General features: G+C 72.0%; 55 protein-coding genes (2 of these 55 running past the window's edge). 31 read left to right on the plus strand and 24 right to left on the minus strand.

Annotation, left to right across the window (positions count from 1 at the left end):
* Positions 1–385, plus strand: the end of a protein-coding gene (locus ACFT2C_RS07965; RefSeq protein WP_377206490.1) for a PQQ-dependent sugar dehydrogenase. It extends 1,973 nt beyond the left edge of the window; only the last 385 of its 2,358 coding nucleotides appear in the window; its start codon lies off the left edge, out of view; its stop codon occupies positions 383–385.
* A gap of 72 nt (positions 386–457) precedes the next feature.
* Here ACFT2C_RS07965 and ACFT2C_RS07970 read toward each other — a convergent pair whose 3' ends face one another.
* A complete protein-coding gene (locus ACFT2C_RS07970) occupies positions 458–922 on the minus strand; it encodes a winged helix-turn-helix transcriptional regulator (RefSeq protein ID WP_377206491.1) in 465 nt (154 codons plus the stop codon).
* A 73-nt stretch (positions 923–995) separates the two neighbouring features.
* On the opposite strand from ACFT2C_RS07970, the gene ACFT2C_RS07975 reads away from it, so the two are divergent.
* Together ACFT2C_RS07975 and ACFT2C_RS07980 are read left to right on the plus strand one after the other, a co-directional pair.
* Positions 996–2,243 carry an MFS transporter gene (locus ACFT2C_RS07975; protein WP_377206492.1) on the plus strand — a complete coding sequence of 416 codons (1,248 nt, stop codon included), beginning with the start codon at positions 996–998 and terminating at the stop codon, positions 2,241–2,243.
* Positions 2,240–2,947, plus strand: a complete 708-nt coding sequence (locus ACFT2C_RS07980; RefSeq protein ID WP_377206493.1) for an SDR family oxidoreductase — start codon at positions 2,240–2,242, stop codon at positions 2,945–2,947. Before ACFT2C_RS07975 ends, ACFT2C_RS07980 begins: the two co-directional genes overlap by 4 nt.
* A 170-nt stretch (positions 2,948–3,117) precedes the next feature.
* Here the strand turns inward: ACFT2C_RS07980 and ACFT2C_RS07985 are convergent, their stop codons facing one another.
* The 6 genes from ACFT2C_RS07985 to ACFT2C_RS08010 form a co-directional block, all read right to left on the minus strand.
* Complete coding sequence (locus ACFT2C_RS07985; RefSeq protein ID WP_377206494.1) at positions 3,118–6,477, minus strand: ATP-binding protein; 3,360 nt, start codon at positions 6,475–6,477, stop codon at positions 3,118–3,120.
* Positions 6,474–7,136, minus strand: coding sequence for a DUF4194 domain-containing protein (locus ACFT2C_RS07990; RefSeq protein WP_377206495.1), 663 nt, complete (start codon positions 7,134–7,136; stop codon positions 6,474–6,476). The genes ACFT2C_RS07985 and ACFT2C_RS07990 overlap by 4 nt, the downstream gene beginning before the upstream one ends.
* Positions 7,129–8,649: a DUF3375 domain-containing protein gene (locus ACFT2C_RS07995; RefSeq protein WP_377206496.1), complete on the minus strand. Its 1,521-nt coding sequence runs from the start codon at positions 8,647–8,649 to the stop codon at positions 7,129–7,131. Before ACFT2C_RS07995 ends, ACFT2C_RS07990 begins: the two co-directional genes overlap by 8 nt.
* A gap of 67 nt (positions 8,650–8,716) precedes the next feature.
* Positions 8,717–9,325, minus strand: coding sequence for a TetR/AcrR family transcriptional regulator (locus ACFT2C_RS08000; RefSeq protein WP_377206497.1), 609 nt, complete (start codon positions 9,323–9,325; stop codon positions 8,717–8,719).
* Between the two features lie 82 nt (positions 9,326–9,407).
* Positions 9,408–10,484, minus strand: coding sequence for a DUF4037 domain-containing protein (locus ACFT2C_RS08005; protein ID WP_377206498.1), 1,077 nt, complete (start codon positions 10,482–10,484; stop codon positions 9,408–9,410).
* Between the two features lie 51 nt (positions 10,485–10,535).
* Entirely contained in the window at positions 10,536–12,200 is a 1,665-nt protein-coding gene (locus ACFT2C_RS08010) for a BadF/BadG/BcrA/BcrD ATPase family protein (protein WP_377206499.1), read from the minus strand.
* Between the two features lie 34 nt (positions 12,201–12,234).
* Here ACFT2C_RS08010 and ACFT2C_RS08015 point away from each other — a divergent pair, with 34 nt between their 5' ends.
* Entirely contained in the window at positions 12,235–12,807 is a 573-nt protein-coding gene (locus ACFT2C_RS08015) for a DUF1269 domain-containing protein (protein WP_377206500.1), read from the plus strand.
* 91 nt (positions 12,808–12,898) lie between these two features.
* Here the strand turns inward: ACFT2C_RS08015 and ACFT2C_RS08020 are convergent, their stop codons facing one another.
* Positions 12,899–13,570, minus strand: a complete 672-nt coding sequence (locus tag ACFT2C_RS08020) for a GAP family protein (RefSeq protein WP_377206501.1) — start codon at positions 13,568–13,570, stop codon at positions 12,899–12,901.
* Between the two features lie 229 nt (positions 13,571–13,799).
* Here ACFT2C_RS08020 and ACFT2C_RS08025 point away from each other — a divergent pair, with 229 nt between their 5' ends.
* The 4 genes from ACFT2C_RS08025 (at position 13,800) to ACFT2C_RS08040 (ending at position 20,196) form a co-directional block, all read left to right on the plus strand.
* Entirely contained in the window at positions 13,800–16,121 is a 2,322-nt protein-coding gene (locus tag ACFT2C_RS08025; RefSeq protein ID WP_377206502.1) for an arylsulfatase, read from the plus strand.
* 115 nt (positions 16,122–16,236) lie between these two features.
* Positions 16,237–16,734 carry a DUF1269 domain-containing protein gene (locus ACFT2C_RS08030; protein ID WP_377206503.1) on the plus strand — a complete coding sequence of 166 codons (498 nt, stop codon included), beginning with the start codon at positions 16,237–16,239 and terminating at the stop codon, positions 16,732–16,734.
* Positions 16,735–16,755: 21 nt separating this feature from the next.
* A complete protein-coding gene (locus ACFT2C_RS08035) occupies positions 16,756–17,214 on the plus strand; it encodes a hypothetical protein (RefSeq protein ID WP_377206504.1) in 459 nt (152 codons plus the stop codon).
* Positions 17,215–17,409: 195 nt separating this feature from the next.
* Positions 17,410–20,196: a LuxR C-terminal-related transcriptional regulator gene (locus tag ACFT2C_RS08040; RefSeq protein WP_377206505.1), complete on the plus strand. Its 2,787-nt coding sequence runs from the start codon at positions 17,410–17,412 to the stop codon at positions 20,194–20,196.
* A gap of 64 nt (positions 20,197–20,260) precedes the next feature.
* On the opposite strand, the gene ACFT2C_RS08045 is transcribed toward ACFT2C_RS08040, so the two are convergent.
* The 7 genes from ACFT2C_RS08045 to ACFT2C_RS08075 form a co-directional block, all read right to left on the minus strand.
* Complete coding sequence (locus ACFT2C_RS08045; protein ID WP_377206557.1) at positions 20,261–21,193, minus strand: formylglycine-generating enzyme family protein; 933 nt, start codon at positions 21,191–21,193, stop codon at positions 20,261–20,263.
* A gap of 113 nt (positions 21,194–21,306) precedes the next feature.
* A complete protein-coding gene (locus ACFT2C_RS08050) occupies positions 21,307–22,806 on the minus strand; it encodes an arylsulfatase (protein WP_377206506.1) in 1,500 nt (499 codons plus the stop codon).
* A 40-nt stretch (positions 22,807–22,846) separates the two neighbouring features.
* On the minus strand, positions 22,847–24,223 hold the full coding sequence (locus ACFT2C_RS08055; protein ID WP_377206507.1) for a hypothetical protein: 1,377 nt from the start codon (positions 24,221–24,223) through the stop codon (positions 22,847–22,849).
* Positions 24,224–24,386: 163 nt separating this feature from the next.
* Positions 24,387–25,109 carry a ZIP family metal transporter gene (locus ACFT2C_RS08060; protein ID WP_377206508.1) on the minus strand — a complete coding sequence of 241 codons (723 nt, stop codon included), beginning with the start codon at positions 25,107–25,109 and terminating at the stop codon, positions 24,387–24,389.
* A 14-nt stretch (positions 25,110–25,123) separates the two neighbouring features.
* Entirely contained in the window at positions 25,124–25,498 is a 375-nt protein-coding gene (locus ACFT2C_RS08065) for a PLDc N-terminal domain-containing protein (RefSeq protein ID WP_377206509.1), read from the minus strand.
* Positions 25,499–25,711: 213 nt separating this feature from the next.
* A complete protein-coding gene (locus tag ACFT2C_RS08070) occupies positions 25,712–26,995 on the minus strand; it encodes an ABC transporter permease (RefSeq protein ID WP_377206510.1) in 1,284 nt (427 codons plus the stop codon).
* Positions 26,992–27,705: an ABC transporter ATP-binding protein gene (locus tag ACFT2C_RS08075; protein ID WP_377206511.1), complete on the minus strand. Its 714-nt coding sequence runs from the start codon at positions 27,703–27,705 to the stop codon at positions 26,992–26,994. Before ACFT2C_RS08075 ends, ACFT2C_RS08070 begins: the two co-directional genes overlap by 4 nt.
* Before the next feature lie 217 nt (positions 27,706–27,922).
* Here ACFT2C_RS08075 and ACFT2C_RS08080 point away from each other — a divergent pair, with 217 nt between their 5' ends.
* The 7 genes from ACFT2C_RS08080 to ACFT2C_RS08110 all read left to right on the plus strand — a co-directional run bounded on the left by ACFT2C_RS08080 (position 27,923) and on the right by ACFT2C_RS08110 (position 34,168).
* A complete protein-coding gene (locus tag ACFT2C_RS08080; RefSeq protein ID WP_377206512.1) occupies positions 27,923–29,197 on the plus strand; it encodes a sensor histidine kinase in 1,275 nt (424 codons plus the stop codon).
* The gene (locus tag ACFT2C_RS08085) at positions 29,194–29,862 is read left to right on the plus strand and encodes a response regulator (RefSeq protein ID WP_377206513.1); all 669 of its coding nucleotides are present in this window, start codon (positions 29,194–29,196) and stop codon (positions 29,860–29,862) included. The genes ACFT2C_RS08080 and ACFT2C_RS08085 overlap by 4 nt, the downstream gene beginning before the upstream one ends.
* A 100-nt stretch (positions 29,863–29,962) precedes the next feature.
* On the plus strand, positions 29,963–30,502 hold the full coding sequence (locus tag ACFT2C_RS08090) for a histidine kinase (RefSeq protein WP_377206514.1): 540 nt from the start codon (positions 29,963–29,965) through the stop codon (positions 30,500–30,502).
* Positions 30,503–30,575: 73 nt separating this feature from the next.
* Positions 30,576–31,418, plus strand: a complete 843-nt coding sequence (locus ACFT2C_RS08095; RefSeq protein WP_377206515.1) for a DUF4097 domain-containing protein — start codon at positions 30,576–30,578, stop codon at positions 31,416–31,418.
* A 147-nt stretch (positions 31,419–31,565) separates the two neighbouring features.
* Complete coding sequence (locus ACFT2C_RS08100) at positions 31,566–32,342, plus strand: ABC transporter ATP-binding protein (protein ID WP_377206516.1); 777 nt, start codon at positions 31,566–31,568, stop codon at positions 32,340–32,342.
* A complete protein-coding gene (locus ACFT2C_RS08105) occupies positions 32,339–33,100 on the plus strand; it encodes an ABC transporter permease (protein ID WP_377206517.1) in 762 nt (253 codons plus the stop codon). Before ACFT2C_RS08100 ends, ACFT2C_RS08105 begins: the two co-directional genes overlap by 4 nt.
* Positions 33,101–33,271: 171 nt before the next feature.
* The gene (locus ACFT2C_RS08110; RefSeq protein WP_377206518.1) at positions 33,272–34,168 is read left to right on the plus strand and encodes an MBL fold metallo-hydrolase; all 897 of its coding nucleotides are present in this window, start codon (positions 33,272–33,274) and stop codon (positions 34,166–34,168) included.
* A gap of 71 nt (positions 34,169–34,239) precedes the next feature.
* Here the strand turns inward: ACFT2C_RS08110 and ACFT2C_RS08115 are convergent, their stop codons facing one another.
* Complete coding sequence (locus tag ACFT2C_RS08115) at positions 34,240–34,950, minus strand: GntR family transcriptional regulator (RefSeq protein WP_377206519.1); 711 nt, start codon at positions 34,948–34,950, stop codon at positions 34,240–34,242.
* A 170-nt stretch (positions 34,951–35,120) separates the two neighbouring features.
* Between ACFT2C_RS08115 and ACFT2C_RS08120 the strand changes: the two genes are divergently transcribed.
* The 3 genes from ACFT2C_RS08120 to ACFT2C_RS08130 all read left to right on the plus strand — a co-directional run bounded on the left by ACFT2C_RS08120 (position 35,121) and on the right by ACFT2C_RS08130 (position 38,170).
* Positions 35,121–36,500, plus strand: a complete 1,380-nt coding sequence (locus ACFT2C_RS08120) for an MFS transporter (RefSeq protein ID WP_377206520.1) — start codon at positions 35,121–35,123, stop codon at positions 36,498–36,500.
* Positions 36,497–37,522 carry an L-idonate 5-dehydrogenase gene (locus ACFT2C_RS08125; protein WP_377206521.1) on the plus strand — a complete coding sequence of 342 codons (1,026 nt, stop codon included), beginning with the start codon at positions 36,497–36,499 and terminating at the stop codon, positions 37,520–37,522. The genes ACFT2C_RS08120 and ACFT2C_RS08125 overlap by 4 nt, the downstream gene beginning before the upstream one ends.
* 129 nt (positions 37,523–37,651) lie before the next feature.
* Complete coding sequence (locus tag ACFT2C_RS08130; RefSeq protein ID WP_377206522.1) at positions 37,652–38,170, plus strand: DUF664 domain-containing protein; 519 nt, start codon at positions 37,652–37,654, stop codon at positions 38,168–38,170.
* 13 nt (positions 38,171–38,183) lie between these two features.
* Here the strand turns inward: ACFT2C_RS08130 and ACFT2C_RS08135 are convergent, their stop codons facing one another.
* Positions 38,184–38,618, minus strand: coding sequence for a VOC family protein (locus ACFT2C_RS08135; RefSeq protein ID WP_377206523.1), 435 nt, complete (start codon positions 38,616–38,618; stop codon positions 38,184–38,186).
* A gap of 202 nt (positions 38,619–38,820) precedes the next feature.
* Between ACFT2C_RS08135 and ACFT2C_RS08140 the strand changes: the two genes are divergently transcribed.
* Entirely contained in the window at positions 38,821–39,642 is an 822-nt protein-coding gene (locus tag ACFT2C_RS08140) for a CHAD domain-containing protein (protein WP_377206524.1), read from the plus strand.
* Positions 39,643–39,666: 24 nt separating this feature from the next.
* Here the strand turns inward: ACFT2C_RS08140 and ACFT2C_RS08145 are convergent, their stop codons facing one another.
* Positions 39,667–40,125, minus strand: coding sequence for a winged helix-turn-helix transcriptional regulator (locus tag ACFT2C_RS08145; RefSeq protein WP_377206525.1), 459 nt, complete (start codon positions 40,123–40,125; stop codon positions 39,667–39,669).
* A 92-nt stretch (positions 40,126–40,217) separates the two neighbouring features.
* On the opposite strand from ACFT2C_RS08145, the gene ACFT2C_RS08150 reads away from it, so the two are divergent.
* The 3 genes from ACFT2C_RS08150 (at position 40,218) to ACFT2C_RS08160 (ending at position 43,672) form a co-directional block, all read left to right on the plus strand.
* The gene (locus ACFT2C_RS08150) at positions 40,218–41,051 is read left to right on the plus strand and encodes an alpha/beta fold hydrolase (RefSeq protein WP_377206526.1); all 834 of its coding nucleotides are present in this window, start codon (positions 40,218–40,220) and stop codon (positions 41,049–41,051) included.
* A gap of 158 nt (positions 41,052–41,209) precedes the next feature.
* Positions 41,210–42,382: a MarP family serine protease gene (locus tag ACFT2C_RS08155; protein ID WP_377206527.1), complete on the plus strand. Its 1,173-nt coding sequence runs from the start codon at positions 41,210–41,212 to the stop codon at positions 42,380–42,382.
* Between the two features lie 75 nt (positions 42,383–42,457).
* Positions 42,458–43,672: an MFS transporter gene (locus ACFT2C_RS08160; protein ID WP_377206528.1), complete on the plus strand. Its 1,215-nt coding sequence runs from the start codon at positions 42,458–42,460 to the stop codon at positions 43,670–43,672.
* A 158-nt stretch (positions 43,673–43,830) separates the two neighbouring features.
* On the opposite strand, the gene ACFT2C_RS08165 is transcribed toward ACFT2C_RS08160, so the two are convergent.
* Complete coding sequence (locus tag ACFT2C_RS08165) at positions 43,831–44,502, minus strand: GNAT family N-acetyltransferase (RefSeq protein ID WP_377206529.1); 672 nt, start codon at positions 44,500–44,502, stop codon at positions 43,831–43,833.
* 10 nt (positions 44,503–44,512) lie between these two features.
* Positions 44,513–45,088, minus strand: a complete 576-nt coding sequence (locus ACFT2C_RS08170) for a CGNR zinc finger domain-containing protein (RefSeq protein WP_377206530.1) — start codon at positions 45,086–45,088, stop codon at positions 44,513–44,515.
* A 98-nt stretch (positions 45,089–45,186) separates the two neighbouring features.
* Here ACFT2C_RS08170 and ACFT2C_RS08175 point away from each other — a divergent pair, with 98 nt between their 5' ends.
* The 4 genes from ACFT2C_RS08175 to ACFT2C_RS08190 all read left to right on the plus strand — a co-directional run bounded on the left by ACFT2C_RS08175 (position 45,187) and on the right by ACFT2C_RS08190 (position 48,509).
* On the plus strand, positions 45,187–46,098 hold the full coding sequence (locus tag ACFT2C_RS08175; protein ID WP_377206531.1) for a DMT family transporter: 912 nt from the start codon (positions 45,187–45,189) through the stop codon (positions 46,096–46,098).
* 19 nt (positions 46,099–46,117) lie between these two features.
* Positions 46,118–46,444: an aldo/keto reductase gene (locus ACFT2C_RS08180; RefSeq protein WP_377206532.1), complete on the plus strand. Its 327-nt coding sequence runs from the start codon at positions 46,118–46,120 to the stop codon at positions 46,442–46,444.
* A 52-nt stretch (positions 46,445–46,496) separates the two neighbouring features.
* Positions 46,497–46,991, plus strand: coding sequence for an RrF2 family transcriptional regulator (locus tag ACFT2C_RS08185; protein ID WP_377206533.1), 495 nt, complete (start codon positions 46,497–46,499; stop codon positions 46,989–46,991).
* Between the two features lie 156 nt (positions 46,992–47,147).
* Positions 47,148–48,509, plus strand: coding sequence for an FAD-binding oxidoreductase (locus ACFT2C_RS08190; RefSeq protein WP_377206534.1), 1,362 nt, complete (start codon positions 47,148–47,150; stop codon positions 48,507–48,509).
* 48 nt (positions 48,510–48,557) lie between these two features.
* On the opposite strand, the gene ACFT2C_RS08195 is transcribed toward ACFT2C_RS08190, so the two are convergent.
* Both ACFT2C_RS08195 and ACFT2C_RS08200 read right to left on the minus strand, forming a co-directional pair.
* The gene (locus tag ACFT2C_RS08195; protein WP_377206535.1) at positions 48,558–49,238 is read right to left on the minus strand and encodes an NADPH-dependent F420 reductase; all 681 of its coding nucleotides are present in this window, start codon (positions 49,236–49,238) and stop codon (positions 48,558–48,560) included.
* Entirely contained in the window at positions 49,238–50,326 is a 1,089-nt protein-coding gene (locus ACFT2C_RS08200) for an LLM class flavin-dependent oxidoreductase (protein WP_377206536.1), read from the minus strand. The genes ACFT2C_RS08195 and ACFT2C_RS08200 overlap by 1 nt, the downstream gene beginning before the upstream one ends.
* 90 nt (positions 50,327–50,416) lie before the next feature.
* On the opposite strand from ACFT2C_RS08200, the gene ACFT2C_RS08205 reads away from it, so the two are divergent.
* Complete coding sequence (locus tag ACFT2C_RS08205) at positions 50,417–50,899, plus strand: MarR family winged helix-turn-helix transcriptional regulator (RefSeq protein ID WP_377206537.1); 483 nt, start codon at positions 50,417–50,419, stop codon at positions 50,897–50,899.
* Positions 50,900–50,957: 58 nt separating this feature from the next.
* Here ACFT2C_RS08205 and ACFT2C_RS08210 read toward each other — a convergent pair whose 3' ends face one another.
* Both ACFT2C_RS08210 and ACFT2C_RS08215 read right to left on the minus strand, forming a co-directional pair.
* Complete coding sequence (locus tag ACFT2C_RS08210) at positions 50,958–51,461, minus strand: SRPBCC family protein (RefSeq protein ID WP_377206538.1); 504 nt, start codon at positions 51,459–51,461, stop codon at positions 50,958–50,960.
* 1 nt (position 51,462) lies between these two features.
* Positions 51,463–51,840 carry an ArsR/SmtB family transcription factor gene (locus ACFT2C_RS08215; RefSeq protein WP_377206539.1) on the minus strand — a complete coding sequence of 126 codons (378 nt, stop codon included), beginning with the start codon at positions 51,838–51,840 and terminating at the stop codon, positions 51,463–51,465.
* 131 nt (positions 51,841–51,971) lie between these two features.
* Here ACFT2C_RS08215 and ACFT2C_RS08220 point away from each other — a divergent pair, with 131 nt between their 5' ends.
* From ACFT2C_RS08220 to ACFT2C_RS08235, 4 genes are all read left to right on the plus strand, one after another.
* Positions 51,972–52,517, plus strand: coding sequence for a ferritin (locus ACFT2C_RS08220; RefSeq protein ID WP_377206540.1), 546 nt, complete (start codon positions 51,972–51,974; stop codon positions 52,515–52,517).
* Positions 52,518–52,750: 233 nt separating this feature from the next.
* On the plus strand, positions 52,751–53,116 hold the full coding sequence (locus tag ACFT2C_RS08225; RefSeq protein ID WP_377206541.1) for a zf-HC2 domain-containing protein: 366 nt from the start codon (positions 52,751–52,753) through the stop codon (positions 53,114–53,116).
* A 129-nt stretch (positions 53,117–53,245) separates the two neighbouring features.
* Positions 53,246–53,722, plus strand: a complete 477-nt coding sequence (locus ACFT2C_RS08230; RefSeq protein WP_377206542.1) for a YybH family protein — start codon at positions 53,246–53,248, stop codon at positions 53,720–53,722.
* Between the two features lie 148 nt (positions 53,723–53,870).
* Positions 53,871–55,020: the 5' portion of a ricin-type beta-trefoil lectin domain protein gene (locus ACFT2C_RS08235; RefSeq protein ID WP_377206543.1), read on the plus strand. The gene runs 275 nt beyond the window's last position; the window shows 1,150 of its 1,425 coding nt (coding positions 1–1,150); the start codon lies at positions 53,871–53,873; the stop codon falls past the right edge of the window.

The raw sequence follows: 55,020 nt of genomic DNA on the forward strand, positions 1-55,020 counted from the left end.
TGAGCTCCGCCTCGTCGCGCTCGGCCGGCGGGTCGACGGCGGCGCGTCGCAGACCTTCGCCGCCCAGGAGGACTGGCGCACCCTGCTGCCGCAGGACGAGTGGGTGCACCTGGCCGCGACCTTCGACTACACGACCGGGAAGATGGCGCTCTACCGCAACGGCGAGCGGGTGCCGGGCTTCTACACGGTCGACGGCGACCCGTGGCAGGTGGACGGCTCGGGTTCGTCGGCGACGACGCCGCGCGGGATCAAGATCGGCGGCAGCTTCCCGCAGGACACGCAGGAGCGGAACCCCTGCAACTGCTCGATGGACACCATCGAGCTGCTGGACCGCGTGGCCACCCCGAAGGAGGTCGCGGCCCAGTACCACCTGATGACGCGCTAGCCGCCCACCCGACCCCGTTGAGTGCTGGGTATTTGTGGGATTTCCAGCCTGGAACCCGCAAATACCCAGCACTCAACTGAGGAGGGCGCCCGGGCCTGCGACGACAGAGACGTCCTCCGGCGCGAGCTCTCGGCCGTCGTCGGCCACGAAGGCGAGGCGCACCGGCGCCTCCGTTTCCCGGTCGACGTAGCCGATCGAGGGCCCGAAGCCCGAGGGACGGTGCACGTCCCCCCACGCGACGAATGCCGCCAGGACCGTCTTGAGCTCAGCCCCCGCCTCGGTGAGCACGTACTCCTCGCGCTGGCGCTGACCCTCGTCGCGGTACGGCCGGCGCTCCAGCACGCCGCCGTCGACCAGGGTCTCCAGGCGGGCCGTGAGCACGTCGGGGGCGATGCCGAGGCGCGCGCGGAAGTCGGCGAACCGCGTGACGCCGAAGAACGCTTCCCGGACGACCAGCAACGTCCACTTCTCCCCCAGCACCTCCAGGCTCCGGGCCACGGAGCATCGGGCATTGCGTTCGCGGGGCGTTGTGCTCATGTCCACACCCTATCTGAGTTGTCAATTCCAACTTAGGTGCTAGGTTGGCTTCACCTACTCAGATTGGAGTCTCATGGTTTTCACATGGGCGCAGCGCGGCAGTCGCTGGGCGGCGGCCTCCGCCGTGGCACTCGCACTCTGGGCGTCGGCGGCGCCGACGCTGATCTACCCGGCCTACGCGTCCGCGTGGCACCTGACGACGGCGGTCACCACCACCGTGTTCGCCGTCTACCCCGTCGCCCTCATCGGGACGCTGCTGCTGCTCGGCGGGTTCGCGGAGACCGTCGGCACCCGGAACGCGATCCTCGCCGGCCTCGGGTTCCTGGGGCTCGGCGCCCTCACCTTTCTCCTCGCCCCGAACCTGGCGCTCCTGCTCGTCGGCCGTGCGCTCATGGGCATCGGCGTCGGCCTGAGCCTGGGTCCCGCGACCAGTGTGATCGCGTCTGCCAGGCCCGACGGCGCTCGTGACCGCACGGGCGCGATCACCGCCGGGGCGAGCGCGGTGGGCCTCATCACCGCGCTGCTCGTCGGGGGTGCGTCCGTGCAGTTCGGCCCCAGCCCGTTGCACACGGGCTACGTCGCCCTGCTCGCCGGCGCGGTCGTCGCCCTGCTCGCCGCCTGGTACCTGCCGCGCGCCGCGCGGTCGGACGCCGCGCGGTCGGACGCCGCGCGGTGGCGCCCGAGGCGGCCGTCCGTACCCCAGGACCGGCGCCCGTTCCTCGCGGGAGCGCTCGGCATCTCCGCCGCCTACGCGCTCGGCGCGATCTTCCTCGGCGTGGGCGCCCAGTTCGCGCGGGACACCGTGCGGTCCGACGACGCCTTCGTCAACGGCCTCGTCCTCGCGATCTCCGCAGCCGCGATCGGTGCCGTCGCCCTCCTCGCGGGGCGGCTCGGTGCCTCGTCGGGGCTGCGCCTCGGCGCGTTGGCCGCCGTGAGCGCGCGGGCGCTGATGATCACCGCCGGCGCCGCTCACTCGATGCCCCTCCTTGTCCTGTACTCGCTCGTCGGCGGCGCCGGCTACAGCCTCCTGTTCTCCGCCGGGGTCACGCTCGTCACCCGCAGCGCTCCCGCCGAGCATCGCGCCGCGACGACGTCGGCGGCCTACCTGATCGCGTACCTCGTCCAGGCCGCGGTCGCGCTCGGCGTCGGCGCGCTGGGCACCGCCCAGGGACTGCAGACCGCGCTGATCGCGGGCAGCGCGACCGTCGTCGCGCTCGCTCTTGCCGCCCTGCTCACCCTCCGCGCCCGGGCAACCTCGCGGGACGCGCTCCCCACCCCCACCCCGCACGACAACCTCATGAAAGCGAGCTCGTCACGATGACTACTCTCAAGAACGCCGTGGTCCTGGTCACCGGCGCGAACGGCGGCCTCGGCCGCGCGTTCGTCGCCGAGGCCCTCCAGCGCGGCGCCACCAAGGTCTACGCCACCGCCCGCACGCCCCGGGAGTGGTCCGACGCGCGCGTCGTGCCGCTGGCCCTGGACATCAACTCCCCCGAGTCGGTCGCCGCCGCGGCCGAGCAGGCCTCCGACACGACGGTCCTGATCAACAACGCAGGGATCTCCGACGCCGGGCTGCCGGTCCTGAGCACGCCGCTGGACGCCGTCCGCTCGGTCTTCGAGACCAACGTGTTCGCGCAGCTCGCGGTCACCCAGGCGTTCGCGCCGGTCCTGGCCCGGAACGACGGCGGAGGCGTCATCAACGTGCACTCCGCGCTGAGCTGGCTCGGCGTCGGAACCTACTCGGCGACCAAGGCCGCCTTCTGGTCGTTCAGCAACGCACTGCGCGTGGAGCTCCTGGGCCAGAAGACGCACCTGCTCGGCGCGCACCTCGGCTACACGGACACGCCCATGACGGCCCGCCTCGACGTGCCGAAGGAGGACCCGCGCGACATCGTGGCGGCGATCTACGACGGGCTGGAGGCCGGCGAGCCCGAGGTGCTCGCCGACGAGACGAGCCGCCAGGTCAAGCAGGCCCTGTCGGGACCGCTGCCCGCGCTGTACCCGCAGTTGCAGACGGCGAGCTGAGGCTGGCCGGTCCTGCTCCGCCTGGTCGGCGCTGCAATGGACCGAAGTCAGCGAGATCGGTCGGTTGCTCTGAGATCGGTCGGTTGATTGACCGATCTCAGAGCAAGGGACCGAAGTCGGCGAGGCGCGAGGACGGCTCGGCGGGTTGACCCCGCCGTCGCCGGCCCTGGCTAGCCCGGGTCGACCCCCGCCACGGCCTTGGTCCGGGAGCGGCCCGAGGCGTCCTTGAGGACCACGTACTTCATGTCGACGTGGGGCTCCAGCGCGCTGTACTTGTCGTTCGGCGCGCCGATGATGAGCTGGAAGCCGAGCCCGCGCCAGGCGCCGACGGCGCGGCCCGTGAACCGCGCGTCGGCCTTGATCAGGGCCTCGTCCAGGAACACCGGCGCGTACCGCGGCCGCTGCGCCCCGGCGTCGCCGAGCTGGTACCGCAGCGCCGCGCCGACGATGAACGCGACCAGCTCCTGGGACTCGCCGCCGGACTTCTCCCCGATGCCGTCGTAGTGCGCCACGTGGTTGCCGTCGAGGTCCACCTTCTCGGCGCTGAGCCGCACGTGCCGCCGCACGTCCACGAGTTCGGCGAAGTCCGGCGCGGTCCGGCGGATGCGGTCGATCACCTTGGCCATCCGCAGGTAGCGCCGCTCCCGCTCGGCGTCGGTCGCCTCCCGGGACGGCGCCTCGCGCAGGCCGCGCAGCTCCTTGCGGAACGCGCCCACGACGGCGGACTGGTTGTCGCGCGCGTCGATCCGGAGCCGGTGCTCGTCGTCGGCGAACGGCAGGTCCGCGAGGATGTCGTTGACCGGGCCGATCCGTTCCTTGATCTCGCGGACCGCGCCGGCCAGCGCGCTGTGCAGGTCGGTGAGGTCGTTCCCGGACAGGCGAAGGAGGCTGTTGCGCCACTGCGCCTCGAGCTCGTGGATGCCGTTGTTCTCCAGGTCCGTCAGGATCCGCTCGTAGTCGGCGAAGGACGCCTCCGGGTCGGCGCCCAGGTTGGGGTCCTGCCAGCGCTCCTTGAAGTTCTCGAACGTCCTGCGCAGCGCCTCGCGCGCGGTGCCGAGCGCGGTCTGGGCCGCCTCCCGGTCCGCCCTGAGCCGCTCCGTGGCCTGCCGCAGCGCGCCGTCGAAGGCCGCGAGCGCCGCGGCCGCAGCGTCGCCGCCGGTAGCGCCGTCGAGCTCGGCGGCCTGGAACAGTGCGTCGAGGTACTCGCGCTGGTCCGGCCCGACGGCGATCCCGGAGGCGTCGGCATCGTCGAGGGCCTGCTGGGCGGCGTCGACCTCGTCGGTGATCGCGGTCCAGCGCTGGTCGAGCGTCTCGGCGTGGGCCTTGGTCTTGCCAAGGTCCTGGTTGAGGTCGTCGATCGACTTTCCGAGCGTGTCGGACTGCTCACGCAGGCGGTTGATCTCGGGGTTGCCCGCGGTGACCTCCTCGATGACCTTCGCCCACCGGCCCTGCTCGGCCTCGATGGCGACGACGTCGACCTGGTCCCAGGTCAGGGCGCTGACGGTGCGGTAGGCGTCGAGCTCGTCGTCGTGCCGGTTCAGCAGGGTGTCGGCGTCGTCGACGCGTCGTTCCAGGTCGGCGAGCCGGCGTCGGGCGCGGTCGATGCGTTCGTCGAGGTCGGCCAGGGCGCGGCCGTTGGTGAAGCCGAGCACGTTGGAACGCAGGTTGCCGCCGTGAGCGCCCCGGTGGCCCTCGGACTGCTGACCCGACCGGGTGAGCGCCATCTTGTGCTGCCCGAGCTGCCCGGGGGTGTCGACGCAGACGTACGCGAAGCGCTGCGCGAGCTCGTGCTTGAGCCAGCCGGCGAACGGTCCGCTGCGCACGTCGAGCCGGCCGGGCAGGGTGCGGGAGTCGAGCCCGATGTTGTCGCGCATCCCGGTGGGCACGCCCTCGAACCGGACGCGGGTGGACGTCGGGACGCTGTCGATCGCCTTGCGGAACGCCTGGATGCGGGCGGTGTCGATCAGCATCTTGGTCGCGAAGCCGCCCAGTGCCAGGTTGAACGCGCCGCGCCAGGGCTCGAACTCGGTGCGGACCTCCAGGAGCTCGCCGACGAACGGCAGGTCCTCCGGGGTCAGCCCGGCGGCCTCGGCGAGCGCGGCCCGGGCCCGGTGCAGGTAGTCGGGGATGTTGCCGCGCCGGTCGGCGGCCGCGGACCGTTCCGCCTCCAGCTCCGCGAGCTCGGCGCGCGCGGCGTTCCGCGCGGACATCGCCTCGCCGAACGCGTCGCGCGCGGCCTTCTTGGCGCCGACGTCGTCCAGCGCGGCCCTCGCGCGGGCGGCGACCGCGGAGAACTCGGCCTCCGTGGCGGCCGAGGCGTCGAGCACGCCGAGGGCGGCGTCCAGGCGCCCACGCGCTAGTCCCACGTCGGCCAGCCGGGCGTCGACACCCTTCAGCTCGCGCTGCGCGGTGGCCAGCCGGTCGCCGCCGGACGCGCGCAGGGTCTCCTGCACGCCGTCCAGCTGGGACTTCGACGCGGCGATGCGGGCCGTGGTCTCCGCGGCGAGCGCCAACGCGTCGCGGTGGTCGGTCTGCAGGTCGTGCTCGACAGCGCGCAGCAGGTCGAGCCGCCGCTCGTGCCGCCACAGCGCCGCGGGCGACGCGGCGTCGGCGAAGGAACCGATCTCGTCGATGACGCGCAGCCGCTCGCCCGCGGCGCCGATGCCCGTGTGGTGCTCGCGGATGGACGAGAGCGCGTTGACCTGCTGGCGGGCGGTGATCATCTGCTCGCGCGTGCCGGCGAGCTCGTCGAAGTGCTCGACCACCTCGTCGGCCTTGGCCAGAGTCTCCGGCTCCTCGAGGACCATCGCCTTGTACAGGGCGTCCACGGTGGTGATCTGCTGGCCGGCCTGGATGCGGCCGAGCAGCGCCACCGCCTTGTTGCCGTCGCCGGAGGCGCCGATGCCGAGCGTCGAGTGCAACCGGGCCGTGAACTCGCGGTCGGTGTCGAAGGACGCCAGCCCCGCGTCGGTGACCGCGGGCCGTGCGAACCGCTGGGCCGCGGCCCGTTCCAGGTCGTGCAGGTCGAAGGGCCCGTCGCAGGTGGCACGCAGGGCGACGACCTCCTCCAACGTGCGGGCCGCGGCGGGGACGTACCAGGCGCGGACGGCGGTGAAGTGCGTGCCCGACTGGTCCGCCCAGGTCATCGCGATCGCCGACCAGGTGTCGCGCCCGTCGCCGCGCAGCACGCGCTGGCGGGTGCCGTCGTCGGTCCGGGACTCGTCGATCTTGCCGCGTGCGTACGAGAGGATGTTGCGCTGGTCCTTGCCGCGCGGCCGCCCGACGACGCTGCCGTTCGACGCGCCGTTGAACGGCGTGGTGTGCGGCATGAGCAGCGCGATGTAGGCGTCCATCAGTGTCGACTTGCCCGACCCCGAGCCGCCCGAGAGCAGGGTCGCGGTCGACGCCAGGCGGACCCGGTGGTGGCCGTCGTACCCGCCCCAGTTGACGAGCTGCAGGTCGCGGGCGACCCACTGCTGCCCCGTGGACGCCGCGGGGATCATCCCGAACAGGGTGTCGATCATCGTCATCGCTCGTTCTCCTGGTTCTGCTCGCGCAGCCACGCCCGCAGCTCGACGAGGCGCTCGTTGCTGAGCACGATCTCGACCAGGGGCGTGACCCGGAATCGGCCCTCGGACTCCTCCTCGATGAGCCCCTCCTTCTCCAGCCGCCGGACGGCGTTGCGGATCTCCGTCTGCCGGGCCGCGAGGTTCTTGTCGTCGGGGTCGAAGAAGGTCAGCACGGTCTGCTCGACCTCCTCGACGTCGACCCGCGCCGAGGACTCCCCCGCGCCCTGCTCCCGCTGGAAGACGGTGCGCAGGTGCACCAGGACCAGCGTCTCCGCCCGGCTGTACGGGTCGTCCTTCAGCATGATCGGGACGTCGAGCTCGGCCGAGCGCACCTGCCTCTTGTACGCGATCCCCCGGTCGTGGTCGACGACCAGGTGGATGAACAGGTCGTGCAGCCGCGACTCGATCACCTGCTGGTTCTCCAGGAGCGTGCGCCACTGCGCCCGGTTCCGCTCGGCCACCAGGAACCGGCGCTGCAGCAGCCGCACCAGCACCCGGCGCACGGCGGCGTCGAGCGTGCCCGAGTCGCCGGCGAACAGCTGGGCCGGGTCCTCCTCCATGGGGACCGGGTCGATGAACCCGTCGGCCGGTACCTGCTCCTCGACGGCGGTCTCACTCATCTGTTGTCACTTCCTTGATCTGTACCGTGACGCCGCCGAACGCGAACCGCCGGCGGGACCCGTCGGGGCGAACCGCCTCGACGAGCGCTACCTGATCGGTCTCGGTCATGCCGTCGTCGTGCGCGATCTCCAGCAGCCCGAGCAGGTCGACGGGCCGGCGGATCCGCTCGGGCGCGGCGCTGAACGCCGCGGCGAGGTCAGCGCCGCCGTCGGGCGCCCCGCCGTCGGCCCCGCCCTCGGCCGCGAACGACGCGAGGTGCTCCCGCAGCTCGGCGTAGTGCGGGCCACCCCACTCGCGGGCTCCGTCCTCCAGGTCGGTGTCCGCGCCGTCGTCCCACGCCGACAGCGGCACGGGCGGCTGCGGCGGGCTGAGGTCGCTCGTCGACTGGCGCAGGTGCGCGACGTCGGCGACGGGCAGCCGCCGCAGCGGATCGACGTCCTGGCTGCGCCGCGTGGTCGGCATCCACGTCTGGAACCCGATCATGACCTCGCGCAGCAGCTCGTCGACCTGCCGGTCGCGCAGCGGGTCGTGGTTGCGGACCTGGGTGGTGATGACGTGGGAGGCCTGCCGCTGGGCCTTGATGACCTCGGCGACGCCCTGCTCGATCCGCCGCCCGACGTCGCGCAGCTCGGCGCGCTGCTGCCCCGGCAGCCGCCCCGTGAAGCGGTGCCGCAGCACCGTGTCGAGCTGGAGCGACAGCTCGTCGATCCGCTCGGGGTCGCCGATCAGCCGCAGCGCGCCGGCGAAGGCGCGCCCCTCGGGCGTCGCGGTCATCACCTGCTCGCCGCGCTCCAGGTACTCGCGCAGCACGTCGCCCGATGGGCGCTCGTCCTGGCGCAGCGCGGTCACCACGTCCCGTTGCATCGCCCGGAGCGACTCCGCGACGCGCGCGAAGTCGGCGGGCAGCTCGCGCACCAGGTGCAGGACGTTCTCGGCCTCCTCCAGCAGCTCCTCCTCGTCCACCTCGTCGACCTCGCCCGTCCGCTGGATCCGCGTCAGCTCGGCCTGCAGCCGCTTGATCTGGCCGTCCAGCCGCGCCATCCGGACCAGCACGTCGGGGTCGGCGTCCTGGGCCAGCCGCTCCACGGCTTCCAGCAGCGTGCGGACCCGCGACTCGGAGACCCGGGCTCGCCCACCCCCGGCCCGCCCCGCGACCTCCAGCGCCCCGACGGCGTGCGCCGAGAGCTGGTACACCTCGACGTCGCCGTCGACGATCTGCCGCTTGAGCCAGCCGACGTCGGCCCACTGCCTGCACAGCTCCCGGGCGCTGCCGAGGGGGATCGCCCGGGTCCCGTCCGCGTTCAGCTCGTAGCCCTGCGCCCGCAGCTGGTCGAGCGCGTCACCGATCTCGGTGTGCGCCTCCGCCACGGGGACCGTCGGGCGCTCCGGCGTGAACACGAGCGACAGCAGCGACACCACGAGAGGTGCATACCTCCGGTGGAGCAGGTCCAGCATCGGCTCCTGGAAGGCCCGGAGCGCGCCCAGGTACGCACCCTCTGCACGAGTAATCATCGCCGGTCAGAGTACGTCGGACCGCCGACATTCACCGCGCCGTCATCCACAGGCCCGGCCGTGCGGTTCAGCCCGCCGGGCTGTCGGCGGTGGCAGGCAGGAGCTGGGCCGCGAGCGAACGGGCCGTCGCCGCCAGCGTCTCGACGTCCATCCCGCTGCGCCCCATGAAGGTCAGGCCCTGCTGCGCGGCGAGCAGCCCCCGTGCGATATCGACCGGGTCGGCGGAGCCCGGCAGGTCGCCCTCGGCCTGCGCCCGCGCCACGCACGCGGCCACGATCGCCGTCGTCCCCTCGTACGCCTGCCGCGCCTCCGCAGCGACGACGGGATCGGCGGACGCCAGCTCGGTGGTGCTGTTGGCGAGCAGGCAGCCGCGCCGGGCGGACACGCCGTCGGGGTCGCCCACCGGCGACATCAGGAAGGACCGCAGCGCGTCGACGGCGCGCGGCGCGGAGTCGACCGACCGGCGCAGCCCGCGGTCGAGCGACGCCACGTACCGGCGCAGCACCCGGAGGAAGAGCTCGTGCTTGTCCCCGAAGGCGGCGTAGAGGCTGCCCTTGCCCAGGCCGCTCACGCGCATGAGGTCCTGCAGCGAGGTGGCCGCGTAGCCCGCGTTCCAGAACTGGTCGCAGACCGCCCGCAGCACCGTGTCCTCGTCGAACTGTCTCGGCCTCGCCATGCCCCCAGGATAGTGATTCTTGACCGGTCGGTCCACCATGTAGCTGGGTCCACCATGTAGCGGACGGCGGCGAGGTCCAGGTCTACCCCTGACCCTGGCCGTCCCGGCCCGACTGCCCGACGAGGACCTGCGTCAGCCGGCCGCGCAGGTCCTTGTCGGTGAGGGTGCCGACGTCGTCCACCCACTGCTCGACGCCGCCGCGGTGCGACAGCACGCGCACCGCCGGGTCGGTGACCGCGGCGCGCAGCGTCCCCGCCACCCCGGTGCGCAGCCCCGTGAACGGACGGTCGTAGAAGGGCTCGCACGCCGGCCCGTCCAGCGCGGGCAGCCCGACGGCGCGCTGCCGCTCGTGCAGCGCCTCGCAGGCCGCCCGCAGGGCCGCGTCCCGCTCCTGCCACGTAGGGGCCGCGAGCACAGTGCCCAGGTGCCCGCCGGCCGACGGCGCCACGGGCAGCCCCGCGAACATCGTCCCCGCCCACTTGGAGTACGGCGGCCAGCGCCGCTCCAGCAGGAAGCCGAGCCGGATCAGCGCCGTCACCAGGCGCGCGGCGATCAGCCGCGAGCCGAGGTCGTCGCCGCGCTGCCCGGTACGGCCCACGAACGGCAGCTCCTGCTCGACCCGCGTCCAGTCCGCCGCCAGGACGTGCAGCCACACGTCGTGCGGGTACCAGGCCAGGAGCTCGCGCAGCGCGGTGATCTCGCCGGACGTGTCCTCGAAGACCGGCCCTGCGGTGACCTCGAGCACCGCCTGCCCGGTCAGGGAGAGCCAGTCGGTGACCTTCAGGCCGCCACTGGTCTTCAGGCCGTCACCGACGTCGAGCCCCGTGCGCGAGCGCACGAGGTCCGCCGGCGCCGCCACCTCGACCCGGTGCCGGACGGCCGGGTCCCAGGTGAGCGCGAACGCCGTCGGCCACCCCCGGTACGACGCCGGGAGGGACCCGGCGAGGACCTGGTCGACGTCGTCGACGTGCTCGGCGGGGACGAGCAGGGTCAGCCGCAGCCCCCAGTCGTGGTCGCGGGAGGTGTCGTCGTCGAGCCCCAGCACGTCCGACCCGGTGCCGAGCCGCCCAGCCGCGCGCGGTACGCCGGGCGCCTCGCGGTCCAGGATCGGGCGGACGACGTCGGCCCAGTACGCACGGGCGAGCTCGATACCGGACATGGCGCCAACCTAAGATCTGGCCCGGGGTCGGTCCAGCCGATTCGGGCGGGTTCAGTGCACGTTCGCGGTGACCGCGCGCGTCGTCAGGCAGGTCCAACCGCCGACGTAGATGCGGTCGCCGTCGGACAGCCAGCGGCGCTCCCCGTGCCGCAGGGGCTCCATGGGCAGCGCGTCGCCGCGCGCGGCGACGAACGTGCCGTTGGCCGACCCGAGGTCGATGACGCTCCAGCCGCCCTCCACCCACGCGATCTCGCAGTGCCGGCGCGAGACGCCGGTGTCCTCGCACACGATGTCGGGCACGACGCCGCGGCTGCGCGAGGCGCGACCGACCAGAAGGCGCTCGCCGGTCAGCGGCACGACGGAGTCGGCCGACTGGGACGAGGCCAGGCCGTCCTCCGGGAGCTCGTCGGCGGACCACTCGTAGTCCGACCGGATCTCGACCGCCCACGCCGTGGGCGTCTCGTCCCGCGCCGGCAAGGGCCGGACGACCGGGAGCACCACCCTCGGCAGGGTGACCGAGTCGTCCGGGCGCGGCGCCATGCCGATCCGGACCGCCAGCAGCGGGACGTGCTCCCGGGCGACGTCCGGGTACGCGGCCACCATCCTCGCCAGGACCAGCGCGCCGTCGAGCGGCAGCCCGGCGCTGGGCTGCACGCGGACGTCGTCCCGCTTCTCCAGGAGGTGCTGGAGCACCATCGACCGGAACATCGGCGCGTGCATCATGAGCTTTCCCGTGGTGACCGCCACCGGCGCGACGCCGGGGTGGCTCAGCACGGCGCAGAGCCCGTCCGCCAGGGACCGGGCGGCCTCGTCGAGGATCTCGCGGCACGCCTGGTCGCCGGCGACGGCCGCCGCGATGACCTGCGGCGCGAAGTCGGCGAACCACGAGACGTCGTTGACGGTTGTCCATCGCTCGCGCCGTCCGAAGTGCGCCTCGGCGGCGCGGACCAGGCCCGGCGACGCGCCGACCCGCCGGCCGTCCATCGACCGCGCCGCGGCGTCCAGACCACGCCGCCCGATCCAGGCGCCGCCGCCGTTGTCGCCGACGTGCGGCCCCATCCCGTCGGCGAGGTGCCACCTGCCGACGTCGTCGCACGCGACGGCCACCGCGCCGGTCCCCACGGCGAGCGTGGCACCCGGGCCCGAGCCGAGCGCGCCCAGGTGGGCGGTGACGGCGTCGCTCGCCACGGCGGTCGAGCTGGTGCGCAGCTCTTCCGCGAGGATGTCGTGCACGTGGTTCGCGTCGAGCGTTCCCGCGTTCGTCAGGGACCGGAACCCGCGCATGCCGACCGCGGCGGCCGCCACACGGGGACGCCCGCCGAACTCGGACGCGAAGCCGCGGCACAGGTTCCGCACCACGTCCGGCACGGTCGACCGCCCGGCGACGACGGCGGCCGGCGGCCCGGTGACCTCGTAGGACTTGCCTCCCGGCCCGGTACTGACCCGCAGGCGCGACCCCATGCCACCGATGTCCACGCCCGCCACCCGAGTGTCCGTCTCGGGGCCAATTGCCCCGCCCTGCTGACCCGTCGCTATCGGCACCGGGACATACTCCCCCGGGTTGTCCCGGCCCGCGATGCGACGGGTGATATTTCGCATCCGGCCGCCCGCGGGACGCGCGGCGAGGCCGGCGATCCGGACGCCGAGCGCGGCGAGCCCGCGCGACGGCAGAGGTGATTCCGTATGGAGAAATCTACTCCCGTTCCGGATGAGCATTTTTCGCCCGCTGTCTAGTGTCGAGCGCGCACCGATGCACGTCCTGAACAAAATTCAATCGCTCGTGAACGGGCAATCATCTTGCGCTCGATGTTGCGCGAGGCAGCTTTTCGATGGAGAGGGCAGCCATTCGATGATGACCACCTTGACCGCCTGGAAGTTTCAGTACGCGGACACGGCGGAGGTCGCGGCGCGGACGCTCCGGGAGCTCGCCCGCGAGAACCTCCTGGTCGTCTACGATGCCGCGACCGTGGAGTGGCAGACCGGCGCCGCGAGGCCTATGGCATCCCAGCTCTACCCGATCACCGACGTGGGCGCTCTCGGGACGATCTTCTGGGGACGGCTCTTCGGCCTCCTCTTCTGCAGCCCGCAGCGGGACGACGTCGACGGCGAGCTGAGCCACGCCCTCACGGATCAGGGGATCGACGACCGCTTCATCACACGGGTCCGGGACGGGATCATGCCGGGGACGTCGGCGCTCTTCGTCATGTCGCCGGACGCTGTCGTCGACAGGATCCGAGAGGCCTTCGCCGGCGACGACGCACCCGAGCTCACATTCACCAATCTTCAGGACGGGACGGCGTGCGGTCGAATTACTTTCTCATGAATGGTAATTGAAATATCTCCTCGGAGTGCCTGATCACATCTTCCCGGCCGACGGGTCGATCATCGCGACGCGGCTTCACCCGAAGCCGGCCTCACAGCACGGACACGCCATCGCCGAGCATCTTCGCGCCGAGGACCAGCAGCAGCACCGCCATGATCGCCGCGTTGTGGCGGATCATCCACGACTTCAGCTCGTCGAGGATCGCCGCGGCCCGCGCACCCATCGAGAAGTAGATGACGACGGGTGCGACGACGCCCGCGCTGGCCACGACGGCGAACACGAGCGCCGCGACCGCCGTCGTCCCGGAGTCTCCGGGTGCCGCCGCGGCGATGGCCGCACCCCCGGACACGACGAGGAGCAGGTTCTTCGGGTTGACCGCACCGAGCAGGACGGCGAGCCCCGCGGACCGCACAGGCGTGAACTGTGCGATCGCCGCCATCCATTTCGGCGCCGGCGGCTCGGCGGCGCCCCGCGGCCGGCCTCGCCACTGGCGGACGCTGAGGAGCAGCAGCAGGACGCCGAGGACGATCTTGAGCCAGCCCGTCCACGCGGCCGGCCCGTCGTCGTCCGGCGCGCCGGAGCCGGCGAGCAGCGCGACGACGAGCACCACGGCGAAGACCGCCAGGAACCAGCCGACGACGAACGCCAGTGCGTTGGAGCGCGCCCGTTCGCTGACGAGCATCAGCACCACCGCCACGATCGGCAGGGGGCTGACCAGCACGCCCACGGCCATGGGCAGGGACTGACCGATCGCGGCACCCACGCCGACCACCTCCGTCCGGGACAAGTCCGACCAGCCGTGCGCCCGACGCTAGGCACCGACGAAAGGACCGGCGTCACCCGAACAGGGTGACCCGCCAGGCCGGGCGTCCGCCGACGATGAGCCGTGAGCGAGGTCACCACGCCGGCCGGCCCTCAGCCCGTGACCGTGCGTCCCCGACCGAGCATCCGTCACCCCGAGCATCCGTCACCGAGCAGATGAGGTGGAGAACATGGCAGAGCAGTTCAACGGCCGTATCGCGCTGGACGTGCGGGACTCCGTCCCCGACTGGGCACCGTACAGGCTGAAGCAGGCGCCGGACGGGTCGCCGAACATCCTGGTGATCCTCTACGACGACACAGGTCTGGCCGCCTGGTCCGCGTACGGCGGGCGCATCTCGATGCCCACCCTCGACCGGCTGGCGGCGGGCGGGCTGACCTACACCCAGTGGCATACGACGGCCCTGTGCTCCCCGTCGCGTTCGGTCTTCCTCACCGGGCGCAACCACCACGTCAACCGGTGCGCCGCGATCATGGAGGGCACCAACGGTTTCCCGGGCGCCGCCGGCCGGCTGCCCGCCGAGTGCGCCACCGTGGGCCAGGTCCTCCAGGACAACGGCTGGTCGACGTTCTGGCTGGGGAAGGACCACAACGTCCCCGAGGAGGACATCGCGGGTGGCGGCAGCCGGTCCGAGTGGCCGCTGCAGAAGGGCTTCGACCGCTTCTACGGGTACCTCGGCGGCGAGACGAACCAGTGGTATCCCGACCTGGTCGAGGACAACCGGTTCATCGAACCGCCCTACACCCCGGAGGAGGGCTATCACCTCTCCCGCGACCTAGCCGACCAGGCGATCCGGATGCTCCGGGACCAGAACTCGTCCAACCCGTCCAAGCCCTGGTTCATGTGGTACTGCCCCGGCGCGAACCACGCGCCGCACCACGCGCCGCGGGAGTACATCGACAGGTACCTCGGCATGTTCGACGACGGCTACGAGGCGTACCGCGAGTGGGTGCTCGCGCGGATGATCGAGCGGGGCATAGTCCCCGAGGGCACCGAGCTCACCCCGCTCAACCCCCTGCCTGACGACGCCGCCAACCCCGCCGACCGTGTGCGGCCCTGGGCCGAGCTGAACGACGACGAGAAGCGCCTGTTCAGCAGGATGGCGGAGGTCTTCGCCGGCTTCTCCGAGTACACGGACGCGCAGATCGGCCGCGTCGTCGACTACCTCGAGCAGACCGGACAGCTCGACAACACGCTGATCTTCTACTGCGCCGACAACGGGGCGTCCGGCGAAGGCACGCCCGACGGGTCGGTCAACGAGAACAAGTTCTTCAACGGCTACCCGGACGACCTCCAGGAGAACCTGAGCTACCTCGACGTCCTGGGCGGCCCGGAGACCTACAACCACCACCCCACGGGGTGGGCGGCGGCGTTCTCCACCCCGTTCCAGATGTTCAAGCGCTACGCCCAGTACTCCGGCGGGACGTGCGACCCGATGGTCGTCCACTGGCCGGCCGGGATCCAGGCACGAGGCGCCATCCGGAACCAGTACCACCACGTGACCGACGTCGTCGCGACGATCCTGGACGTGGCGGGCGTCGAGATGCCGGAGACCTACCGCGGCGTGGAGCAGCACCCCCTGAACGGCGTCTCGATGCGGTACAGCTTCGACGACGGCGACGCGCCGACGACGAAGGAGCGCCAGTACTACGCGATGCTCGGCACCCGCGCCGTCTGGCAGGACGGCTGGAAGGCCGCGGCGGTCCACGCCCCGATCAGCGGGCACGGGCGGTTCGACGAGGACGCCTGGGAGCTTTACCACGTCGACGAGGACCGCGCGGAGGCGCGGGACGTCGCCGCAGAGCACCCGGAAAAGCTGCAGGAGCTGGTCGCCGCGTGGTTCGAGGAGGCCGAGCGCAACGACGTCCTCCCGCTGGACGACCGGAGCGCCGTCGAGCAGCTCACTCTCGACCGGCCGCAGGCCGAGCCGCCCCGCAACCGGTACGTCTACTACCCCGGCGCGGCGCCGGTCCCCGAGAGCGTGGCGGTCAACGTGCGCGGGCGTTCGTACAAGATCGTGGCCGACGTCGAGCTCACGCCGAGCTCCGAGGGCGTCCTCTTCGCGCACGGGTCACGCTTCGGCGGGCACAGCCTGTTCGTCAAGGACCACAAGCTGTACTACGTGTACAACTTCCTCGGCATCCAGCCGGAGCAGGTCTTCACCTCGGACGTGCTGGAGCCCGGGAAGCTCACGCTCGGCGCGGAGTTCGTCCGCCAGGAGGCGGGCACGCACGGGGAGTCGCTCGGCACGGCGCGGCTCTATGTCGGGGAGGAAGTGGTCGCCGAGGGGCCGATGCGCGCGCAGGTGGGCAAGTTCACGCTCTGCGGCGACGGCCTGTGCGTCGGTTACGACAGCGCGGACCCGGTCAGCCGCCTCTACCGCGCCCCGTTCCGGTTCACCGGGGGCCGGATCCTCGGCATCGGAGTCGACGTGAGCGCCGAGCAGTACATCGACCTGGAACGGGAGGCCGCCGCCGCGCTCGCCCGCGAATAGGACCTCACCTCTCTCGTGTGAAGGAGGTTCACCGGGAACGGGTGAGGCCTCCGAGCCGCCCGGGCGCTGGAGTAGCAGGGTCAGGCCACTCCACTCGATCCCGAAGGAGCCTCTCATGGCCCAGGCAACGCTGACCGTCTGGAGATTCAGGAGCGCGGACGGCGCGGAGACCGCGTCGCAGACGATCCAACAGCTCGCGAAGGAAAACCTCGTCACGATCCACGACGCGGCGATCGTGCGGTGGGAGGAAGGCGCGAAGAAGCCCAAGACCCGCCAGCTCACCCCGACCACCGGCGCCGGGGCCCTCGGGGGCGCCTTCTGGGGGATGCTCTTCGGGCTCCTGTTCTTCGTCCCGCTGCTCGGCGCGGCCATCGGCGCCGCCACCGGCGCGCTGAGCGGCTCCCTCACGGACGTGGGGATCGACGACGGCTTCATCAACCGGGTCCGGGACGAGATCACGCCCGGGACCTCCGCGCTGTTCATCATGTCGTCGGACGCGGTGGTGGACAGGATCCACGACGCCTTCGCCGGCCAGGCGCCGCCCGAGCTCATCTTCACCAACCTCAACACCGAGCAGGAGGCCGCGCTCCGCGAGGTCTTCGGCGAGGACTGACCCACCTCTCAAGGAGCGATCATGACTGGCGCACACTCATCCGGATCCGATCCCTACCCGGGCATGGCCCCGGTCGCCGCTTACGGCCCTCCCTCGGACATGGCTCTCACCACCTCGGGGTTCGCGGGGACCATGCTCATCATGGTGGCGCTCTTCCAGATCCTCCAGGGGATCGCCGCCGTCGCGAAGGACACCGTCTACCTGGAGGGCGTCGAGTACACCTACCAGCTCGACGTGACGAGCTGGGGATGGATCCACATCGGCATTGGCGCGTTAGCGCTCGCCACGGGAATCGGCATCCTGGCCGCCCAGACCTGGGCCTATATTGTCGGAATTGCCCTGGCTGCCATCGCGAGCATCGCGAACTTTGCATTTATTCCCTATTACCCCATATGGAGCATCATAGTTCTCGCCTTCAATGTCGCGGTGATCTGGTCGCTGTGCCTCCTTCTCGCACAGGGCAATCCGCGCTCAACGTGAGGTGGTGAGGTGAAAACAGGCGGGGTGCCCAGGCGACGGACGCCATGTGCGTGCATCATGGTTTGTAGGCGCATTGCTGGGCCATTGATTATCGAGTCCGGAATGACGCGTTATCAGGTTCGCGACGTTCTTTCGTCGCCTGCTGGCGGTTGGGGGCGGTCGCCACTTCACCTTTAGAGTGAGGGACGCTGCTGTATGCATTCCAGACAGAGCCCCGTCGGCGTCCGCGGCGCATCACCCGCGCCGCGCGTCCCTCGGCTGACGCTCGCGCCCGAGCCCGAGCCCGAGCCCGAGCCGCAGCGCAGCACGCCGTCCGACGCACCACCACCCGGCACGTCGGCCTACGCCGCGCCGCGCACCCGCCCGCCGGGCCATGAGGTTCTGGCGCCGGCCCTGCCGCGGATCTACGTCCCGCGCCGGCGCCTGTGGCAGCGGCTGGACGAGGCGGTCGAGGGTTCGGTCACCCTCCTCGTCGGGCCTGCCGGGGCCGGCAAGACGCTGGCCGTCGCCGGCTGGCTGCGACAATCGGCGTCGAGCCACGCCGAGGACGCCGTCTGGGTCCAGGCCGACGAGACGTTGACGCCCGAGGGCCTCCGCTCCGTCCTCGACCTGCGCGAACCGGGCGCGTCGCCACCCCTGGTCGTGGTCGACGACGCGCACCTGCTCCCGGCCGCGACCCTGCGCCACATCGACGAGCGGCTCAACGCGACGCCCGACGCCCTGCGGATCCTCCTGCTGAGCCGCTGGGCCCTGCCGCTGACCCGGCTGGTCCCGGAGCTCCTGGGCAACTTCACGTTCCTGCGGGGCGACCTCCTGCGGCTGAGCGACGCCGAGAGCGCCTCCCTCGTCGCGGAGCACGCCCGGACCGACGACGCACAGGTGGTCGACGCGGTGACCAGGCAAGCCGACGGCTGGTGCGCCGCGACCGTCCTGGCCGCCCGGGGGCTGCGCGCAGCGCCGGACCTGGCCGTCGCCGTCCGCCTGCTCCGGCACGACGCCGCCCCCATCGCGGCACGGCTGGCGGGCGAGGTCTTCAGCACCCTCACCCCGAGACAGCGCCACCTGCTGCTGTGCATCGCCGGCGAGGGCTTGGTCAGCGTCCCCACGGCGGCCCACCTGTCCCACGACCAGCACGCGGGAGAAATCCTCGCGGAGCTGGAGGACACCGGCCTGCTCGTCATCCGCGAGGACCCCCGCCCGCCGGACGGCGGCGGTTTCCGGGTCCACCCGCTCCTGGTGGAGGTGGTCCGGCAGCGGCTGGCCGCGGGCGGCGTCGACGCGGCTCGCGCCCGCTCCACCGTCATCCGCGCGGTCCGCCTCGACATCGCGCGCGGCAACCTGTCCGAGGCGTTCGCCCGGCTCGTCCGGGCCGGCGCGCCCACCGAGGCCGCCGAAGTCCTGGCCCGCGACGGCGTGCGCATGCTGCTCGACCAGTGCGAGCGCGACGACGTGGCCGAGTTCGTCCGGGCGGAGCCCGAGGTCGTCGACAGCCGCCCGGACGTCTGGTTCGCGATCGCCCTCGGCTGCTGGATCCGGGACGACGTCGAAGGGGCGCGCCACTGGGGCGACCGGCTCCTGGACGCGCGGCGACGGCTGGCCCACTCCTGGCTCCCCGGTGGCATGGACGGGCTGGACGCGACGATCGCCTGCGTCCGGCTGTGGCGCGCGGCGCTGGGGCTCGAACCGGCCTACGCCGCCATCGGGCACGCCAAGCGCGTGGTGGTCGCGTCGCAGACCCGCCCCGCCGTACGGGAGGCGAACGCCGAGGTCCTGCCCGTGCTGGTCAACGAGCTCGGGGTCGCGCAGAACTGGCTCGGGGAGCTCACCGAGGCCGAGACGAGCCTGACCCTCGCCGTCAGCCTGTCGCACAGCCAAGGGCTGCCCACGCTCGGGATGTGCGCCCTGAGCCACCTCGCCTTCACCCAGTACATGCGCGGGCGGGAGAGCGCGTGCATCGAGCTCGCCAACGATGTCCTCGTCGCCGCGGACGGCGCCGGCGCGCACCGGCTGCGCTTCGTCGCGGCGCGGGCCGGCCTCGCGCAGCTCCTCGCGCGCCTGCTCGACGTCCCCACGCCGACGAGGACCACGACGGAACACGTCTCCGCCGTCCGGTACCACAGCGGCGACCTGTGCACCCGCTTCTGGTTCCGCATCTGGGACGCCCGCCGGGAGGTGGTCGCCGGCAACGTGGCCGGAGCGCAGCGCATCCTCGCCGGCCCCGGCGAGCCCCTCCGGCTCACGGACGACCAGCTCCCGGAGCACCTGCGTGTCGCCCTGCTCGTGGAGCGCGCGTTCGTCGCCGCGCTGGCGAGCGACCGCGACACGCTCAGGTCGCTGCACGACACCCTCGAGCGGCTCGGCGCCGTCGGCGAGTCGGCGCTCGTGCAGGGGCTGCGCGCCGACCGGGACGGCGACCGGCGGGTCGCGGCCGCCGCGTTCGAGGCCGCCTCGGCCGACGCCACCTACTCGCAGCCGCCCACCCGCGCCCTGGCGCTCGCGTGCGAGGCCCAGCTCCTCGACGCCATGGGCGACCCGTCGGGCGCGCGGGACCGCCTGTCGGAGGCCGTAGCCGTGACCGAGGCCCGCCGGAACGCCGCGCCCTTCCTCGGCTGGGCGCGCCAGGGCACCCCCATCGAGACGCTGCTGCGGCGGCTGGCCAAGCGTCCCGCCACCGGGTGGCTGCACGAGCTCGCCGATGCGGCGACCGGACGGCCGGACGTCACGGCCCTCTTCGCGTCCATGACGGCGACGCCGCGCGAGCTCGACGACGTCAGCCAGACCCTCGTCCCGCCGGCGCTCAGCCCGCGCGAACGCGAGGTCCTCAACGAGCTGGCCCGGGGCGCCACCTACGCGGACATCGCCGCGGCGTTGTTCGTCTCCGAGAACACGGTCAAGACGCACGTGTCGAGCCTGTACGCCAAGCTCGCGGCATCCCGGCGCAGCGAGGCACTGAAGATCGCGCGCAGCTTCCACCTGCTCTGACGCTCGCGGCGCTGCTCGCGCCCGCGCGACCCCGGAGACCAGGCCCACGGGAGCGGCTCGCCGGTCATGGCTCGACCTCCAGCAGCGTGGTGCCCGGCGGCACGGCAGGGACGACGTCGTTGCGGACGCACCGGAAGCCCACGTGGCTCATCCCGGTGTCGACGGCCTGGGGCCGCCGCGCCGCGGGACGGTAGCGCAGGCAGTAGGTGTCCGCGCACAGGAAGGACCCGCCCTTGATGACCTTGCGGGGGACGGCGAACTGCGGCTGGCGCGGGTCGCGGCTGGTCTCGGCGTCGCCGCCGCGCGGGTTCACGGGCGCGCAGCAGGGCTCGAGCGCGGCGTCGGGGTGCCGGTCGGTCCACCAGTCTCCGGTCCATTCCCACACGTTCCCGGTCATGTCGTACAGGCCGTACCCGTTCGGGGCGAACGACCCGACCGGCGCGGTGCGCGACCACCCCGACTCCCCCGTCGAGCGCCAGGGGAAGTCGGGCCCGTCCCACGTGTTCGCCAGGATGCGGCCGCCCGGCCGGGGCTCGTCACCCCAGGTGAACGCCGCGCCGTCCACGCCGCCCCGCGCGGCGTACTCCCACTCCGCCTCTGTCGGCAGGACGGCACCCGCCCAGGCCGCGTAGGCAGCGGCGTCCTCGTGGGCGACCTGGACCACCGGGTGGTCCCCGCGGTCGTCGATCCCGGACCGGGGACCCTCCGGGTGACGCCAGGACGCGCCTGGCACCCACGCCCACCACTGGCTCAGGTGGCGCAGGTCGACCGGCCCGGGAGTCGGGGTGAACACCATCGAGCCGGGCGCGAGGTTCTCGGGCGGCGCCCCGGGATACAGCGCGGCGTCGAGCGGCCGCTCGGCCACCGTGACGTAGCCCGTCGCCGCGACGAACGTGTCGAACTGCGCGTTCGTCACGGCGAACCGGTCGATCCAGAACCCGTCGACCCGCGCCGGGTGCGCGGGCGCCTCCTCCGGGTAGTGGTCGTCGGAGCCCATGCGGAACAGGCCGCCGTCGAGCCGGACGGCGCGCTCGGTCCGGACGGCGTCGGCGCGGCTCACGTCGGTGGGCGGCTCGTCGGTGCGCGTGGCCATGCGCTCGGTACGTGCCGTCATGCGCTCGGGACTCCCGACTCGAGCTTCGCGAGCACCTGCTCGATGTTGAACGTCGCCGGCTTCTGGCGGGCGGGAAACTCCGCGAGGGTGGCGAGCATCGAGGCCACGTACGCCTGGGCGGGCACGAGCAGCCAGATGTGGTCCAGCATCCAGTCGTAGTAGCTGTTGGACGTGATGCTGGCGCGCTCGAACGGGTCGGTGCGCAGGTTGAAGATCTTCGGGGCGCGCAGCTCGACGTACGGGTCGAGCCAGATGTCGAGGGTGCCTGCCGCGCGCTGTTCGAGGAAGACGATCTTCCAGTTGTCGAAGCGCAGACCGGTGAGGTCTCCGTCGTCGGAGACGTAGAAGAAGTGCCTGCGGGGTGACTCGCCAGCCGCGCCGGTCAGATAGGCGAGCTGGTCGTGGCCGTCCAGGTGGACCTTGTACCGGGTGCCCGCCAGCTCGGTGCCCTCGCGCAGCTTGTCCGCGATGGCGGGTTCCCCTGCCGCCGCCAGCAGGGTCACGAACCAATCGTTGTGGCTGAAGAGCCCGTTCAGCACGGTGCCCTCCGGGATGTGGCCGGGCCAGCGCACCATCGCCGGGACGCGGTACGCACCCTCCCAGTTGGAGGCCTTCTCGTTGCGGAACGGGGTCATCCCGGCGTCGGGCCAGCTGTTCATGTGCGGGCCGTTGTCCGTGGAGTAGATGACAATCGTGTTCTCGACGATGCCGAGCTCGTCCAGCTCGTCGAGCAGGCTGCCCACGACGTCGTCGTGGTCGAGCATCGTGTCGTGGTACTCGGACTGCCACCGGCCGGCCCGCCCCTTGCTCTCCGGCTTGCCGTGGGTGCGGAAATGCATGTGCGTCGAGTTGAACCACAGGAAGAACGGCTGGTCGTCGGCCGCCCGGCCGCGCATGAAACCGAGCGCCGCGTCGCGGAACTCGTCGTCGACGGTCTTCATCCGCTCGCGGGTCAGCGGGCCGGTGTCCTCGATGCGCTGCGTGCCGTCGCCGTTCGCCCAGGTGTGCAGCACCCCGCGGGGCCCGAACCGCTTGCGGAAGTCGGGGAAGTCCTCCGGCGTCGGATAGTCGTCCAGCTCCGGCTCCTCCTCAGCGTTCAGGTGATAGAGGTTGCCGAAGAACTCGTCGAACCCGTGCATGGTCGGCAGGTGCTCGTCCCGGTCCCCGAGGTGGTTCTTGCCGAACTGGCCCGTCGCGTACCCCTGCTCCTTGAGCGCCGTCGCGATGGTCGGGTCCTCGGCCCGCAGGCCCAGCTTCGCGCCCGGCATGCCGACTTTCGTGAGGCCGGTCCGGTACGGGTTCTGCCCGGTGATGAACGCCGCGCGGCCAGCGGTGCAGCTCTGCTCCCCGTAGTAGTCGGTGAAGAGCGCGCCCTCCGCGGCGATCCGGTCGATGTTCTCCGTGCGATAACCCATCACGCCGTTGGAGTAGGCGCTGATGTTGGTCATCCCGATGTCGTCGCCCCAGATGACGACGATGTTCGGCTGGTCGGCCACGATGTCTCCTTCGAGTCGGGTGGTCCTCGTGCGGAAGGCGTCAGGACGGGTCGCCCCCGGCGGCGGACGCCGGTCGGGCCAGCAGCTCGATCAGCGCGATGAGCAGGCCCGCGACGACCGCGACGCCGACGACGAGCCCGGGCGTCGGGCTCGACGCGAGCAGCAGGACCAGGGCCGCGAGCGCCACGACCGCCGTCCGCGCGACGCCGCGGTACCGGGCGAGCCAGACGCCGGCAGGCCCGGTCGACACGCCCCGGCCCTCGGCCCACGCCCGGACGGTGCCGAAGCCCCGGCCGACGCCGGCCCGCAGGCCCCGCGCCGATGCGCTGGCCCCGCCGAGGTAGGCCGCGAGCGCCACGACGAGGCCGAGCACCCCGACGGTGCGCAGCGTGGCCCGCAGGAACGAGACCACCTGATCGAAGACGATCTCGGCGGCGTCCAGCCGCAGCACCACCCCGCTGAGCGCGTCGAGGTAGAGGCCGCGGGCTACCGCGAGGCCGGCGGCCAGCACGAGCATCGCCGCGACGAGCGCGAGGCCGGCCACGACCAGCGCGCGCAGGTGGTGCAGCGCCGCGATGACGCCGGCGCCCAGCAGGACCAGCACGATCCACGGGAGCCAGGTCCCCAGCGCGACGAGCTGGGCGTACCTGTTGCGGATCTGAACGAGCTGGGAGGTCTCCATGATCGTGAACGTCGCGTTGATCGTGGGCAGGTTGGCCGCGAGGCCGAGCCCGCGCGCTTCCAGCCGGTCCTTGAGCAGGTCGATCATCCCCGAGAGCTGGATGGTGAGCTGGCCTTCCTGCCCTACCTGGACGATGTCGCCCTGTTCGCCCCGCATGACGTCGACGAGCTGCTCGTGCGCCACCCGGTTGGCCTGCTCCCAGGCGGTGGCGAACTCGTCGCTGTCCACGACCCGGTCGGCCGTCTTGCGGACGAAGGACTCGACCCCGCTGGTCAGGGGCGCCTCGAGCGCGGGCAGCGCGGCCACCGCCCGCGGCGCGACGTCCCGCTCTTTCAGCCCGTCGGCGACGGTGTCGAGCAGGGACCCGACGTCGATCCGCTCCATCACGGCGCTGGTCAGCCGGCCTGCGAGCGCCGACCGCACGGTCGGGTCCTCGGCCAGGGGGGCGACGGTGGCGACGTAGCGGTCGGTGTCGGTCAGGGTGCGCTCCGCCCAGGCGGCGACCACGGCCACGGGCGCGAGGAGGGCGCCGAGGAGGATCAGGACGACGGCGGCCGCGCTCCGCGAGCGGTTCCGTGCGGGGCGACCTGGCCCTGCGGGCGGTCCGCCGTCCGGCGCGGGAGGCACCTCGTCGAGGCGGCGGCGGAGCTCCGCGTTCTCCCGTTCCAGGGCGGCGAGCCGGGCGGCGGCGTCGGGCGGCCCGCCGTCGTGCCCCGCTCCGGCCATCTCGCTCATACCGTCCCTGCTCCTCTCTGCCCCTCCGTGGCCGCCAGGCGGATGGCCTGGCTGCCCGTCCTCCATGGTTCGGGGGACGGACCGGGCGAGGCTTCCCCCGGAACGGGTGAGATGGGCTGTCGGGCCGGGCCGCGGCGCGGGGCGCGGGGCGCGCGGCGCGGGGTCAGAGCGCGGACAAAATCAGCGAGATGGCGAAGCCGACCGCCACCAGGGAGCCCGTGACCACCCCCTCGTCCCGGTACGACTCGGGGAGCAGGGTGTTGGAGACCATCGCGAGCAGCGCCCCGGCGGCGAACCCCTGGGCGAGCGCGCCCGTCCGGCCGCTGGCGGGGTCGAGCAGCAGGTAGCCGAGGGCGGCGCTCACCGCTGCGACCAGCACGACCGCCGACCACATCCACAGCACTCGCGACCTCGTCCAGCCGGCCGCGCGCAGCCCGCTCGACGAGGACAGTCCCTCGGGGAAGTTGCTGAGCACGATGCCTGCGAGCAGCGCGACGCTGACGTTGCCCTCCAGCACGGTCAGGCCCAGGACGAACGACTCGGGTATGCCGTCCAGGACGGAGCCGAACACGATGGCGAGCGGGGCGCCGTACGCCTGGGCACCGCCCGGGTCCTTGCGCGCGCCGCCGCCGCGCCGCGACAGCCACCAGTCACCGACGGTGAAGGTCGCGGCACCCAGCAGGGTGAACAGCCCGACGAGGCCGACCGACGCCGTCTTGACCGCCTCGTCGACCAGCTCGAAGGATACGGACCCGATGAGCAGCCCGGCACCGAGCGCCATGACGACGGCGATGAACCGGCGGCTCGGCGCCCCCGCATACGCGACCAGGGCGCCGACCAGGAGCGCCGCCGCACCGACGGCGCCCCACAGGAACGCCAGGGCCATGGGCCCTGCGCTGGTCAGACCAGGGCTTTCGACTTGAGCACCTCGAACTCCGCCGGCGTGATGGTGCCGGTGTCCAGCAGGGCCTTGGCGCTCGCGATCTGGTCGGCGGGCGACGTGGTGGCGACGTCACGGATGTAGCTCTCGGTGTCGCGACGCGCCGCGGTGGCCATCTCGATCTGCCGCTGTCCCATTCCCCGGCCGCGCGCGATGAGATAGACGAGGGCCGTGATCACCGGCAGGAAGATGAGGAAGATGATCCACAATGCCTTCCACCACCCCGAGAGCTCCTTGTCGCGGAAGAGGTCCGCGACCACCTGGAACAGCACCATCAGGTAAGCCACGAAGAAGAAGCTGTAGACCATCAACCAGAAGAAGTCCCAGAAGTCCATGATCTGCCCTACTCTCGATGTTCCTCGATGAGGCTCGGTCCTCGATTGTGCTCGTGAGCACGGACCGAGAACTCAAAAGTAGGCACGCGACCCGCGTACTGCCTCATGAGAATCGGGTGATCCGGCTCCCCCGCCCGTTGAGTGCTGATTTTTCGCCCTCTTTCCGCCGGTGACAGGCGAAGATCCAGCACTCAACGGGGTGGCGGGGGTCGGTTACTCGTAGCGGAGGGATGAGATCGGGTCCTGGCGGGCCGCGCGGAGGGCGGGCAGGGTGCCCGCGACGAAGGCGATGGCCATGACGCCGAGCACCACCGTCGCGACGCTGACCGGGTCGAACGCGATGAGCGTCAGCCCCGGCAGGTCCACCAGGAGGCTCCCGGACAGGCCGTTCACGAGCTGCCCGACGCCGATCGCGCCCAGCACGCCCACCGCGCTGCCGACCAGCCCGATGACCACTGCCTCGATGCTGAACAGGGAGAAGACCCGGCCGCTGGAGAGCCCCATCGCCTTCATGAGCCCGACCTCGCGGGTGCGTTCCTGGACGGCCATGAAGAGCGTGTTGACGATCCCGATGCCCGCCGCGATCAGCGCGATCACCGCGAACCCGTTCAGGACGAGCACGATGGCGTCGATGACGGAGGTGAGCGTGCCGAGCTGGTCCTCCAGGGTGCTGGCGGTGTAGCCGGCGTCCTCCAGCCGGTCCTGCAGGGCCTGGGCCGCCTCCTCGCCGGCGGCGACGTCGAACCAGACGGAGGCCTGCGCGTAGCGGGTGGTCTCCGCCTCGGGCGCCCCCGTGGTCTGCAGGTCGTAGAGGGTGTTGGTCAGGACGTCGTTCGGGATCGCGCCGCCCAACGCGCCCACCCCGGGCTCGGCGACGCCGACGATCGTCGCGTCGGTGGTCACCTGCTCCCCTGTGGCGTCGGTGACGGCCAGCGCCACGGTCTGCCCGACGGCGTCGGCTGCACTACCCAGCTCCAGCGGCTCGAGGTAGCTCTCGGGCAGCACCAGCTCCGGGTCGGCGGCGTCGAGGTCCACCTGGTCGCCGGCCGCGAGCTCGACCCGCATCCCGGGCACGAACCCGCCGGCGGTCATCTGGTACTTGGTCCCGCCGTCGTGCTGGACGTAGTCGATCATGACGCTCTTGGCCGGATCGACGCTCAGCACGCCGTCGACGTCGGCGATGGTGTCGATGTCGTCGTCGGTCAGGGCGGTGATCGTGGACCCGGGCGGGCCGTCGGCCTCGATCGTGTTCGGGTCGTACTCGGCCGGGCCGCCGTCGGTGGGCGCCTCCTCGTTCGTCTTGGTGACGGTCAGCACGTCGTCGACCCCGACGGAGGCCACCGTGTCGTCGAGGTACCGGTTGACGCCGGTGCCCAGGCCGTTCGTCAGGGACAACGTGAAGGCACCGATGAAGATGGCCAGGACCGTCAGGCTGGTGCGCAGCCGGGACCGGAACGCGTTGCGGAAAGCGGTGGCTACGACGTCGACGACCTTCATGCCGCCACCTCCTCGCGCACGGCGATGAGGCCGTCGCGGATGTAGACCCTGCGGTCGCACCGGGACGCGAGGTCCTCGTCGTGCGTGACGACCACCAGGTTGATGCCCTGGCGCCGGTTCAGGTCGAAAAGGATGTCCTCCACGACGGCGCCCGTGGCCGTGTCCAGGTTTCCGGTCGGCTCGTCCGCGAAGATCACGCGCGGCTGGTTGATCAGCGCCCGCGCGATGACGACGCGCTGCTTCTGCCCGCCGGAGAGGTCGTTGGCCCTGTTGCCGGCCTTGTCGTCCAGCTCGAGCTGCGCCAGGGCCGCCATGCCGCGGGCGTGGCGCTCGCGGCGCGAGACCCCCGCGATCTTCAGCGGGAGGGTCACGTTGTCGAGCACGCTCGCCTGGGCGTTGAGGAAGAACTGCTGGAAGACGAACCCGAAGGTGCTGTTGCGGGTCTGGTTGAGCTGCTTGGCCGAGAGCCGGGCGGTGTCGGTCCCGTCCAGCGTGATGGTCCCCGAGGTGGGCCGGTCGAGCAGGGCGAGCAGGTGCATCAGGGTCGACTTGCCCGAGCCGCTCTTGCCGACGATCGCGATGGACTCGCCCTCGGCGATGTCCAGGTCCAGGCCCTTGAGCGCCTCGAAGGCGCTCGGGCCCGACCCGTAGGTCTTGTGCAGGTTGCTGACGGAGAGCAGTGGGGAAGCCACGTCGGCCGCCTCTCTCATGGTGCCGGAGATGTTGACGTGGCCAACCCTCCGCTCTCGCGGGCGCTCGCGAATCGCCCTGACGAGGACTCTTGTGTACCGCGCTGGTAGTACTCCGGGATACCGCCCGGGCGGGACGCATGCGCCCGCCGGGTGCGGGATGCTTGGCACGGCGCAGCCGGCGGACGGCGGACGGCGGACAGCGGACAGCGGACAGCGCAGCGGACAGGAGGACGACATGCAGCTCGGCCACACCCACCGGGTTCCCCCGTGGGCCGGCCACGTCGCGGCGTCCGTCGCGGTGCTCATGACGAGCGCGCTCCCGACCGACGAGGACCTGCCGCCGGAGTGGCAGGCCGACCTCTTCGCCATCGCGCTGGTGGCGACCGCGCTGCTCCTGCTGCGCCGCCGGCGACCCGGCCTGACCGTCGCGGCGACGGTTGCCGTGGTCTGGCTCAGCGTGCCGATCGGGCTGTTCAACCCCGGGATTGTGACGGCCGTCGCCATCGCCACGTTCACGGCGGGCGGCGCGCTGCCCCGCCGGCGCGCGCTGTGGCTGGTGCTCGGCGCCGGCGTCCTCGTGAGCAGCGCGGGGGCCGTCGCGATCGGCCGCGGGTCCGTGCAGTTCCTGCTCCTCGTCCTGCTCTTCGGCGCGCTCGGCGACCTGCTCCGGGTCCAGCGCGAGCAGTTCCAGGCCATCACCGAACGCGCCGAGCGCGCCGAGGCGACGCGCGAGGCCCTGGCCAACCAGCGCGTCGCGGAGGACCGCCTCACCATCGCCCGCGACCTGCACGACGCCGTCGCGCACCAGATCGCGGTCATCAACCTGCACGCCGGCGTCGCGGGCTCGGCGCTGCGCGAGCGGCCGGACGACGCCGAGCACTCGCTGGCCGTCATCCGCCAGGCCTCGCGCACCGTGCTCACCCAGATCGGCGACCTCCTGGCCACGTTGCGCGACCCCGGCTCGCCGGGCACGGGACCGGTCGGCCTGGCCCAGCTCGACGACATCCTGCGGCAGTTCCGCGGGCACGGGCTCGACGTCACGGTGCGCCGGCTCGGCGACGCGCGCGAGCTGCCCCCGGCGGTCGACGTCGTCGCGCTGCGCGTCATCCAGGAGGCGCTCACCAACGCCCACAAGCACGGCGTCGACCACCGCGCCCACGTCCTGATCGAGTACCGGCCGGGCCGGCTGCACCTCACCGTCACTAATCCCATCCCCGCCCAGCCCGCCCACGCCGCCCAGCCCACCCGCACCGCCCAGCCCGCGAGCACTGGCCCGTCCGGGAGCACTGGCCCGTCCGGGAGCTCCGGCCCGACGCCGGACGGCGCCGACGCCGCTCGGACCCCCACCGGCAACGGCCTCATCGGGGCGCGCGAACGCGTGGAGTCGGTGCGCGGCACGCTCCGCTACGGCCGGACCGGGGTGGGCTCGTGGGAGCTCGACGTCGACCTGCCCGCACCTGCTCTCGGACCCGCACCCGGGCCAGCCCCAGCACCAGGAAGCCGCTCATGATCTCGGTCCTCATCGCGGACGACCAGGCGCTCATCCGCTCGGCGATCGCCGACCTCATCACGCACAGCGAAGGCCTGACCATCGCCGGCGAGGCGGCCGACGGGCACCAGGCGGTAGCCCTCGCCCGCAAGCGCCGTCCGGACCTCGTCCTGATGGACATCCGGATGCCCGGCATGGACGGCATCGCCGCGACCCGGGAGATCTGCGCGGACCCGGACCTGGCGGCGGTCCGGGTCCTGGTGCTGACGACGTTCGAGGAGGACGAGTACATCGTGGGCGCGCTGCGGGCAGGCGCGAGCGGCTTCATCGGCAAGGGGGCGGAGCGGGAGGACATCGCCGCCGCGATCCGGGCGGTCCACCGCGGCGACGCGCTGCTGTCCCCCGTCGCGACCCGGACCTTGATCGACCGGTACGTGCACTCGGCGCGCCTGCGCACCACCGAGCCGTCGCGGGCGCTGGACGACCTGACCGAGCGCGAGTCGGAGGTCCTGGCGTTGGTCGGCACGGGCCGCTCGAACGGCGACATCGCGGAGCTCCTGGCCATCTCGCCGCACACCGCCAAGACCCACGTCAACCGCGTCATGACGAAGCTGAACGCGCACGACCGGGCGCAGCTCGTCATCGCGGCGTACGAGAACGGGCTGGTCGAGCCGGGCGGTCGCTGACCTGCGGCATCACCCCGCGACACCATCTGGCGTCAAACTGGTGTCAGGAATGACGCCACAGGGGTTGCGGTGACACCACGAGTGGTGTCATAGTTGCGGCATGGACCTCACGAGATATGTCGACGAGCTGCAGCGCCAGCTCTCCACCGCGGCCGCCGCGGGCGGGGACGAGGCGCGCGAGCTCGCCGGCCGCCTGACCGCCCCGCTCGATGCCGCGGTGCGGCTCGTCCTGCTCGAGGCCCTGTCCGCCGCGGCCGGCGAGATCTCCGCCGAGCTGGCACCGGGCTCCGTCGACGTTCGGCTGCGCGGTGGCGAGCCGGAGTTCGTCGTCGCAGCGCCCGCCGCCGCACCCCTCCCGACCTCGGCACCCGCTGTGACCTCCGCACCCGCACCCGCCGCGCCGTCCGCCGCACCGGCGAGCGCCGACGGGGACGCGGGCGCCACCACGCGCACCACCCTGCGCCTGCCCGACCACCTCAAGTTCCAGGCCGAGGCCGCCGCCGCCCGCGAGGGCGTCTCGGTCAACACGTGGCTCGTGCGGGCGGTCGCCGGGGCGCTCGACCAGCCCACCGGCCGCCCCGCCCCGCAGACCGGACCCGGACAGCCCGCCACGAACCGCCTCACCGGCTGGGTGCGCTGACCGCCGGACGCGCGACACCACCCAGACACCACACCACCGCCACCACCGTCCTTCGCCCTCACCTGGAGTTGTCATGCCCACTTTCCCCGCCCCCACCCCCGTCCCGGTCGTCGTGGACGTGCCCTTCGGTAACCTGCACGTCGTCGCCGGGGAGCGTGACGACGTCGTCGTCACGGTCCTTCCGGCCGACCCGTCCAAGTCGGGCTCGGTGCGCGCCGCCGAGGAGACCCGCGTCCAGCGCGACGGCGACGCCGTGACGATCATCTATCCGGCGGCCTGGAAGCAGTACGTCCTCCCGTTCGCGGCCGGCGGCGCGATCGTCAACATCGAGGTGCCCGCGGGCTCGGACCTCAGCGGCAAGGCGGGCTCGCTGTTCGCCGAGGGCCGGCTCGGTACCGTCGACCTGAACCTCAACGGCGGCGACGCCCGGGTCGACGAGGCCGCCCGGATCGACCTCAAGGTCTCGGCCGGGAACGTCATCGTCGGCCGCGCCACCGGGCCCACGAACGTGAAGGCGAGCGCCGGCTCGGTGCGGATCAACGAGTTCGACGGCGAGGGCACGGTCCGCGCCAGCAACGGGACCACGACCATCGGGGCCGTCACGGGCACGTTGGACGTCGTCGGGGCGCACGCCGAGATCGCCGTCGGCCGGGTGCACGGCACGCTCAGCGTGAAGTCGGCGCACGCCGGCATCCGCGTCGACCGCGTCGAGTCCGGCAGCGTCACGCTCACCACGTCCTACGGCTCGATCGAGGCCGACGTGCCCGAGGGCACCGCGGCCTGGCTCGATGTCACCTCCGAGCACGGCACCGTCCGCAACCAGCTCACCCCCACCGAGGGCCCCGTCGAGAACGAGGCCACCGCCGAGATCCACGCCAGCACGGGCTGGGGCGACATCATCGTCCGCCGCCCCTGATCCCGTCCCCGCCCGGCCCGGCCTGAACCCCGGACCGACCTGAGATCCCGGACCGGCCACGCCGGCCGGGAGACCCACAGACCGCCTCCCTGGCTACGCCTTACCCAAAACCGTCCTGGAAGAACCGTCCCCAGAGAAGGAAGAACCATGACCATGCCCACCGAACGAGGTCGCGAAGCCGCGATCCAGGTACGGAACATCGAGAAGTCGTACAAGGACCTGCACGTCCTGAAGGGGGTCGACCTCGAGGTCGCCCGCGGCAGCATCTTCGCCCTGCTCGGCTCCAACGGCGCCGGCAAGACCACGGTCGTCAAGATCCTCTCGACCCTCCTGAGGGCCGACGCCGGCACCGCCACCGTGCAGGGGTTCGACGTCGCGACCCAGGCCGCGAACGTGCGCGAGTCGATCAGCCTCACCGGCCAGTTCGCCGCCGTCGACGAGGTCCTGACCGGCCGCGAGAACCTCGTCCTGGTCGCCCGCCTGCGCCACCTGGCCGACCCGGGAAAGATCGCCGACGACCTCCTGGCCCGCTTCTCCCTGACCGAGGCGGGCGCCCGCAAGGCCGCCACCTACTCAGGAGGCATGCGCCGCCGCCTGGACATCGCGATGAGCCTGATCGGCAACCCGCCGGTCATCTTCCTCGACGAGCCCACCACCGGGCTCGACCCCGAGGCCCGCATCGAGGTCTGGGGCGCCGTCAAGGAGCTCGCCCGGAACGGCACGACCGTGCTGCTGACCACGCAGTACCTGGACGAGGCCGAGCAGCTCGCCGACCGGATCGCGATCCTGCACCAGGGCCGCATCATCGTCAACGGCACCCTCGCCGAGCTCAAGGCCCTGCTCCCGCCCGCCAAGGTCGAGTACGTCGAGAAGCAGCCCTCGCTGGAGGACGTCTTCTTCGCCGTCGTCGGGAGCGAACGATGACCAAGCACTTCTTCAGCGACACCGCCGTACTGACCGGCCGGTCCCTGACCCACATCATGCGCAGCATGGACACGATCATCACGACGGCGGTCACGCCGATCGCGCTGATGCTGATGTTCGTCTACGTCTTCGGCGGCGCCATCGACACCGGCACCGACGACTACGTGAACTACCTGCTGCCGGGCATCCTGCTGATCACCATCGGCTCGGGCATCGCCTACACGGCCTACCGGCTCTTCCTGGACCTCCAGGGAGGCATCTTCGAGCGGTTCCAGTCGATGCCGATCGCCCGCTCGTCGGTCCTGTGGGCGCACGTGCTGACCTCGCTGGTCTCCAACATGATCTCGATAGTCCTGGTCGTCCTGGTGGCCCTGCTCATGGGCTTCCGCTCCGGGGCCGGCGTGCTGGGCTGGCTCGCCGTCGCCGGGATCCTGATCGTGTTCACCCTGGCCCTGACCTGGATCGCCGTCATCGCCGGCCTGTCCGCCAAGACGGTCGACGGCGCGAGCGCGTTCTCCTACCCGATCATCTTCCTGCCGTTCGTCAGCTCGGCCTTCGTGCCCACGGAGACCATGCCGGGCCCGGTGCAGTGGTTCGCGGAGAACCAGCCGGTCACGTCCATCGTGAACACGATCCGTGACCTGCTGGCCCAGCAGCCGGTCGGCACCGACATCTGGGTCGCCCTGGCCTGGTGCGTCGGCATCCTGGTCATCGCGTACGTCTTCGCGATGTCGGCCTACCGGCGCCGGATCGCCTGACCGCACGGCCCACGGCCCAGGGGCGCGCCGCCGAGTCCATACCCGACCGGTATGGACTCGGCGCGATGGGTGTTGGACCCCCGCCGCTCCCTCGACTGGACTGGTGCTCACCGCGCGGGACCCCGCGCCCGTCGCGAGGCCGTGCCAGCCCCAACCCACCCAAGGAGTGCCGTGCCCCAGGAGATCCCGGACCCCGAGGTCCGCATCGACAACGCCCGCGAGATCGCCGAAGGGATAGTCGTCATCGAGAACCGCGGCGTCGAGCTGGTCCCGAACATCGGCGTGATCGCGGGCGCCGACGCCGTGCTCGTCGTCGACACGGGGATGGGCCTGCGCAACGCGGGGTCCGTCCTGCAGTACGCCCAGGACGTCGCCGCCGGGCGGGAGCTGTTCCTCACGACCACGCACTTCCACCCGGAGCACGCGTTCGGCGCCCAGGTCTTCGCGGGCGCCGCCACGTACGTCGCGAACCGCGCGCAGGCGGACGACCTGGCGCACAAGGGCGCCGGCTACCTCGACATGTTCCGCTCGCTGGCCCCGACGGTCGCGGACCGCCTGGCCGACGTCGTGCCGCCCACGCCCGACCTGGTCTACGACGGCACCTACGACCTCGACCTCGGCGGCCGCGTGGTGCGGCTCCTGCCCACCGGGCAGGGGCACACGCTCGGCGACCAGGTGGTGCTCGTCCCCGACGCGAAGGCGCTCTTCACGGGCGACCTCGCCGAGACCGCGCAGTTCCCGATCTTCCCCTGGTTCCCGCCCTACGACACCGACGTGTCCGGGCCGGGCTGGATCGGGGTGCTCGACACGCTCCTGGGCCTGGGCGCCGACGTCGTCGTGCCCGGCCACGGTGACGTCGGCGGCCCGGACCTGCTGCGCACCGTCCGGGACGCCATCACGGAGCTGCGCGACGAGACGGCGCGCCTGCGGGCCGCGGGGCGCCCGGACGACGCGATCGCCGGCGAGGTCGGCGAGATCCTGGTCGGCCGCCACCCCGGGTGGCACGGACGCGAGTGGATCCCGACGGCCGTGGCGGCGTTCCTCGCCGAGCGCGGGTCCGCGAAGTAGAGCGCCTGTCCAAGTCTCCCTGGCGACACCGGGGTGACTCGGACAGGCGCTCTACTTCGCGGACCCACAGCTCACTCCCAGACGGCGACGCTGCGGCGCACCGGCACCGAGCCGTCGTCCGCGGCGAAGAGCTCGGGCGAGCGCCGCCGCGTCTTCTCGATGTCGTCGAACACGGCGCGGAGGTGCGCCCGGAGGCTGTCCCGCGCGCTGGAGATGTCGCCGGCCACCACCGCGTCGAGGATGGCGTGATGCTCGTCGACGAACCGGCCGACCCCGTTGGTCTCGTGCAGGCCGAGACGACGCGCCCGGTCCAGATGCCCCTTGGCCGCGACGACGGTCGACCACGCCCTGCCGTGCCCGCTGAGCCGCAGCAGCCCGTGGTGGAAGGCCTCGTCGAGCGCGAAGAACGTCTCGAGGTCGAGCCCGGGCGCGCGCTGCTGCTCCAGGTTCGCCCGGAGCTCGGCGACCAGGTCAGGGTCGAGGGTGTCGGGGATGTCGTCGAACGCGGCCAGCTCGACGGCCTCGCGGAGGAACTGCGCGTCCGCGACGCGCGCGGCGTCGACCCGGGAGACGAACGACCCGACCTTGGGGAACACCCGGACCAGGCCCTCCTCGCCGAGCAGGATCAGGCTCTCGCGCACCGGCGTGCGGCTGACGCCGAGGGACGCCGCGAGCTCGTTCTCCGACAGCGAGGCGCCCGGCGCCAGCTCGAGGGTGAGCACCTTGCGGCGCAGCGTCTCGTAGACGACGCTCCGGTTCGATCGGATCGAGGCTTGCCCCATGTCAGGCAGTCTACGGCGCGGCGACCCCCCGCTCTCGCACCCGCGCCGGTTGACACCAACTTGTGGACGCTGCTTACATACAAGTCCTGCCACACTTCGATCCACGGGCATTCCCGACAATGGCGTCAGTCCAGAACGCAAGGAGCACTCTTCCAATGGCGGAAACAGCAATGACCCCACCAGCGGCACCATCAGGTACCGCGGTCACCCGGTCGACCAAGGACCTCACCAAGGCTGCCGTCTCGGGCTGGCTCGGTACGGCCATGGAGTTCATGGACTTCCAGCTCTACTCGCTGGCCGCGGCGATCGTGTTCAACCAGATCTTCTTCCCCGGCGTCAGCCCCGCGATCGCGCTGATCGCCGCGATGGCCACCTACGGCGTCGGCTACGTGGCGCGGCTGGCGGGCGCCATCTACTTCGGCCGCATGGGCGACCGGCTCGGCCGTCGCAAGGTCCTGTTCATCACCGTCGCTCTCATGGGCGTGTCCACGACGCTGATCGGCGTCCTGCCGACCTACCAGATGATCGGCATCGCGGCGCCGATCCTGCTCGTCGTGCTGCGCCTGATCCAGGGCTTCGGCGCGGGCGCCGAGATCGCCGGCGCCACGGTGATGCTCGCGGAGTACGTCCGACGCCGCGGCCTCGTCGCGTCGCTGGTCTCGCTCGGCACCAACTCCGGCACGCTGGCGGCGTCGGCCCTGTGGGCGCTGCTGCTGGTCGTGCTGAGCGAGGAGCAGCTCCTGAGCTGGGGCTGGCGGCTGCCGTTCCTGCTCAGCTTCGTGCTGATGCTCTTCGCGGTCTGGATCCGGACCAACGTCAAGGAGAGCCCGGTCTTCGAGGCCCGGCCCGACGTGGTGGACGGCGTCGCCCTCACGCGCGACGAGCTCTCCAGCAACGAGACCAGGACCACCACCGAGGAGCCGGTGCTCCAGGCGGCCCTCAAGCAGCGCAAGGGCAAGGCGTTCTTCCTGGCGCTGGCCCTGCGGTTCGGCCAGGCGGGCAACTCCGGGCTGGTGCAGACCTTCCTGGTCGGCTACATCGCCACCACCCTCGCGATGGACCGGGAGCTGGCCACCGAGGCCATCATGTGGGGCTCCATCGCCGGCTTCGCCACCGTGCCCGTGATCGGCATGCTCGGCGACCGGTTCGGCCGGCGCTCGATGTACACGGTGCTCTCGCTGCTCACCATCGCGTTCGCCTTCCCGATGATGCTGCTGATCACCGACGGCACCACCACCGGCCTGATGCTCGGCATGATCGCCGGCCTCAACCTCGGCGTCCTGGGCCTGTTCGCCCTGGAGAGCGTGACCATGGCCGAGCTGTTCGGCGCGCGCACGCGGTTCACCCAGCTCGCCCTGTCCAAGGAGATCGGCGGCATCCTCGCCACCGCGATCGGCCCCGTCGTGGCCGCGTCGCTCACCGCGGCCACCGGTAGCTGGTGGCCGATCGCGGCGATGCTCGTCGCCTACTCCCTCATCACCCTGGTGGCCGCCCGCCTCTCCCCCGAGACCCGCGGCCGCGACCTGGTCGCGCTGGAGGACGCCGTATGAGGGCAGTAGTCGTGCACGGCGCCGGCGACCTGAGGGTCGAGGAGCGCCCCGACCCCGTCGCCGGGCCCGGCGAGGTCGTCGTGGCCATGGAGTGGGGCGGCGTCTGCGGGTCGGACGTGTCCTACTGGAAGCACGGCGCCTCGGGCACCGCGGTCCTGCGCGACCCGCTGGTGCTCGGCCACGAGGTCGCCGGACGGGTCGTCGCGAGCGGGCCGGGCGTCACCGGCTGGGAGCCCGGGACGCCGGTCACCGTGCACCCCGCGCAGGCAGCCGACGGTTCGGTCCTGCCCCCGCGGCTGGCCGGGCGGACCAACCTCCACTCGCGGGTCCGGTACTTCGGCTCGGCTGCCTTCCACCCGCACACCGACGGCGGGTTCAGCGAGCGGCGGGCCGTCCCGGCCCACCAGCTCCGGCGGCTGCCCGACGGCGTCAGCACCGAGCAGGGGGCGCTGGCCGAGCCGCTGGCCGTGGCGATGCACGCGGTCAACCGCGCGGGCTCGGTGCGGGGCCGCGACGTCGTGGTCAACGGCGCCGGGCCGATCGGCTGCCTCGTCGTCGCCGCCGCGAAGTTCGCCGGCGCCGCCTCGGTCACCGCCGCCGACCTCTCCGCCGGCTCGCTGGCCGTGGCCAAGGAGCTGGGCGCCGACCGGATCCTCGACGTCGGGGCCGGCGACCGGCTGCCCGACGACTGCGAGCTCGTCTTCGAGGCGTCCGGTGCCCCCGCGGCCCTCGGCGGCGTGCTGCGGGCCACCGCCCGCGGCGGAGTCCTCGTCCAGGTCGGCAACCTGCCCGGCGCGCCGGCGCCCGCCGCCCTCGGCGACCTCGTCACGCGCGAGATCACCTGGGTGGGCGCCTATCGGTTCGTCGAGGAGATCAGCGACGCCCTCAACGCCCTGCGGGACGGGCTGGACGTGTCCGGGGTGATCACCCACCGGTTCGGCATCGACCAGGCCGGCGCGGCGCTCGCCGCGGCGGCGGGGCCGGACAGCAGCAAGGTGCTGATCCGCCTGTCCGACGGCTGATCCCTGCGGCCGGTCCCGACGGCCGGACCCCGACTGCCCGGTCCCAGGTGCGGGAACGCCCTGGGCGGGCAGCCCGGTGCCGTGGCATCGTGGCTGGTAGAGGCCACGGCACGAAAGGGGAGGATCGGCATGCGGAGTACTGATCTGCTCGTGGACGCGTTCGGCAGGATCCGGCAGACCGTGCACCACGCGGTCAGGGGTCTGACGGCGGACGAGCTCGCGTTACGCGTCGACGAGGACGCGAACTCGGTCGCGTGGCTCGTCTGGCACCTGACCCGGATCCAGGACGACCACGTCGCCGACGCGGCGGGCACCAGCCAGGTCTGGTCCGACGCCGGATGGGACCGCAGGTTCGGGCTGCCGTTCCCGGCCGAGGACACGGGCTACGGGCACGACGCCGACGAGGTCTCGGCGGTCCGCGTGCCGTCCGCCGACCTGCTCACGAGCTACCACGACGCCGTCCACGACCGGACCGTCCGGTACCTGGGCACGCTGTCCGACGCGGACCTCGACCAGGTGATCGACGAGTCATGGAACCCGCCGGTCACCCTCGGCGTCCGGCTGGTCAGCGTCGTCAACGACGACATGCAGCACGCCGGCCAGGCGGCCTACGTCCGCGGCATCGCGCTGCGGCAGCGCAGCCGCTGACCGACTCAAGCCGTCAGTCGACGCAGAACTCGTTGCCCTCGATGTCCTGCAGCGTGATGCAGGACTCGTTGTGCTCGTCCGCGCGCTGCGTCAGCACGTGCGTCGCGCCGAGCGCGATCAGACGGGCGCTCTCTGCCTCGAGGGTGGCGAAGCGCTCCTCGCCCACCAGCCCGGTGCCGACCCGCACGTCGAGATGCACCCGGTTCTTGACGATCTTGCCCTCGGGGACCCGCTGGAAGTACAAACGCGGGCCCACGCCTGTGGGATCGACACAGGCGAACGCCGCACCCTGCTCCTCGGGCGGCAGCGAGCCGTCGTAGTCGGCCCACGAAGCGAAGCCCTCGGGAGCCGGCGGCACGACGTACCCCAGCACCTCGCACCAGAAGCGGGCCACCCGCTCGGGTTCCGCACAATCGAACGTGACCTGGAACTGCCTGACCGTCGCCATCCGCCCACCCTAGTGGGCGCGATGCTCCGGCCGATGACCCCGCCAGGACGGCGCCCGCCCGCTCCCCCACCCTGACCTTTGTTGTGGGCGGGATCGTTGCGCCTCAACCGGGCACGTGGTCGCAACGATCACGCCCACAGCCAAGGAGTAATCTGGTGGTATCGCCGCTGATAGGACACCACATCCGGGGACCGCGGGCGAGGTGCTGACCCTCGCGGTCGGAGACCTGGTGCGCCAGATCCAGGACGGCGTCCCGGCGGCGCTCGCCGACGAGCCCGACGCCGTGCACCAGCTACGCACCTCGGTGCGTCGGCTGCGCAACGTCCTCGCCGCGTTCCGCAGGTACCTCGACAAGGACGCGACGGCCGAGCTCCGGTCCCGGCTCAAGGAGTGGGGCGACGCGCTGGGGCGAGCCCGCGACCTCGAGGTCCGCACCCTACAGGCGTCCACAGCGGCGGACGCCTCCGGCCTCGACAGCGCGGCGCGCTCCGCCCTGGTCGACCCGCTCCGGACAGCCCACGAGCACGCCCACGCCGACGCCGCGCGCTGGACCAGGTCGGACCGCTGCCGGGAGCTGACCGCACTGCTGGAGGCGTGGGCCGCCGAGCCCCGGCTGAGCGGACGAGCGTCACAGCCGGCCAAGAAGTCCGCCCGCCGCGCCGTCCGGCGCCAGGCCGAGCGCACCCTCGAGGCGGCCCGCGAGCTCACCGACCTCGAGAGCACGCACGAGCTGCGGAAGGCAGGACGCCGGCTGCGGCACACCTGCGACGCGATCACCCTCGCCCCCGTCGGCCTCCTCGGACGGCGGACCAAGCGCCTCGGCTCGGCCGGCCACCGGCTCCAGTCCCTGCTCGGCGACCACCGCGACGCCCTGCTCCTCGCCGAGCACGTCCGCGCGCACGCGGAGAGTTCACCGGAGTACGACGCCGTCGTCGCCGTGTGCCACGACCGAGCCCTCACCGCCCTGGCGGACCTGCCTGCCGCGCTCGGTGAGCTGGAGGCCAGCGCGCACTGGCGGCGCTAGGCCGCCGCGGTCAGCCGGCCGAGCTCACCGGCCGCGCGCCGTCCGGACGTCGTCGATCTCGGCCATGTGCTCCTCCGCCCACTCGCGCAGCAGCGCGAGCGGCGCCGACAGCGAGCGCCCGAGCGGCGTCAGCGAGTAGAAGACCCGGGGCGGCACCGTGTCCTGCACGCGACGCCGGACGAGGCCGTCGTCGCCGAGCGTGCGCAGAGTCTGCGCCAGCATCTTGTGCGAGACGCCGGGCATGCGGCGTTCCAGCTCGGCGAACCGCAGCTCGCTCCCGCGGGCGTCGGCATCCGCGCCTGCGTCCGCGCCTGCGTCCGCTCCGGCGTCCGCTCCGGCGTCCGCACCGGCGTCGGCCAGCAGCTTGACGATCATCGCCGTCCACTTGGTGCCGACGCGGTCGAGGAGCTGCCGCGTGGGGCAGGCCGGGTCGAACAGGTCGCCCCGCCGGCCCGCTCGCCGTGTCGACTCGCTGGTACCCACGGGGTAACCACCTTTCCTCGTAGTGCCGTCTTCCGCGCCGCGACCAGCGTACCTACGGTGACCTGGTTACCAATGGTTACTGGAGGTCACCCATGAGTACACCGACTGAAGTACGTACCGTCGCGGCGAACGGCGTCTCGCTCAACGTGGCGGTGGCCGGGTCCGGACCGGCCGTCCTGCTGCTGCACGGGTTCCCGCACACGTGGACCGTCTGGTCGGACATGATCCCGCGGCTAGCCGGGTCGCACACCGTGATCGCCCCCGACCTCCGCGGCCTCGGCGACTCGGAGCGCACGGCCGGCGGCTACGACGCCGCGACGACGGTGGCCGACCTCGTCGCCCTCCTGGACGCGCTCGCCGTCGCCCAGGCGGACGTCGTCGGCCTCGACCTGGGCACGCCCGTCGCGACCCTCCTGGCACTGACCTCGCCGGACCGGGTGCGACGCCTCGTCGCCATGGAGGCGCTGGTCGGGGCGCTGCCCGGCGCCGAGGAGTTCCTGCGCGACGGCGCCCCGTGGTGGTTCGGGTTCCACGCGGTGCCGGGCCTGGCCGAGCGGGTCGTGGCCGGCAACGAGGCCGCCTACCTCGACTTCTTCCTGGACTCCGGCACCCGGGGCCGCGGCGTCGGCGACGCGTTCCGGGCTGAGGTGCACCGCACGTACCGGGGCGCCGAGCCGCTTCGTTCCGCGTTCGAGTACTACCGCGCGTTCCCGGCCAGTGCGGCACAGATCGCCGACGCCGCACCGGGCCGGCTCACGATGCCGGTCATGACCGTGGGCGCCGCGTCCGTCGGCGACGTCACGTTCCGGCAGCTCGCCCCGCTCGCCGACGACATCGTGGGCCGTGTGATCGCGGACTGCGGGCACATCATTCCGCAGGACCGCCCCGACGAGCTCGTCTCGCTGCTGCTGCCGTTCCTGGCCTGACGCCGCCCCGAAAGAGAGGTGAAAGCGCCGGTGAAACTTCTCGGCGCGAATCTGGCGATCACGTGAGGGAGGCGGGTCGGAGGTCAACGCACCCAGGTTCAGCGCTTACCGTCATCTCGTCCGGCCAGACGTTGCCCGTCGCCCACGAAGGAGCCCCTGTGCAGCTTTTCGACCTGGTGCTTCTCGTGGTGCTGTTCCTCGCCCTCATGGCCGGGCTGAGCCGCGGGCTCCTTGCGACGCTCGGCGGCCTGATCGGGCTCATCATCGGCGGCGTCGCGGCCTTCTGGGCCGTGCCGGCGGTGAACGACATGCTGCCGTCCTCCGAGTGGCGCGGCCCGATGTCGATCGTGGTGGCGCTCCTGCTGCCGCTGTTCGGCGCGTCCCTCGGCGCCGGCCTGGGCCACAACCTGCGGCGGGGCGTGGACCGCACTTCGCTGCGCCCGCTGGAACGCCTGCTCGGCGGCGTGGCCAACGTCGTGGTGGTCGCGCTGGCGCTCTCGTTCGTCGGCAACGCCGTCAGTGCAACGGGCGCGCCCGGGGTCGCCTCGGCGGTCTCGTCGTCCACCGTCCTGCGCACTATCGACCGGCTGACGCCGCCCTCCGTGGGCCGCCCGCTCGCGGAGATGCGCGCCATCGTGCTCGACGACGGCCTGCCGCGCCTGAACATCCTGATGGTGCCTAAGGCGGCGCCGGTGGTGCCCGACGTCGACCTCAACGACCCCGCGCTGGAGGCGTCCGCGCATTCGGTGGCCCGGATCTCCGGCGTCGCGTACGCGTGCGGGATGAGCTCGACGGGCTCCGGGTTCGTCGTCGCCCCCAACCGGCTGGTGACGAACGCGCACGTCGTGGCCGGCGTCGACCGGCCGGTCGTCGAGCTCCCCGGTGGCGCGGTCCGGGAGGGACGGGTGGTCTACTACGACCCCGTCGACGACCTCGCGGTGATCGCCGTCCGCAACCTGGACGCGGACCCGCTCGGCATCGCGCCCACCCTGTCGGCGGGCGACCGCGCCGTCGTGCAGGGCTACCCGTACGGCGGGCCCTTCACCTCCGGCAGCGCCGGGGTGATCAGCGTCAACACCGTGCGCGTGCCGGACTCGTACGGTCGCGGCGGCGCCCCCCGCGAGGTCTACTCGCTGGCCGCCGTGGTGCGCCCCGGCAACTCGGGCGGGCCGCTGCTGACCACGGACGGGGACGTGGCGGGCGTGGTCTTCGCGCGCGACGACTCCGACCAGAACGTCGGCTATGCGATGAGTAGCGCCGAGCTGCGGCCGGTCGCGTCCCAGGCCGAGGGCCTGGACACCGCCGTGTCGACGGGACAGTGCGCCGGCTGACCGAAGCGGGCAGACGCGACTGTGTCGTCTGGTTTCCGCCAGTAGTCGGCGGTCATGATTCCTAGGGTCACTGGTGTGACAACCGAACTCGCGAAAGAATCCACCACGGCTCCTGTTCTGCGGAGCCCGGTCGTGCTGTTCATGGCCGTGGCCGCCGCCCTCGGAACGGCGGCGATCTACCCCTTGCAGCCCGCCATCGCTGACGTTGCACGCTCGCTGGGATCGTCGACCGCGGCTGCGGGTATCGCTCTCGCGTGCGGGCCCGCGGGCTATCTGATCGGGCTAGGCCTGCTGGTCCCGCTGGTCGACCGGTTCCCTCCCCGGTACGTGCTGGCCGCGCAGTTCAGCGCGCTGGGCCTCTCGATCGGTGCGACGTCACTGGTCTCGACGAGCTGGCTGCTGGGTCTGTGCGTCCTGCTGAGCGGCGTGTGCTCCTCGGTCGGCGCAGGCCTGAGCTCGGTTGCCGGGCGCTTGTCCGGCACCGGCCGCCGCGCGACGGTGCTCGGCATCGTCACGGCCGGGATCTCGGCGGGGATCCTCCTCGGCCGCATGACAGGTGGCTGGCTGGCCGACGCCGTCGGCTGGCGTGCGATGCTTCTGGCCTTCGCTGCCGCATCCCTGGTGATCGCCGCGGCCACCTGGCTGCTGCTGCCCAGGGTCGGCGGCGGTGCGCGGAGCGGCTACCTGGCAACCCTGCGATCGATGCCCGGCTTGTTCGTGCGGTTCGCACCACTGCGGCTGGCCGCCGCCAGGGGTGCGGCCTGGTTCTTCGCGTTCTGCGCGATCTGGGCGGGCCTGGCGGTTGCGTTGTCCGGGCCGCCATACGGCTACTCGGCCGAGCGGATCGGCCTGTACGCCCTAGCCGGCCTCACCGGGATCCTTGCGACCCGGGCCGCCGGCGTACTCACCGATCGGCTCGGGGCCCGCCCGGTGATCCTGGCCGGGCTGGCCATCGCCGCCGTCGCGTCAGCGGCGATGGGCTTCGTCCTGGGTAGCCCTGGCCTGATGGTCGCCTGCCTGGCGTTGTTCGACGCCGGTCTGTTCGCCGCCCAGGTCGCGAACCAGAGCACCGTGCTGGCGATCGACCCACAGGCACCGGCGCGCTTCAACAGCGCCTACATGATCGTCTACTTCGTGGGCGGGAGCCTGGGCACCGCCTTCGGCGCGGTGGCAGTGGCCTGGATCGGCTGGTCGGGCACTACTGCCGCCGCCGTGGCGGCGATCGCGGTCGGCGCCGCGATCACCGTTGCGGCAGCTCGCCCCCAGGGTCGCCGTGCTCAAGCCCGCTGACGGGTCCGCTTCGAGAACACGATCATGCATGGGTTTCCCCTCAGAACCATGCAAGATCGTGTTCTCGAAGCGGACCCGTCAGTGACCGTGACCCACACTCGCGGCGCTCGCTGACGAACCGTGACCTGCCCGTCCGGGACGAGGCGGCCCGGGCGGGATCAGGCCGTCGCCTGGTAGACGAACCCGGCGAGCGGCGCGTGCACCCGCCAGCCCAGCGCCTCGTACAGGGCGCGGCCCTGGGCGGTCGCGCCGAGCACGCCCGTCGACGCGCCCCGCGCGACGGCGTCGTTCGCCAGAGCGCGCATCACCAGGCTGCCGAGGCCGCGGCGCTGGTGAACGGGATCGGTCTCGACCATGTCGACGACGGCGCTCTCGCCGGTAGGCGCGATCTGTCCCCGAGCGGCGACCGCGCCGTCGGCGGAGAGCACGCGCACGAAGGTCACACCCTCCCTGGTCTCGGCGGTCAGCGCATAACCCTCCGGGGCGCGCACATCCGAGGGGCGCAGCTCGGTAGCCATGAGAAAGGTCGACGGCCCCGCCGTCCAGCCGGGCGGGAGCCAGGGTGCGACGGCCTCCGGCGCGACGAACGCCTTGAGCCAGGTGTTCGGCACCGTGATCGACCCGGCCATCTTGCGGACCGCGGCCTCGTCGGCGTCGAGCAGCACGTAGCGCGCCACGTGGTGCGGCAGGCCGACGTCAATACGGAAACCCTCCGCCTGCTCCACCGGCGGTGCGGTCCCCCGCGAGACGGCCCAGCCGAGCACCCACTCGCGTGCGAGCCGCGACACCATCGCTCCCCCTTTGCTGCCCAGCGCGGATCTCCTTCGCACCGGCCCGATGCTATCGAGCAACTGAGCGCTCGTAATGGCGTCGCTGCCGGGCGCGGTTGCCACAGTCCGCGGGATCGCACCACTGCCGCCTGCGGTTGCGGCTGGTGTCCATGAAGAGCCATCGGCACTCCTGACAGGCGCTGAGCCTGCGGAGGGCCTCGGCATCGGTGAGCACGGACGCCGCGTCGAGGGCCACTTCGGTGAGGAGCGTGGGCGCCCTGGCGGTCCAGGTGGCGGCAGTGGCACCGGCCTCGAGCACCAGCCTCCGGTCGCCCCGCGCACCGGCGGCCAGCTCGCCGATGCGCGAGACGTCCGAGGATGCCGGCGTCGCGCGGTCCACGAGGTCGAGGAACACCCGCGCGAGCACCTCGCGGAACTCCCGGAGCTCGGCGATGTCACCCACGAATGCGACGACTCCGGCAGCATCTGCCCAGGTCGCAGCGTTCCCTTCCGGGTCGAGCCAGTCATGTTGCCGATCCGTGCCGCGATAGCTGACCAGGTTCGCGAAGTCGAGCGCGGGCGTACCGCCGATCAGCTTGTACGTCCCCCGGTAGCTGCCCGGATCGAGCGCCACTGGCTCCGCCATCCGACCTCCTAATGCCTGTGAAGTGTTTGACACGTTAGCAGGACGATGCTTGGGTTGACTAACTCTCAAATCTGTCTACATGCGTTAGGTGCTGGTTCGTGCCACCTCCACGAGCACCCCGGCAGGCCGCTTCGCCGTCGTTGAGCGCGCGGGTCCGTCCCGAGCTGTTCTTCGTCGGGTCCGCGATCTTCCACTACCTCGGGCCGGCGTTCGCCGTCCTGCTGTTCGCCCGGCTCGAGCCGCTCGGCGTGGCCTGGCTGCGGATCCTGTCCGCCGGACTCGTCTTCGCGCTGTGGCGGCGCCCCTGGCGGGCATGGGCGTCCTCCGGTCCCGCGGAGCGGCGCACGGTCGTCACCTGGGGAGGGCTCCTGGCGCTGATGAACGCCAGCTTCTACCTGGCGATCGACCAGCTGCCGCTCGGGACAGTGGCCGCGGTCGAGTTCGCGGGGCCGGTCCTGATTGCCGCGGTAGCGCTGCGCAGCGTTCGCAACCTCGCCGCCCTGGTCGTCGCGGTCGCCGGTGTCGCCTTGCTGGCGGAGGTCAGCCTTAGCGGATCGCCGCTCGGCTTTGCTTTCGCGATCATCAACATGGCCCTGTTCGCCGGCTACATCGTCCTCGCGCACCGGGTGTCCCGGCACCGGCACCTGGTCGGCATCGACGGGCTCGCCATGGCCATGCTGATCGCGACCGTGTTCGCCCTCCCGATCGGCATCGTCGACGCCGTGCCCGCCTTCACCGACCCGCTCGCCCTCGGCGCCGCGACCGCCGTCGGCGTGACGTCGTCGGTCATTCCCTACGTGTTCGACCAGCTCGCCATGCGCCGGATCGCGCGAGCCACCTACGCCCTGATGGTCGCGCTCCTCCCGGCAACGGCCACCGTCATCGGCGTCGTCGTTCTCACCCAGGTGCCCACCCCCGCCGAGATCCTCGGCGTCGCCCTGGTCATCGTTGCGGTCGCGTTGCATCGCGACGCCACGCCTGAGATCAACATCGAGAAGGGAAACAGATGAGATACGTGCGGCTGGGCTCGTGCTCGCCGGCACCAGGGAACGAGGCGGCCGACGGCAGACCGTCCGGGCCGGCGCCGACCCCGTCGCCGACGACCTCTACGGCGACGAGGACTTCGACGTCGCCGATGCGGTACGGGCGGTGGCTGACGAGAAGGGTCTCCCGTCAGCCCAGGTCGCGCTCGCCTGGCTGCTGCACCGGCCGGCGGTCACCGCGCCGATCATCGGCGCCACCACACCGCATCATGTCGACGACGCGGTCGCGGCGCTCGACGTCATGCTGAGCCGATCCGAGCTGGATCGGCTGGAGTCTCCCTATCGGCCGCATCCGGTCCTGGGTCACTCCTGAGATATCTGGATATTATTTGACTAGATTGTCGAGGACGCATAGTCTCGCCGGCATGAAGTTGAACCAGGGCGTCGAGTGGGCGCTGCACACGTGCCTGAACCTCGGCTGGATCGAGGAGGCCGGCGATGTGGGCGCGGCGCCGACCGCACGCCTGGCCGACTTCTACGACCTGCCGCCGGCGTACCTGAACAAGCAGCTTCAGGCGCTGGTCCGAGAGGGAATCCTCTCGTCCACGCCAGGGCCTCGGGGCGGGTTCCGGCTCGCGCGGCGGCTGGAGGACATCACCGTTCTCGACGTCGTCGTCGCCATCGAGGGGCGGGCGGGCGCATTCGACTGCGCGCAGATCCTCCGCTCCGGCCCGGGCGGGGATGCGGGCACGAACTACCGGGAGTCATGCCTGATCTCCCAGACGATGACGAAGGCCGATCTCGCCTGGCGCAAGGAGCTGGCCTCCGAGACGCTCGCCGACATCCGCGAACGCGTCGTCAGCCTCTACCCGGACACGCCGAGCTCGACTCGCAGCTGGTTCCTCAACACCAAGCACTGACCTCGACCATCTCGCCAACGCCCGGCCTTCGCCGAGCCCGACCCTCCAGTAATTCTGGATATCTGGTGTCGCCAATGCACGGGATGCTCCAGGCCGTCCACGACGCCGTCGTCACCCTGACCACGGCAACAACGACCACGTAAGGACATGACCACCATGAGCACGAACATCACCCCCGAGACCAGCGCACACGACCGCCCGCCACTGGTCCCCGGTTCTGCCGCCGGCCAGCTGACGACGGGGACCCGAGCCCGGGTCTGGCTGCCCGGCGACGCGGACTTCGACGCGGCCCGCCGACCCTGGAACCTGGCGGTCGACCAGCCCGTGGCCGCCGTCGTCGAAGCAGCCGACGCCGCCGACGTCGCCATCCTGGTCCGCAACGCCGCCGCGGCCGGGCTCGGCATCGCCACGCAGCCGAACGGCCACGGCGCGACCGGCCGCACCGCCGGCACGGTCCTGCTGCGCACCCGGCGGCTCGACGAGATCGTGATCGATCCCGTCGCCCGGCGCGCCCGGATCGGCGCCGGCGTCCGCTCCGGCGAGCTGCAGCGGGCGGCTGCCGCCCACGGCTTGACCGCGCTGCCGGGAAGCTCGCCCGTGGTCAGCGTCGCAGGCGTCGCGCTCGGTGGCGGCCTGTCATGGTTCGGTCGGGCCTTCGGCTGGGTCGCCGACAGTGTCACCGCCTTCGACGTCGTCGACGCGCGAGGCGCCGCCCACACCGTGACGGCCGAGAACCAGCCGGACCTGTTCTGGGCGCTGCGCGGGGGCGGCGGCGACTACGCGATAGTCACCGCGCTGGAGATCGCGCTGCATCCGGCGCCCGCCGTGTTCGGCGGCCGGGTGCTCTGGCACGGCTCCCACGCCCGGGCGGTGGCCGACGCCTACCGCGCCATGACGCGCGACGCCCCGGACGAGCTCACCCTCTGGCTGGAGCTGCTCCACTTCCCCGGCGCCGAGCCCATGGTCGCCGTCGACTCGACCTACCTCGGCGGAGAGACCGATGCCCGGGTGCTCACCCGTGCCATCGACCCGCTGCCCGAACCGCTAGCGGACACCCGCCGGGCCATGACCGTGGCCGAGCTCGGCACGATCACCGGCGAGCCCACCGATCCCGGACCGGGCCAGTCCCGGGCCGAGCTCCTCACCCGGCTCGATGACGCCGCGCTCGACGCGCTCCTCGGCGACCCGATCGCGCCGCTGATGACCGTGCAGGTCCGCCACCTCGGCGGCGCTCTCGCCCGGCCCAGCGACAGCCCGCACGGTCCGCTGACCGAGCCGTACGCCGTCTACATGTTCGGCGTTCCCAGCAGCCCGGCCGTCGCCGACGCCATCGTGTCCAAGCAGCGCTCGCTCAAGTCCGACCTGCCGGTCAGCGGACGCAAGCCACTCACGTTCCTCAACCCCGCCGAGACCCTCGGGGACGCGCTGCCGGCCGCTTCGATCGAACGACTCCGCCGGATCAAGGCCGCCCACGACCCGGCGGGCACGATCCGCGGGAACTTCAGCGCCATGGGCTGACGCCGGCACCCCGTCGCCCGGGCGTCGTCAGACGTCGTCCGGCCGTCGTCAGGCGTCGAGGGCCGCTTCCCGGTCCGCCGCTTCGGAGCGCTCACCCGCCAGCATCTCCCCCAGCCGCCCGGCGTCGACGTTCGCCCCGAACGCCGGCGTGCCCGGCTCCATCCGGATCCCCTCGGCGAGCGGTCCGGCGACGACCGGGTCGAAGCCGAGCGCGTCCACGATCCCGGCCACCGCCGCGACGTCGGCCGGGTCGTCGCCGGCGATCCCGATCGCCTTGCGGCCGGGCCTCCCGGCGGGCCGGGCGCCGTCCTCGAGGTCGTGGTAGCCCATGTGGTTGAACGCCTTGACGACTCGCGCGCCGCGGAGCGCGGCCTGGACGAGCTCGCTCGTCGACTCGTCCGGGCCGAGGATCCCGTCGCGCGGCCCGTCGACCTCCCACCAGTGGTTCATGGTGTCGATGACGAGCTTGCCGCCCAGCACGCCGGCCGGGATCGTCCGGTGCCGGCCCAGCGGAAGCGCGAGGACGACGACGTCGGCCTCGCGGGCCGCCGTCTCGGCGTCGACCGCGCGGGCTCCGGGAGCGAGCACCTCCACGGTGAGCGCGATACGGGCCGGGTCGCGGGAGCCGGCGATGAGCACCCGGTAGCCGGCCGCGACGGCGAGCCGGGCGAGCACGGTGCCGACCTTGCCGGCACCCAGGATCCCGATCGTTCGCACGACGGCCGACATCAGCGCGCCTCCGCCGGCGCCGGCTGCTCGGCCGCCAGCTCATCGGCCGCCGGCTTCTCGGCCAGGAGCTCGCGGACCATCGGGATGACCCGCGTGCCGTACAGCTCGACGGCGCGCAGCCGGTCGCTGGCGCGCAGGGCGCCGCCCGAGGAGTAGATGAGGTCGAACCGGCCGACGTCGAGCGCGCGGATCGCCTTGGCCATCTTGCGGGCCACGGTCTCGGGCGAGCCGATGTAGAGCGAGCCCTGGGCGACGTCCGCCTCGAACTCCTCGCGGCGCAGGGGCGGCCAGCCGCGCAGGGCGCCGATGCGGTCGCGGATCACCTTGTAGCCCGGGTAGAACAGCTCCATCGCCTCCTCGTCCGTCTCCGCGATGAAGCCCGGGGAGTGCATGCCCACGGGGTAGGCGGTGGTGCCGAGCTGGTCGGTCGCGCGCCGGTAGAGGTCGACGTACGGCGCGAACCGCTCGGGCGCGCCGCCGATGATCGCCAGCATGAGCCGGAGGCCGTACTGCGCGGTGCGGATCACCGACTGCGGCGAGCCGCCCACCCCGACCCAGGTCGTGAGGCGGCCCGACTCCGTCTTGGGGAAGACGTCGGCGTCCGTCAGCGCGGGCCGCAGCGTGCCCTCCCAGGTCACCGGCTTCTCGTCGAGGAGCTTGACGAACAGGTCGATCTTCTCCTCGAAGAGCTGGTCGTAGTCGCGCAGGTCGTAGCCGAACAGCGGGAACGACTCCGTGAACGACCCGCGCCCGAGGATCACCTCGGCCCGGCCGTTCGACAGCGCGTCGACGGTAGCGAACCGCTGGAACACCCGCACCGGGTCGTCCGAGCTGAGCACGGTCACGCCGGAGGCGAGCTTGATGCGGGAGGTCTTGGTCGCGATGCCGGCCAGCACGGTCTCGGGCGTCGAGATCGCGAACTCGGGCCGGTGGTGCTCGCCGACGGCGATGACGTCGACCCCGGTCTGGTCGGCGAGCACCGCCTCCTCGACGGTGCGGCGGATCGCCTCGCCGTAGGACACGACCTCGCCGCGGTCGTTCCGCGGCAGGTCGCCGAAAGTGTCGATGCCGAACTCGATGTCGCCCATGGGGACTCCTCCACGACTGCCCTACACATCTGATTGACACGTCAATCATGCGCTCGATATGGTTGACACGTCAATCACTTGGAGGTCGCCGTGACACACGACACGTCGCCCCGCTCCCGGCAGTCGCCGACGGCGGACGAGCTGCGCATCTGGCGCGGGTTCATCGAGACGGCGCAGGCGCTGAACGCGCGGCTCGGCAGCCGTCTGCACGAGGCGTCAGCCCTCTCACCTGGCGACTACGCGGTGCTCCTCGCCCTGAGCGAGGCGGACGGGCGCCGCTTGCGCTCCTCCGAGCTCGCGGACGCCGTCGACTGGGAGCGCAGCCGCCTGTCCCACCACATCCGGCGCATGGAGGGACGCGGCCTCATCCGCCGCGACGACTGCGCCGTCGACTACCGGGGCGCCGAGGTGGTGCTCACCGACGAGGGGGCGCAGGCCTTCCGCAGCGCCTCGGTGCCGCACCTGCGCGCGGTGCGGGAGCTCTTCATCGACGCCCTCACGCCGGAGCAGCTCGACCAGGTCGACCAGTTCACGAGGGCCCTGCAGACCCGCCTGTCGTCGTCCGATCGTTGAGTGCTGGGTATTTGTTGGATTTCGGCCTGCCATCCAACAAATACCCAGCACTCAACGATCAGGAGTGGGTCGTGAGGGCGGTCGCCAGCTCCTCGAGCAGGTCGTAGGCCTCCTGCATGCCGCCCTCCATGCCCGTGGCGATGATCATGTCCCGGACGTCCTTGCTGGAGACGACGGTGCGGACCGTCATCCTGGTGCGCCCGTCCCGCTCGGTGAGCGTGTAGTGGTTCAGGCTGGGCTCCGAGTCGCCGTCGGGCATCCCCTCGAAGACCTCGGTCTGCACCATGCCCGCGGGGGCGTCGATCTCGCGGAACTCGCCGTGGAACGCGACCTCGAACCCGCCGTCCGCCGTCATGACGTACCGCCATGTGCCGCCGACCCGGAGGTCGACCTCCACGTCCGTCACGGTTCCGCGCTGCCCCGCCCACCAGCGCTTGATGAGGTCGGGCTCGGTCAGCACCTTCCACACGAGGTGGCGCGGCGCGTTGAACTCCCGGGCGACCAGGATCTCGGTGTCGCTCGGCAGCGTCAGGACGGCGCTGCCCTTGGTCGTGGTGGCCATGTCAGTCTCCTCTTCCGGTTTCCGCTTCGGTTTCCGCTTCTGTTTCCGATTCGGCGTCGGTGAGCTCGTCGAGCACGTCGTCGATCAGGCCGAACCGCTCGTTCCAGAGCCGTTCGTACCGGCCGACCCAGGCGTGCACCGCGCGCAGCGGCGCAGCGTTCACCTGGTACAGACGGCGGCGCCCGTCATCGCGCACGTCCACCAGCCCGACCTCCCGCAGGACCCGCAGGTGCTTGGACACCTGCGGCTGGGCGAGCCCGAGCAGCTCGGTCAGGTCGCCCACCGCGAGCTCGCCGCCGGCCAGGGCGTCGAGGATCTCGCGGCGGCGCGGCTCGGCCACCGCGTTGAACGCGTCGGTCGTGGTCGCTGCTCGTGCCATGGCTCTAACATATACCCATATGGGAATGTGTCAACCCAAGAGCACGGCCCCCGCCGCGGGTGCGACGAGGGCCGGGGTCAGCTCGGGTCGGACGGCGGCAGGCGACCGCCGAAAGCGGCTAGCGTGAGCCCATGACGACGACCTCGGAGAACTCGCTGTACCTGCGCCTGCTGGGCGAGCAGGTGGGCCACGAGTTCGCGGCGCACCTGCAGTACGTGGCGATCGCTGTGTGGTTCGACAGCCACGACCTTCCGCAGCTGGCGGCGCACTTCTACCGGCAGGCGCTCGAGGAGCGCAACCACGGCATGATGATCGTCCAGTACCACCTGGACCGGTCGCTGCCCGTGAAGATCCCCGGCACCCCCGACGTGCGCAACGACTTCGGAGATGTCCTGGAGCCCCTCCAGCTCGCGCTCGACCAGGAGCAGCAGGTCACGGCGCAGATCGAGGCGATCTTCCGCGCGGCTCGCAACGAGGGCGACGCGCTGGGCGAGCAGTTCCTCATGTGGTTCCTGGAGGAACAGGTCGAGGAGGTCGCCGCCGCGACCACGCTCGTCACGGTCGCCAGGCGCGCCGGCGACAACCTGTTCGACCTGGAGAACTACGTGGCGCGCGAGACCATCGGCGACGCCGGCGAGTCCGCCGCCGCCCCGCGAATAGCAGGCGGCCCGCTCTAACCACCCGCCTCGTTGAGTGCTGGACATTCGCCCCTCTTCCCGTCTCGGAAGGGCGAATGTCCAGCACTCAGCTGTCGGGGGTGGCGGGAGCGGGGAGAGGGCGGCGACAGGGCTCCGGCCCCATGGCGTCGTGCCCGCGTCCCGTATCACAGACGGATTCCACGACTCCCGCCTCGGGGTGAAATTGTTACCCCGCGAACCTCGGCACTATGCGTAGAAAGAGGCGGATTCGCGTGACCAGCAGGGCCGGCGTCGACGACCGGCACGCCGCCGCAGTCGCCGCACGCCGGGCCGACGTCGCCGTCCTCCGTTCGGTCCTGTCCGCCCTGGCCGACGACGCCGTCGCGCGCCCCCGAACCGTGCACCCGCCCGAGTGCCGCGCCACCCGCGCCGCCATGCACGACTACGTCAAAGCACGCCTCGTGCCGAGCCGGCAACGCCGGGTCGAGGCCCACCTGGACCGCTGCGTCCCCTGCACACGTGCGTTCATCGACGTCCGCGAGGTGTCCTGGGCGCTGCGGGGTCTCGGGCGGCGCCTCGCCGCGGACGGTCACCCCGGCGGGCGGCATCGCCGGACGTCGCCGCGCGCCTGGGTGTGAACGTCGGCCGGATGTGATCGTCGGCCGGAGCGGGCAGGCCCGGCCTGAAGCCGGGACCCGTCACATCTCCGCGCCCTCGGTCGTCGGGTCGTTGTCACGACGAGTCAGCCGACGGAAGGACGACGAGAGATGGCTACGCAGAACTCGACGCAGGACTCCACGCAGGACTTCGGGCAGAACGAGGCCGGCGAGGCCGAGATCCGGGGCCAGGTCGACCGGCTGGTCGCCGCGATCGGGGCCAAGGATCTGACGGGCTTGGAGCGGCTGTACGCGGCGGACGTCGTGTCCTTCGACGTCGAACCGCCGCTGCAGCACGTCGGGCTGGAGGCGAAGCTGACGAACTGGCGGGGCGTGTTCACGTTCTTCCGCGAGGTGCGCTACGAGCTGCGCGACCTGGCCTTCACCGTCGACGAGGACGTCGCGTTCGGGCACGGCTTCGGCCGGCTGAGCGGCACGCTGGAGAGCGGGGCCGTGGCGAACGGCATGTGGGTCCGGGCAACCCTCTGCTTCCGCCGCTCCGGCGGCGAGTGGCTGATCGCGCACGACCAGGTGTCCGTGCCGTTCGACATCCGCACCGGACGTGGGGTGGCCGACCTAGAGCCCTGACCAGGCCGTCCGCCGATCCGTGCGCGGAGACGCTTGTGCAACCAGGGACCGACGTGCAATGTTTACGCCACCATCGGCATCAGGACGGCACCGACCGCCTCGACGCCTCGGACGGCGGCGCAGCGACGCGCCCCTAGATCGGAGTCCCATGACACGAACAATCCGGACCGGCGGCGCCCTGGCGGCCGTCGGCATCCTCGCAGCGGCGGTGGCGGTGGTCCCTGGTCCCGCTGTCGCCGCCCCGGCGGTCGGGCCGAACAGCACCAGCGAGTTCCGCGGGGTCAACTGGGCGGACCCGCGCGACAACTACGCGGACGACGAGGTGGTGCCCTCCGGCCTGAGCACGGAGGACGACTACAGCACGACGTACGCCAAGTCGACCGACATCCTGCTCGAGTTCCGGCACGAGGTCCGCGCAAACACCGTGCGTCTGCCCATCAACCCCTCGAGCGTCGGCACGGACTGGTGGGACTCGTACCAGGGCGCCATCGACGCCGCCACGCAGAACGGGTTCAAGGTCATCCTCAGCTACTGGGAGGCGGACAACGCCAAGGACGGCCGGGCCGACGACCCCGCCGCCTTCGACGCGATGTGGGACACGGTCGTGGCGGAGTACGGGCAGAACTCGAAGGTGTACTTCGAGCCCATGAACGAGCCGTTCGGCTACTCCCTCGACCAGTGGGTGGGCCTGACCGCGGGCTGGCTCGACGACCACGACGACGTGCCCCGCGGCCGCGTGATCATCTCGGGGACGGGCTACAACGACAACGTCACGGGCGTCGGCGCGGCCAAGGAGCTGAAGGGGACGCTGCTCTCGCTGCACTTCTACGGGTTCTGGGCCAACAGCACCACCGAGGAGGCGTGGAAGGCGAACCTCCTGCCGCGCATCGGCCAGTACGGCTGGCGCACGCTCGTCAGCGAGGCGGGATCGCCCATGACCACGGGCCTGAACTACGGCAACCACGAGGGTGACGTCTCCACCTCGTACCTCGGCGCGCTGACGGAGGTCGCACGGCAGCAGGGCATGGGGCTCGTCTACTGGCCCGGCCTGCGCACGGGCGACTCCTACTCGCTGACCGAGGCGGTCGGCGACGGCGACCTCGAGGTCACCAACGCCTCGGGGCTGGCCCAGATCCAGTGGGGCTGGGGACTGCTCAAGAACGAGGCCCTGAACGACCTGCCGCCCGCACCGCCGGGTGAGCCGCTCGTCAGCGTCCAGCACAACGTGTGCGTCGACGTGCCGGGCGGCTCGACGACAGCCGGCACGACACTCGGCCTGTGGTACTGCAACGGGGGCG

The sequence above is a fragment of the Promicromonospora sp. NPDC057138 genome (genome assembly GCF_042670845.1).
Lineage (GTDB): Bacteria > Actinomycetota > Actinomycetes > Actinomycetales > Cellulomonadaceae > Promicromonospora.

What these genes read in the sequence shown, in the direction of transcription:
- ACFT2C_RS07975 (WP_377206492.1), top strand. Translation starts at nt 996, where the DNA reads ATGGTTTTCACATGGGCGCAGCGCGGCAGTCGCTGGGCGGCGGCCTCC.
- ACFT2C_RS07970 (WP_377206491.1), bottom strand. Translation starts at nt 922, where the DNA reads ATGAGCACAACGCCCCGCGAACGCAATGCCCGATGCTCCGTGGCCCGG.
- ACFT2C_RS08115 (WP_377206519.1), bottom strand. Translation starts at nt 34,950, where the DNA reads ATGGGGCAAGCCTCGATCCGATCGAACCGGAGCGTCGTCTACGAGACG.
- ACFT2C_RS08025 (WP_377206502.1), top strand. Translation starts at nt 13,800, where the DNA reads ATGGCAGAGCAGTTCAACGGCCGTATCGCGCTGGACGTGCGGGACTCC.
- ACFT2C_RS08210 (WP_377206538.1), bottom strand. Translation starts at nt 51,461, where the DNA reads ATGGCCACCACGACCAAGGGCAGCGCCGTCCTGACGCTGCCGAGCGAC.
- ACFT2C_RS07990 (WP_377206495.1), bottom strand. Translation starts at nt 7,136, where the DNA reads ATGAGTGAGACCGCCGTCGAGGAGCAGGTACCGGCCGACGGGTTCATC.
- ACFT2C_RS08085 (WP_377206513.1), top strand. Translation starts at nt 29,194, where the DNA reads ATGATCTCGGTCCTCATCGCGGACGACCAGGCGCTCATCCGCTCGGCG.
- ACFT2C_RS08135 (WP_377206523.1), bottom strand. Translation starts at nt 38,618, where the DNA reads ATGGCGACGGTCAGGCAGTTCCAGGTCACGTTCGATTGTGCGGAACCC.
- ACFT2C_RS08090 (WP_377206514.1), top strand. Translation starts at nt 29,963, where the DNA reads ATGGACCTCACGAGATATGTCGACGAGCTGCAGCGCCAGCTCTCCACC.
- ACFT2C_RS08185 (WP_377206533.1), top strand. Translation starts at nt 46,497, where the DNA reads ATGAAGTTGAACCAGGGCGTCGAGTGGGCGCTGCACACGTGCCTGAAC.
- ACFT2C_RS08215 (WP_377206539.1), bottom strand. Translation starts at nt 51,840, where the DNA reads ATGGCACGAGCAGCGACCACGACCGACGCGTTCAACGCGGTGGCCGAG.
- ACFT2C_RS08000 (WP_377206497.1), bottom strand. Translation starts at nt 9,325, where the DNA reads ATGGCGAGGCCGAGACAGTTCGACGAGGACACGGTGCTGCGGGCGGTC.
- ACFT2C_RS08130 (WP_377206522.1), top strand. Translation starts at nt 37,652, where the DNA reads ATGCGGAGTACTGATCTGCTCGTGGACGCGTTCGGCAGGATCCGGCAG.
- ACFT2C_RS08095 (WP_377206515.1), top strand. Translation starts at nt 30,576, where the DNA reads ATGCCCACTTTCCCCGCCCCCACCCCCGTCCCGGTCGTCGTGGACGTG.
- ACFT2C_RS08015 (WP_377206500.1), top strand. Translation starts at nt 12,235, where the DNA reads ATGCACGTCCTGAACAAAATTCAATCGCTCGTGAACGGGCAATCATCT.
- ACFT2C_RS08010 (WP_377206499.1), bottom strand. Translation starts at nt 12,200, where the DNA reads ATGCTCATCCGGAACGGGAGTAGATTTCTCCATACGGAATCACCTCTG.
- ACFT2C_RS08040 (WP_377206505.1), top strand. Translation starts at nt 17,410, where the DNA reads ATGCATTCCAGACAGAGCCCCGTCGGCGTCCGCGGCGCATCACCCGCG.
- ACFT2C_RS08105 (WP_377206517.1), top strand. Translation starts at nt 32,339, where the DNA reads ATGACCAAGCACTTCTTCAGCGACACCGCCGTACTGACCGGCCGGTCC.
- ACFT2C_RS08060 (WP_377206508.1), bottom strand. Translation starts at nt 25,109, where the DNA reads ATGGCCCTGGCGTTCCTGTGGGGCGCCGTCGGTGCGGCGGCGCTCCTG.
- ACFT2C_RS08030 (WP_377206503.1), top strand. Translation starts at nt 16,237, where the DNA reads ATGGCCCAGGCAACGCTGACCGTCTGGAGATTCAGGAGCGCGGACGGC.
- ACFT2C_RS08150 (WP_377206526.1), top strand. Translation starts at nt 40,218, where the DNA reads ATGAGTACACCGACTGAAGTACGTACCGTCGCGGCGAACGGCGTCTCG.
- ACFT2C_RS08195 (WP_377206535.1), bottom strand. Translation starts at nt 49,238, where the DNA reads ATGTCGGCCGTCGTGCGAACGATCGGGATCCTGGGTGCCGGCAAGGTC.
- ACFT2C_RS08170 (WP_377206530.1), bottom strand. Translation starts at nt 45,088, where the DNA reads ATGGCGGAGCCAGTGGCGCTCGATCCGGGCAGCTACCGGGGGACGTAC.
- ACFT2C_RS08075 (WP_377206511.1), bottom strand. Translation starts at nt 27,705, where the DNA reads ATGAGAGAGGCGGCCGACGTGGCTTCCCCACTGCTCTCCGTCAGCAAC.
- ACFT2C_RS07980 (WP_377206493.1), top strand. Translation starts at nt 2,240, where the DNA reads ATGACTACTCTCAAGAACGCCGTGGTCCTGGTCACCGGCGCGAACGGC.
- ACFT2C_RS08065 (WP_377206509.1), bottom strand. Translation starts at nt 25,498, where the DNA reads ATGGACTTCTGGGACTTCTTCTGGTTGATGGTCTACAGCTTCTTCTTC.
- ACFT2C_RS07985 (WP_377206494.1), bottom strand. Translation starts at nt 6,477, where the DNA reads ATGACGATGATCGACACCCTGTTCGGGATGATCCCCGCGGCGTCCACG.
- ACFT2C_RS08230 (WP_377206542.1), top strand. Translation starts at nt 53,246, where the DNA reads ATGGCTACGCAGAACTCGACGCAGGACTCCACGCAGGACTTCGGGCAG.
- ACFT2C_RS08200 (WP_377206536.1), bottom strand. Translation starts at nt 50,326, where the DNA reads ATGGGCGACATCGAGTTCGGCATCGACACTTTCGGCGACCTGCCGCGG.
- ACFT2C_RS08120 (WP_377206520.1), top strand. Translation starts at nt 35,121, where the DNA reads ATGACCCCACCAGCGGCACCATCAGGTACCGCGGTCACCCGGTCGACC.
- ACFT2C_RS08190 (WP_377206534.1), top strand. Translation starts at nt 47,148, where the DNA reads ATGAGCACGAACATCACCCCCGAGACCAGCGCACACGACCGCCCGCCA.
- ACFT2C_RS08055 (WP_377206507.1), bottom strand. Translation starts at nt 24,223, where the DNA reads ATGAGCGAGATGGCCGGAGCGGGGCACGACGGCGGGCCGCCCGACGCC.
- ACFT2C_RS08220 (WP_377206540.1), top strand. Translation starts at nt 51,972, where the DNA reads ATGACGACGACCTCGGAGAACTCGCTGTACCTGCGCCTGCTGGGCGAG.
- ACFT2C_RS08125 (WP_377206521.1), top strand. Translation starts at nt 36,497, where the DNA reads ATGAGGGCAGTAGTCGTGCACGGCGCCGGCGACCTGAGGGTCGAGGAG.
- ACFT2C_RS08045 (WP_377206557.1), bottom strand. Translation starts at nt 21,193, where the DNA reads ATGGGCTCCGACGACCACTACCCGGAGGAGGCGCCCGCGCACCCGGCG.
- ACFT2C_RS08070 (WP_377206510.1), bottom strand. Translation starts at nt 26,995, where the DNA reads ATGAAGGTCGTCGACGTCGTAGCCACCGCTTTCCGCAACGCGTTCCGG.
- ACFT2C_RS08005 (WP_377206498.1), bottom strand. Translation starts at nt 10,484, where the DNA reads ATGTCCGGTATCGAGCTCGCCCGTGCGTACTGGGCCGACGTCGTCCGC.
- ACFT2C_RS08100 (WP_377206516.1), top strand. Translation starts at nt 31,566, where the DNA reads ATGACCATGCCCACCGAACGAGGTCGCGAAGCCGCGATCCAGGTACGG.
- ACFT2C_RS08035 (WP_377206504.1), top strand. Translation starts at nt 16,756, where the DNA reads ATGACTGGCGCACACTCATCCGGATCCGATCCCTACCCGGGCATGGCC.
- ACFT2C_RS07995 (WP_377206496.1), bottom strand. Translation starts at nt 8,649, where the DNA reads ATGATTACTCGTGCAGAGGGTGCGTACCTGGGCGCGCTCCGGGCCTTC.
- ACFT2C_RS08080 (WP_377206512.1), top strand. Translation starts at nt 27,923, where the DNA reads ATGCAGCTCGGCCACACCCACCGGGTTCCCCCGTGGGCCGGCCACGTC.